The organism is Bacillus sp. BC05(2025) (assembly GCF_056725905.1).
Map to the genome: position 1 here is coordinate 57,672 of NZ_JBWYRA010000012.1, position 50,119 is coordinate 107,790.

Genomic DNA, 50,119 nt, shown 5'->3' on the forward strand with positions numbered 1-50,119 from the left:
ATTCCTCCTTAGAATTAGAAAAGCCACCCGCTTAGAGGTGACTTCTTTTTCGTTTTATTTATATTGAAGGCGGTTAAGCCTTGAATCTCGCAGGTACTTGTTTATACTTCAGAATGCTCTTCCAATCATCATTACTTGGTGGTACTGGAATATCGCTAACACTAGCAACATTTTTAATGAAAGGACGAGGACCTTTTCTGACTCTGAACTTCTCATTCAAGAAGTGCGTTGCCCACTCGTTTTCTCGTTCAACCTTCAGGATTCCTACGACAGCTTCGAAGTACGCTTTCAATCCCTCTTCCGCTTGCTTTCGTAGTGGCTCGACTATTTCTTGGCGAATCGTAGGTGTGAAGTTACTTTGGAAATCGCGGGCAAGTTCGTCGATTGTGATTGTGCCAGCGAGGTTATTCATCGCATAATCATTCGCTTTGGTGAACTCATCCTCTACGATTTTCAACGCAGATTGTGCCTTGCTGATATTTTCTAGCGCTGTTTTCTTTTGAGTAGCGACTTTCTTACCAGCGAATTCTTGTTGTAAGATTCCCTCGTATGCTGACGTAGCTTTCGTCACTTCATCCTTTGCTTGCTGTACCTTTTCGCGATATCCAGCGATGAACTCGTGAGCCTTATCATTCTGATTCATGAACTCGTGATACATTTTCCATTCCATCGTTAATTTCCTCCTTCTTCTTTCCTTCTAGTAATCTGATACATTTATGTAATAGCGAGATTAATTTCTTACGCCACTTCGGTAGTTTTACTGGCTCTTCTAGTTTGTAAATCTCGATAAGAGCGATTTGTGTTTCCACATCTTCGTAACAGCGGAATGTTTCGCTCGTATCTTCCTTCGTTTTGAAATGCCCAGTCATATCAGGTTCAGCTAGGCAAGCGATATAAATTGTGTCGGTGTTCGTCCATATATCGAATGACGGCAACCCTTCGCAATTATTTAAAATGATTGAGCGTAGTTCATATGCTAGGCTTTGTTCACCTACTGGCGCAACGATCTGTGCGAGGAATTTATTGTCCTCGTACAAAAACGCATATAAAAACGGTGTCCCATGCACCTCATGAATGTTGGCGATTAATAATGGACGCAAATCACTCGACCCCTTTCGGTCGTAATCGCTTTTTCAAATCATCCGATATGGCGCTCATACTGCCATCGAAGGCGCTTAATAAGAATAGGTTGTGCGAACCGATTAATTCCGTGAGAATTTCAGCTTGCTTCTGCGGTATCTTTTGCTCACCCGATAGATAACGAGATACGCTCGCTTGAGTTGTGCCTAGTAGATTCGCTAAATCTGATTGTTTTAGCTGTGCTAGTTTTAAAATTAATGAGAGTATTGACGAATTGTATTTCGGATTTTTCATTGTTTCGACCTCCTATTTCGTATATTTTGATTCGTGATAGATAAAACAAGATATGACGCTACGGGGAAATGTAACGCCACATTGCCAGTTAGTATTAAATGGAGTTCCGACGGGTTGACTAGACCCGCCGAATACGGATAAGAAAGAGATGGTATAGCTCTTCCTCAATCTATATCTGCGTCTGCGGGCGATTTTTTTGTATATTATATACGAACTTTTTATATTCTTTTACATGTACCACTCATCGGACATGACCGCAGGTTTTATACCGCCCGTACCTCTTGGCTCACGGTATAGAGCGGCCCAGTTCGGATTCTTCTGAGTTCCTTTATTGACGATGATGCAATTCTCGCCGTATTTCTTTCTGCCATCATCCATAACTTTTGATAGTCCTTGCGCTATCTGTCCTCTTGTCGGCATTACTTTCTCAGTTCCTTGTACGTTGTTTGTGTTCTTCACGTTAATTCCTCCTATATAATAGTAGTTTTATATTTGTAATCTCATCGCGGTAATTGAAATTATTGCGCTTGCTGGTATGATTCTTCAGCTTGTCGGCGCTCGTTTCTTCGCTGTTCTTGTGCCTGTTCTTGCTCTGCTGTTGGTAATGAAGCGTTTTTAGTCGCCACTCGCTTACCGCTTACGATTTCTTGAACGATTTTCATTCGTCTTTCATCGTCACGACGACGCATTTTTTCGATTTCTAGTTGATGCTCAAGGAATCGCTTCTTTGCTCTTGGGAATCTGCGCAGTAACTCTCGCAACGTGAGCGGTAATTTTGGAATGTATTCGTTGTTACTGTGCATTCCAGTTCGTTTAACTTCGAGTAAGCCGACGCTTTCTAGCACTTTTATATTGTGATTGATGGTACGAATGCTCTTCCCAGTGTCAAGCGCTAATGAATAATGACTCGGAAACGCGTATTTTCGGTCTTTATTGAAGCGATCTACGATGATTAGATACAGTGCAAGCGCCGAATCTGTGAACTTATAATCCTTTAAGTAGCTGTAATAACGCAGGTCAGTCGGACATTTAATGAATGATAACGTAGGAATTCCGTCTTCATTGATATCGGTCGGCTTTCCTAGTGCGTCCTTCTCGATTTCCTCTGACTTATCGAACATAGGTTGATTGAAATCGAGCGCGCCCGTGATTACTTTCAGTTCTTCGTCTAGATTCGCTCCTTTCAATGGCTTTAACCCGCTATCTAACTCATCTAATGCTTTTTTGATTTCATCTACTGATACTGATTCATTGAATTTCTTTGACATTTAAACCATCCTCTTTCTCATTTGAAATTAGTAGTCTACCTCATCGGCAATATCTTGCTTAACGTGAGCAACACTTTGCTTAACTTCGGCAATATTTTGCTGAGTCTTGGCAACATACTTCAGGGGAACTAGATTTATTAACTAGATTTATTAACTAAAGAATTAACTACCTATTGCTTACTACGTAATGCTATAAGTACTAACGTACTTTACGCAGATGATATAGGAAGTAATATAAGACTTAGGGAAAGAGCCTGTTCAAAAGAAACGTATCTATTGAATAAAAAGAATTCCGCTCCCGATAGCTTCGGCATTTCCTTGCTTAATTTCGGCAATATCTTGCTTACACTTACATAAGGACATCGCTGACCTTAAAAAGATCGCTCTTTTAATATTGGCGCGATATCTATCCGCTGACTGGCGTCATTACCTGAAATCTCTACGAAATAAACCCCTCGATGCTACGAACAGTGCGCAAGTTTTTTACGAGATACGTTCGATCGGAAAACGTATGCCTTGGGTAACCTCGTCACGCTAATGTAAAACGTGAGATAATTCCGACTGTCTTACGAATAACCAATAAGACACTTTTCAGCGCAAAGACTAGACTCATTATGAGTTTTACCTACGAATGGACTCCGACTGTCTATCGGTTAATCCGAGAAACACCCTGAGTCAAAAATGGTGTGCGTTATTTGTTAGGGGTTGCTTCAGGGATATTGATGGGGTGGCTTGGGAGGTAGGGAAGTTGAAAGAGTTGGGATGATAACTTGGCATGCTCTGACTCAGAGATGGACAAGAACTGCACAAGAACGATGTATCAAAGAAGAAGATTCTTTTCTCTCGCAGAAGAAGAAACAAAGAAAGATTAAAAGAAACAATTCATTTTAATTCGATGCGAACAATTTAATAGAAGAAAGTAATTTGATTCCCTTTCATTCTCTTGATTAAGTTAGATAAGAAAGAAGACAGCAACAACAAAGAAGAGCAAAGACAATCAAAGAAATTAATAGAAGAAGAACAACTGAAGAAGTTGAAAGACTTTCATTATCTTTTTCTCTCGCAGATAATAAACAGAATGAACAACGAATCAACTCACGCTTCTCACCGATTACTCACGATACTCTCTCACACTGTTATCCCCGTGATGTGTAAGGATGCGCTGTGCCTTGTGCTGACTTATGATTACTGTTACACCTATGCCATATCGCTCTCGTACGCTTAGTCTACGAGTGATTACAAGAGTTAGATAAAATACATTACGAAGCGTGTAACGGCTCTATACGCGTCTTATATGGCGGGCTAGGCACACTGTGGTATATCGGGAAGGGTGTCGGGCTATTAGTAATATGGTGCGGGCTGTTGGTAATATGTATCCGCCTGTTGGTCGAATGTGCATGGTGTGTGGTCGTAGGTATATCCGTCTTGTGAATATACGAAACCTATATCGGGGTATATCCGTATAAAGTGTGCGATTGGTCAATGTATGAAATCAGATAAAAACGTACATTCATTTCATTGATATCGTTGACGCAGATAGAATTCGGTGATATTCTGTAAATACATTAAAAAAACGTACATTCAAATCCGCATAAATACTGGATTTATAGTAGGGGGATTTTAGATATGAATCAATTGAAAGATGTTCAACCAATCCGCAATAAACAGCAACTAGAAGATATGAAATGGGCGCTCCGTCGTCACTGTTCAGAAAGAGATTACATATTATTCCTTATCGGTATTAATACTGGATTGCGTGTCGGCGATCTCTTGAAGCTGAAGACTTCCGATGTCCTTCGTAAGAAATCGATACAGGTACTCGAAGGTAAGACGCAGAAGCCCCGTAAGATTAACCTCACGAATATTTATGACGAAGTACAAGCGTACGCAAAGGCAAATGATAGCGAATGGCTATTCCCTTCACGAAAAGGAGATAAAGCAATATCAACTACGCAAGCTTATCGCAGTATAACGAAGGCATCTGAATTCGCTGAAGTAGATTCCGTTGGTACTCATACGATGCGAAAAACGTTTGGCTACTGGTTCTATAAAAGCACGAAGGATGTTGCTAAACTACAAACGATATTGAACCATTCACATCCGCAAATTACATTAACTTACATCGGAATCACCGAAGAGGAAATCGAGAACGACCTAAATACATTCGTACTATAAACGAGAAGGCACTGGCATAGGCTGGTGTCTTTTTATTATGGGTGGATTTCTTAAACCCTATGAGTTGCGACTTGCTTCCGTCCCCGACTGTTCCAGTAGACGAAATCGCAGTCCTATATACTAGCGCTGTACTATCGAATGATTAGTCGTGTTTAACGTCAATATATAATTTCGAACATTGAACGCCCGCTCTATTGTAAACGTTCGTAAATATAACATCTAGTATCATACATATAATCCCAGCGAGGTAAACCGTTGGTACATATAGGTTTCAGCGATATGTATTCCATCTAGCTATTATTATTTGGCGTAGATTAACGAGTTTACGTTATGTATTCCAGCGTAGCCTTTCAACAAAATATAAATGACATTTAATACGTATCAAGTGTATGTCAATTGAAGTAGATAGCGAAGCCTAGTGAAGATTGGCGAATCCCTAGACGGCAACTCAGCGATTGATTGCATAAGGTGGCGTAACTTTTGCGATAAATAAAAAAAGCAGAACCCCGCAGGATTCCACCTAGTATCGCGAAATTATTACGACTACACCTTTTAGACCTCCATTTTATCGAAAATACGATAGATTAGGTCACGTTCTTTTTCGCTAATCGTTGGTCTGTAATATATGATTCCTTCGTATTTGAACACTGCGACATCCCGATCTATCGGTAAATTAAGTTCGTCGAGTTCTTCTCGCGTGATGTCGGCTTTAAACTCAGGACTTACCATCGCCCACAATGTGTAGCGTTCGTACTGCTCTACTGTTTTAAATCCATTCATGAGCGCCAATCGATATAGTTCAGCTTCGACATATTCGGGAATAATACCATATTTCTTAGCAATTTCAGCGTATTTGTTCGTACGCAGCCATAAAAATACGTTCATAGCGCCTTTCGATGAATTAAGTTCGCGAATCATTGGGCTATAGTTAGGGACAGTCGACCCACCTCCGTTAGTCTTCGGGATAACATGATCGCAAGTTACATCGGCAATCCTTCCAGTCCATCTACACGCCATTTCGGATAGGAGTTTGAACGATTCTGTTGAGTCATCTCCGCGACCTAGAACACCGATACCGCCCTTTTCGATTGCTTGCCGATTGTGACTGCTCATTAAATTATCATAGGAATGGCATGATTTACATTTAGAACGATATCCGTTCCCATCAGTACCAAATTCGCTGATATTCTTTTCACGTTCACAAACACGGCAAATCTTTTTCGTATCTCCCGTGGCTTCGTTTAGTGCAGTTTCTTTGTTCTTCCGTTTGTACTCAGCTACACAACCGATACACTGCGTCTTTCTGCCATCAATCTGCTTTTTATCCTCATGGAACGAGTCGTACGATAATACTTCTTCGCATCTTGTACAATTCTTAAATCGCTCTTCTGTCCCGTCCTCTAATCGCACTAACTGACGTGTGACCTTTCTGCTCTTCGTTTCTTCCAGTACCTCTATTACTTTTACGCCCTTTATATTCTTCGCCATATTACATACACACCCTTCGTAGTCTTTTGCTAACATAAGGACATGCAGTCACAATAAAAGAGCGCAAATATAAAAAAAGAAACGCAGGTGGTTAGCCTACGATTCTTTTCAAGATATGATATATCAGTTTCCTTGCTATGTATGGTTATCCCCTTCGCCATTTCCGACCTTTGCCACGTCTTGTATCAATCCGATCTTGTGTCGAAAATGCAATATTTTCATTATAGCGTAAATTTTAAGATTTCGTATCGGCTTCACAGATGTTTCGTGTGTGGTGTCTGCGTATGGCGAACTGTATTGTGTTCGATATCTTGTGTCGAAAGAGAACTGTGATTTAGAAAAGGATACTAAAAGTCAAACCCTCTAAATCTAGCTAATATTGAAATAGTGATTGTTCATATTTAGTTAATTCTTGCTCTAGTTTATTCTCTATACATGAAACTATTATTAATATTTGTTCGATGAATAAAGTAATTTCCTCTTCTAAATCCTCTGTCGGATAAAACTTCCCAGTTAAAATTTTAGTATTCAGTAAGATATCTTGAGAGCTTATATTTTTCAGATTCTTTTTAACAAAGAAATACAAATCTTGATTGACATTTAAAGATTCTTTAATCATCTCATCATTGAATCGTTCAAAAACATTTCCCTTCGCCTCTAAATGCTCTGATACCCCATAAAGTTTTTCAGTATTCCCATCTTTAGATATCCAATTAATAGCCCCTTTCAACATATTAATTCGGAGTTTATACTCTTCAGTTAACTTTATCATTATATGTATAGATTGGACTTTTTGTGGCTTAGAATCTTCGCTTTCTTTTTCCTTTTGTAGCTCTATTGTACGCTTAACACCTTGCAGAGTAAGGAAACCCGAAATCACTCCACCTCCCAGCCCACCTATAAGGGTAGAGATATTCGTAACAGTCTGCGCTCCATACGTAGTTGCTGCAAATAAAGCACTTCCTATAATACCCCCTCCAATTGTGTACAATACTAAATTAACCTTATCTGCGTTCAATGTTAATCCCTTACTTTTCTTTATTTTTGTTTTTTTAGACCCCTTCTGATTTGTCTTAATTTCCATGATTCTCCCCCGTAGCACTCTTCATTTATTGGATAAATTTTCTTGATATTATTTTATCATATCTTCCAGATACTTTTTATTTAAATATAATATAAATCTTCAGTTAAACGTATTAACATTCAGGGTCTATTCTACGTTGGAGATTAAGTTAAGCCAACAACTTTAAACATTTAGTAGAGCAATAAAAAAACGGCTAGTAAATTCTACTTAGCCGTTGATACCCTTTAATCTTTCTTACATTTTCACTAATAAATCATGTTCCTCACAGAGACTTTTTTGCTTGCATTTTCACTAATAAATCATGTTATAATGTAAACAGATAGTTAACTCCTAAAAAATTGCGACTTTCCCATGTTATCAAAATTCAGATATTTTGTAAACAAAAAACGGAAGGTTTCTGTATAAAAGAGTTAACAATATACGTAAACTAATAAAGACAGAAGTTTCTCAGGCTCCTGTCTTCAATAACCCATCACTATTTGTGGTGAATAGATGGTGTGGTTAAATCATCAATATGTTATTTTTCATTGCGGGAATCATCCTTATCTTTCTCAGGGAATAGGATGATTTTCGCTTTTTTATATAGGTAATTTCCAACTACCGTTCCCACTTTGACCCCAACAACACTAACTAAGCCTTTTGCGAACCCAATCAAAAATACTGTACCTAACATTCCGAACATAATATCACCTCCTCTCCCCAAAATGGAAAGAGAGATGAACAACCACAAAATCTACAATAGTGTGCTAGAGTTACTTTTTGATACCAATTCATATTATGTAAATTCTTGGTGTTTTCAATATATATTGTATTACGTTTCAAAATAAGACACAAGATATATGTATAAGTTCTTTCTTTTTTTAACTTTTACTTTTCGACACAGCAGTCGATTTTTTTTCAATACAATGGCTATGAAACAACATTCTAAAACACATATCAATAAAGCACTTGTCAAAAAAAGTTGTTTATAAAATTAACCTTATTTTTAAAAAAAATTAACAATATTTTTGTCATAAAACGGTAAATGATTGAGGAAGATACCTCTCCAATACTATTAATCAACCATTGAGAAAATTAATGACATACTAAGGAAAAGAAGCTCATAAGGGTATATCCACAAACAGTAAATACCTTCTTTTAATAAATGCTCAACTGTTTATTTTATAGCACCTATCGTAACTCTTCCTAACAAACTTTTACCAATCCTATTTTTCTACTTTAATAATTACCGTACCAGCCACCCCTCTTTTTAATTTCACCATTTTTCAACTATCCTAAAATCCCCTTTCTTTAGCTATAGTAAAATTTTACCCTACACCTTTATATGTTCCAGATAACTCAAATTTTGATACATTAGTTTTCATTTTTGATAAAAATACTCTTAGATTTCGGCTGTAATTCATTTTAATAGCAACCTCTTTATACGTCCTCCTCTTCTTTCCTCTTACGTAGAAACTCGCCCACCCTAGCAGTAGTAATCGATGCGACCACAGCCAATCCAAATAATACCGCCAATCCTCCTATAACAACATTCCCTATTATCTTCGTAACTATCAAAAGTATGAACGCAACCATTAACAGAATTGCGGAAGGTTTACGACCCTTTTTTAATTTAATTTTTATCCTCATGCAATATCCTCCATTTTAATACCTCTTATATGTAGTTTTTTCTTAAACCATCTCAATGCACTTCTCGCAGACTCAAACGATCCCCCCGTATTCCTTGATAACGTCCGCGCAATCTCATATTCCGTAACCTCGTCGTAATTCTCCACTGTATGTATCATCGCATCCAATATAACTACATCTATTTCCTTCACACATATATTTTCATATAACCTTGCGTAAGTATCTTTGTAGATATCTTCGCTAGTCATTACGTTACAGATCGCTTCTTCTTCCGTAGTACCCGTACAGTCCTCTAGCATTTCAAGTGCGTGAATATCACCTATAAGTGTTAGTGATTTGCGTTTATGTCCTCTTTCTCCGCAATACTTACGTAACCCTCTATAGATAAAGTATTTAACTCTCTTATCAAAATCACCCTTTTTTATATCAAACGTTCTAATCGCATATCTTATTCTACGAAAACAATCGTCTATAAAATGTACTTCGTTATTTATATAATGCCAGTTCTCATTGGCTAGGCGTTCTATTAACGGTATGTAATGCGCTTCAATTTTCTCAACATACTTATTATTATCACACATTTCCACTTCTTTTTTCGCTAATATCGCTATTCTGTTTAATGTTGCACCTATGGTTTCACCCTTACTGGCATATCGTTTTATAGTAAGCCTACTTTCCATGATACGTAAGTCCTCCCCCTTCTCATATATCCCATTTCAAATCTCTCTATATAGTTCTTAATTTATATTTAGCTTAAATCCTATTTTCCTCTATCTCAGCCATTGGTAGGTATCTATATTTTCCTCTATCCATGGTTAGTGGTAGTAATTTCTTTTAAATCTCTTAAAATCTCTTGACCTTGAGGTTCTTCGGTTTTTATCATGCCACAGCGAAGTTAGGAAAACGGCTGGCAGACAGATTTATCCCCTAGATTTCGAAGTTAAAGTAACTAAGAAAGCTAGAGAGATAAGCGACTTTACGGTTAATGCCATGCCTTGCTTCGTCAGTGTTCCGTATGTATAGACCCTATTCACTCAGCAACTCTCGTTACACACACCCTTTAACGTAGGCTTGTCCGTGTAATATCGTCCCTACACGACAAACTGAATGCGCTCCCTAGCACCGTAATGCTAACGATAACCTCCGAACCTTTCAGACTATAACGTCTAGGCAAGTTCTCACCTTCCCGCATCATACGAATAGGAATACAATGCAGGGCGCTATCTTTGTAAGAACCTTCGAGGACTCTCCGCACGACCGATAGCAAGCCAATCAGTTTTTTACGTGGTTTACAGGCAGTTCCACGTTCGGAAATCCTGTAACTCAGCACCTAAAAATGGCATCACTTAAGAAGCCTTGCATTCCTCGAATTTTTTCGATAAAATGAAGGTACTAAATAGACAAGATTGTCCGCTATTTAATTGTTGTTGAATGACAAGATTGTCCGTTTTTTAGTTTTAAGTCGATTATTTTGGGTCACGGACTGCGCCAACAGTCTACCCTACGAGGAGCATCCGCCAAGATGCTCTTTTTTATTTACAAGAAATTCCTTAAACTTTCCGCTACTTCGTTTTTATCTAAATGCAGATAACGTGTTGTAACTGCTATATCGCTATGACCTAACGCTTTAGATATCAACGCAACATTCGCGCCTTTCTTCAGAAGATTCTTTGCAAACCCTCTACGTATAGCATGCGGATTAATATTTTTAAGCCCGTACTCTTTAGCGTGTTTAGTCATTCGCTTTGATATAATATTGTTTGTCGGACTAGTTAAGACACTTCCGCCACTCTTCGTAATAAAGAGATAATCATTTTTTACGTTATATTCTCTTCGAATGATTTCGTTTTGCTTCATAAGTACGTCTAGCAATCGAGAGAGAACGTCATCAAACGGTAGATATATCGATTCATGATTCTTAATAATACCGCCATCAATACGTAGTACCTTCGTATCTAAATCGACGTGTTTTTGTTCTAATTGCGCCAATGTGCCGACCCGTATTCCCGTCTGATACATAAGGAGAATCGCAGTAGCGTCTCGTAAATCTAAGAATTGTGTTAAATCGAGTACCGATAACAAGATATTAATTTCGCGGTCTGTCGCACCTTCTTTAACAGGCGTATCTACCTTTATCTTCACATTGCGCCAAAAGTTAATGTCAATCCATCCGTTATCGTGGCAACGTCCTAGAAACGCCTTCAAGCACTTTAAACGAGTTAATTTCGTTTGATTACTAACGTTCATAGACGATAACCACTCGTAAATATGATTAACGTTCAATTCTTCTAAGTATTGCGTATCCGTTATCTTCGCAAAGTGATTAACGTGTATACGGTAGTCATTTATCGTACGCTCACGTAAGCCTGTCGCCTTCATTTGACGTACAACTATTTCGAGCGCTTTGTCGATTGTTAAATTAAACGTATAACGACGACCCTCTGCGGTCTCTTTCTTCCGCTGATCGCTTTTCAATCTATCGCTAAACACGTCCGTTAAGTCTTCACTAATCGTTAAAGAATCGCGTCTTTTAGACATAAAAAAATAAGCCCCCTAACTCGTTAGCGACCGCACATTGTACGATTCAACTGACGAATTAGAAGGCTTATATATTGCGGGTTTTACGTTACCGCAAAGGTTTTGTTAGCGTCCCAGGAGAGATTCGAACTCCCGACCGACGGCTTAGAAGGCCGTTGCTCTATCCTGCTGAGCTACTGGGACATGGAGCGGGTGAAGAGAATCGAACTCTCGACCAGAGCTTGGAAGGCTCTTGTTTTACCACTAAACTACACCCGCATATGTTATTTTATTTTCTTCGTTAGCGCTGTTGCCCTATCGACAATATTTATTATATGTATAACCATACATAAAGTCAACACCTTTTTTAAAAGAGGATAATTTTTCTTATCCTCTTTTAAAAACTGCTTGTTCAACTAGCTGTCCGTCTAATGTTTCAAAACGAACTTCCATTTGATTTTCATCCATTTCTAATAAAGCAAATGTCTTTTCTACACGCTGACGCGGCAATAAAATGCTGCCTGGATTAATAAATAAAACGCCGTCGATTAATTCTGCACCTAATACGTGAGAGTGTCCGAAGCACGCAACTTGCGCCCCTACCTCTTCTGCATGGTACGCTAATGTTTGCAATGTCATTTTCACATTATGACGATGTCCGTGCACAACTACAAAACGAATGCCCTCTACATCAGTTACAATTTCATCTTGAAAGTTAGCATTATCACAATTCCCTTTTACAACATGGAAACCTTGCAGCTCTTCATGAGCAGGCGTTAACTCCGAATCACCGCAATGAATCATGATATCTACTTTCCCTTCATATTTCTCTTTTAACTGCTGTAATTCCTTCACAGAGCTATGACTATCGCTTACGATTAAAGCTTTCATCAATCTCTCTCCCTTATTCTCCTAAAAACCATTCCGGGATTTTTTCTTCTAATTTACGAAGAGCACGTCCACGGTGGCTAATGGCATTCTTCTCATCTGAACTTAGTTCCGCCATCGCTTTTTTATATTCTTCCACATAAAAAATCGGATCATATCCAAAACCGTTTTCCCCGCGGCGCTGTTCTAAAATATACCCTTCGCACGTCCCGTTTACAATGACAGGCTTTTTATCACCTTCAGGGAAAGCTACCGCTAATGCACAGTAGAAGCGAGCTTTACGCTTATCAAACGGTATTTCATTTAATTCTTGTAAAACTTTATCAATATTCGCTTGATCATCTTTTGGCTCTCCAGCAAAACGAGCTGAATACACGCCTGGCTTTCCATTTAAAGCATCCACAATAAGACCTGAATCATCCGCAATTACGATTGCATTCAGTTGTTTACTCAGACTATCCGCTTTTAAAATCGCATTTTCTTCAAATGTTTCACCAGTTTCTTCGACTTCTTCAATATGAGGAAAATCGTGTAATGATTTTACTTCTAAATCAAATCGCTCAAATAACTCAGCAAATTCACGTACTTTCCCCATATTTTTTGTCGCTACAACAACTTGTTTCATACTTTCCACCTCTACTCTATATGAGATACGATGTCGCCTAACGCTTCTTTTTGCATGTCAATCAGTTGGAAAATACCTTGTTCCGCAGCATCAAGTAATTCATTTAACTGCGCTCTGCTAAACGTCGCTTCTTCTCCAGTTCCTTGTACTTCAACAAACTGACCTTTTCCAGTCATAATTACGTTCATATCAACGTCTGCTTTAGAATCTTCTGCATAGTTTAAATCTAAAACAACACCTTGTTCTTCAACAATTCCTACTGACGTTGCTGCTAAATAATCTTTTACTGGAATTTTAGATACTTTTTCTGCTTGTAATAACTTCTCAAATGCTAATACCATTGCTACATATGCACCTGTAATAGAAGCTGTTCTCGTTCCACCATCCGCTTGAATAACATCACAATCAATCCAAACCGTTCTCTCACCAAGTGCTTCTAAGTCAACTACCGCACGTAATGCTCGTCCAATTAAACGTTGGATTTCCATTGTACGTCCTGTTACTTTCCCTTTACTTGACTCCCTAATTGTACGTTGTTCTGTCGCACGTGGAATCATCGCATATTCAGCTGTTACCCAACCCTTTCCTTCTCCACGCATAAAAGGTGGGACACGCTCTTCAATTGTCGCTGAGCAAATTACCTTTGTATCCCCAACCTCAATTAATACTGATCCTTCTGGATGTTTTAAATAATTCGTATGAATATGTATATGGCGTAATTCTGTTTTCTCTCTACCATCTACTCGCATAAAAATAACCTCCTCATAACTACTTGTTAGTATAGCCAAATTTAAATGTATGATATGTATACAATAAAAGAAGGGGAACCCAAAAAGCAATTCCCCTTTCTTACTTAAGTATATCAAATTATTGGCGATTAAAAACTACCTGTATTCACGTTTTCTGGACGATCTACAGGTTTTATTAACTTTCCACCCTTTTCATCTATAAGATTTGCTTTGCCATTTACTTCAATAGAAACACTTTTCACGCCTTTCTTTTCTGTTAAAGATAAAACTAATGACTTCAATACGTAATTTGAAATCATATTTTTATCTGGGTTTATAAATATATTTTCATTAAAGTTTAATGTAAGATTTCCATCTTGTAATTTCGGATTCGTAATCAGCTTAACTCCTGGATTGAAATCGTTCAGAAGAGATTGATGAATCGGCCCTTTTACAAGTTCATCTACAATTGCTGCATAATCACTTTCTTTTCCTTCTACAACGCGGCGTGTTACTGGTACGTAGTATTGCTGTTTATTATTATTTTGCGCCATAAAATAAAGTGTTACTGGTTTTGTGTTTGTTACATCCGCTACTTGCTCATCATCGAAGTTAATACCGTTAGCACGGCTCACCCCTTCACCAAGCGGTGTACCACCAACAGGCATCTTCGCCAATTTCTCACCATTTATTTGGAACTGCACTTGTTTTACTTCTTTAAATTGCGTCAATGTCCACGCTATTGACTCAACGATTTGACGCTCTTCTTCTTTTGCATAGTTTTTCATTTCTTTAGAAAAATCAATGACTGCCGTCCCATCTTTTTTCAAATCTAGGGTCATCGATGTATTCGCTGGAATGACTGCGCGGAACCCATTCGGTAATAAATTCGTTACCGGCCCATCTTTCACAAGGTACTCTAACGTTTGCTGAATAACCTCATTTGCTTTTGGAGTAGGTATAGCTAACGTTTGTGGTACAACATAGCCATTTTTATCAACAAGGTATAGTTCTCTATTCACCATTTGTCCTTGCTTATCTTTCTTAGCTACTTCTTTCTTTCCACCCTCTGTATACGTAACTTGTTTTGGCGGATCAATTTGTTCCGTTGCTTTCTCCTGATTTATAAAGCCACACCCTGTTAGTAAAACAGCACTCACAGTAGCACCAACAACCCATTTAAAAGTGGATTTAGGCATGCCATTCCCCCCTAAAATCTAAGTTTGTACTATTATGTATACGAGCTGTTTCATGTTTTAGAACAAGCTGTGCTTCTTACAAACAAAAAACTCCTGATTTATCAGGAGTTCACTTATATGAATACTACTATTATTCTTTTTCTAAATGAATATGTTTCACATTTTCAATCGGTTGACCGAACCATTTTGATGCAATTTCTTTAAATAGACCTATTTTTCCTGTTGTTAAGAAGAGATGATCACTTTGTTCCTCTCCCTCATTCAACATTTTACTATGGTATAAAATCGTACTTACTTCACGCGCTGTTTCATCACCTGAACTAATGAGTTGTACTTTATCTCCCATTACTTTTTTAATAACAGGACCTAAAATCGGATAATGTGTACAACCTAAAATAAGTGTATCAATATCAGTATTTTTCAGCGGTTGCAACGTTTCTCTTACAACTTCATATGCCATTTCACTTTCAAAATTGCCACTCTCTACAAGCTCAACGAAAGGCGGACATGCTAAACTTTCTACCATAACACGGTTATTAATAGACTTTAACGCTTCCTCGTATGCACCACTTTTCACCGTTCCAATTGTTCCAATAATCCCAACATGATACGTATTTGTCACTTTTAAAGCTGTACGTGATCCTGGGTGAATAACTCCTACCACTGGAATTGGTAATTGTTTCTGCATCTCTTCTAATACAACCGCAGTTGCTGTATTACACGCAATAACTAACATTTTGATATTTAAATCTAGTAAATGCTCCGTCATTTCCCACGTAAATTGACGCACTTCTTCTCGAGAACGCGGACCATAAGGGCAACGTGCTGTATCCCCTAAATATATAATGCGCTCTTTCGGCAACTGACGAATTAATTCCTTCGCTACTGTTAAGCCACCAACTCCTGAATCGATAACACCGATTGCTCTATTCAACTTCATCACCCGTTTTCTCATTCATCATCTTATTTTATCATTATATTTTACACACTTTAAGTTCGCTCACTTAAACTGCTTCTGTATGAAAATTTTCATTTGTACCTGTATAGACTAGGACTTTTTTATTTTGCTCCTTTTTTTCATAATTTGCAAGACAGAAAAATAACCGACCTTCTATATGAAAGTCGGTTTCTTCTATATAAAGCACGTATTTATTGCTCCATCTTTTTTTGGAAAGAAGACATTCCAATTAATAAGAAGAAATGAGCAGAAATTAAAGCGAGCACTTTTTCTATAATTTATTTATAGCTCTTCTTATAGCTTTCCCTATTTCCATACTAGACTGCGGATTTTGCCCTGTAATTAAACGCCCATCTACTACGACATGCGGCGTGAAATTTGGAGCCACATAAAACAAAGCCTCTTCTTCTTTCAATTTACTTTCTAATAAAAACGGCACTCGCTTTTCTAAATGTACAGCTTTTTCCTCATCATTCGTATAACCTGTTATACGCTTACCGGTAACAAAAAACGAGCCATCTTTATTTTTCACACCGACTAAAGAACTTACTCCGTGACACACAGCCGCTACAATCCTGTTATTGTTGTACATATTCACAATTAAATTTGCAACATATGAATTACCTGGAAAATCTACAATCGCCCCGTGCCCACCACCAAACAAAACCGCATCATAATCTGAAAAATGAACCGTTGAGATCGGCTTCGTATTTTGCAATAAAGAAGCAACATACTTAAATTCACGAGGTATCCCGTTCGGAATAGACACTCTATCAATAGGTACTCTACCACCCTGTATCGACACAATATCAACATCAAACTTAGCCTTTTTAAATACACGATAAGGAGCTGCAAGCTCTTCCAACCACAAACCAGTCGGGTGTCCATTCATATCATGAGCGCTTGTTGAAACTAACAATATCCTTTTCAACATATCCCCTCCTTACTACCTATTTATGTATGGAGTGTTCTTATCATTCATACAGTAAGCGGAAAAAACGAGAACAATAAGCTGACCTTTTTTATAAAAGTCGGCTTGTTGTTCTCGTTTGAATTCTTTCGTACAAAGATGTTTACAACCTGATAACTTTATCTCCAGCGCCACGCAATCGTGTTATCCTCCATACGAATAGCAGGTATATCAATCCCTAAATGCCGCTGATTGTCCTCATCAAAAATAGACCAATTTTCTTCATATAAAAATTCAGGGTCTATGCTTTCAAAATCAAATACACTATCTTCATCTACCATCTCACGAAAATATTTTTGGAACGGTTTACTATTCTCGTATAGACGAATTGTTCCATACATCCATGGCATGTCTCCAAAAACATCTTTAATTTCACCTATCTCCATATCCTTAAAATACAACTTCATACTTGCACCTTCTTATTTGTGAATGACAAAGATACCTACCCTAAATACCTCGTCATATTCTAAAGTAGTTATTTTTTAGCGTTTCTTTCTTAAACATATCTTCCCTCTCAAAGTCTGAGATACCTTTTTTAAGTTCAAAATATAAACAGAAAAATAGCCGACTCTTTATATAAGTCGGCTTTCTTTTTATAGTTCGAGCTCTCCCATACGAAGAAGCTCAACAACTGCTTGTGAACGTCCTTTAACCCCTAGCTTTTGCATTGCGTTTGAGATGTGGTTGCGAACTGTCTTTTCACTTATAAAAAGTTCACCTGCAATTTCCTTCGTTGTTTTATCTTGAACCAGTAATTCAAATACTTCTCTCTCTCTCTTTGTGAGTAAAGGTTTAGATTGATACGCTTTTTCCTTCAACTGGTATAACCCTCCTTGCTTAAGCCAGAGCTGTGTATGTGTAAGTTGGGTGTTTATTTAGTCAAGATATTGTATGAACGAAATGTGCGGGTGGTGAATGAAAATGGGCTTTATTTCACATGTTATTTTAGACTTTTATACAGTGCAGACACTCCTTGTATCCACTCACTTTTCAGTACGCCCTATTTGTTCTAGTAAAATGCTAACAACGGTACCTACAAACAAACCATTTCCAAATATATATTGCATAACAGACGGTAATGATTGGAGTGCTCCAGACGGTAAAAACATAACACCGCTGCCAAATAATACTGCAATACCTAAAATTGTTACATTCCTTTCATTAAGCTCCACTTGTTTTATATTATTGAATCCAATTCCAATTAGCTGTACGAACGAAGCCATTAAAACGGCAGATGCGACAGCAGATGGTAAAGATGCTAAGTAGCGAATAATACTCGGAAACAGCGACATTACGACTAATAACATACAAGCTAGTAAGAACGATCGTATATACTTTTGTTTCGTTAAACGTATAAATCCTGCCGTTGCTGGTAACGGCACGACACCTACAGTTGAAAATACAGAAGAAATGATATGTGAAATCCCTCCAACCCACGTACCATCCTTCAACTGTTTCTGCTCAATAGTCCCTTTTTGAATAGTAGCTTGATTAATTGCTATAATCGCCGCCACTGTATTTGAAACTAAAATACATACCATAACGAAACTCGATACAGCCATACCTGTATTCCACTTTGGAATTCCCCAAGCAAATATTTGCGGAAGTTGCACAAAATGAGTTACTTGAGATGGAATCGTCACTTTTCCTACAATGAGAAAAAGAATCCATCCACTAATTAATCCTATTAAAACTGCATAACTTTTGACAAAACCTTTTCCGAAGTTAGATAGTATAATAACGAAAAGAAATATGCTAAACGCAATTATCGCTGTAAATCCATCAATTTGAGAAACAGTAGCAGTAATTCCTAGCATTCCTTTTAAAAATACACCGCTTAATTGTAAACATAATAAAAGTAAAAACGTCCCTGTCACAAGCGGTGTAAATAAAAATAAAATGCGCCCGATAAAACCAGTTACCCCTAATCCTATTAAAATAACACCGGAAATTATCATTCCTAATTCTAAAATTTGCAACGTACTATGTAATTGATTTTGTCCGACTGTTGCATAAGCAAGTACAGTAAACACGCCAACCCAAGATCCAGCTGGTCCATCCGCAATTGGTAGTCTATGTCCAAGCCACCCTTGTAAAAAAGAAGATATACCAACTACAAAAAATGTACGCTGCATTAAATAAAATATTTCTTCCGTCGTAAGATGAAATAATCCGCCAACGACAATTGGTAGTGCAATTGAATTCGCTAATAAAAATATAAACCATTGCAAGGTTCCCATAATATGATTTTGGTTATGTTGATTGTCCAAGTTTTTCATCCCTTCTAGGTTCCTATAAAAAATATATTGTTAGAATAAAAAAAGAAGGATTCTATACTCACCATCAGAACCCTCCTCAAAACTTGTAAACGATTCTTTTACAAAAGATTATTTAATTTAACCTCACTTAAACTTCCAACAACAATATTTCCTTTATACACGACTAAACGCTTCTCTGTTTGACGCGCTACTGCTTCAGCGACGCATGTTGCATTCGTCAAAACAAAACTCGCTTCATCTCCTACATTCGGCCATGTTCGCTTCCCTTCATTGTTTAACGTTTCTTTTCCTCCCGTAATAAAGCGAAGGGCTTTTCCTAAAGACCTTTCGTCACTCCAGCCGAAACGTTCCGCTAATCGATTTGCCTTTTGCAGCATATCCCCCGTTCCAAACGGTGACCAATGATCAGTAATACTATCATTTCCTAACGAGACTTTCACACCTTTTTTATCTAACAGCGGAATTGGGATTACTTGTTTCCCAATTGGAACGGTTGAAGTAATATCAATGTTTAAAGTAGCTAGTCTTTCCGCCACTTCTTCAGCTTCTTTATCTGTAACACCACCCAGTCCAAGCGCATGACTAATTGTTACGCGACCTTGCCAACCCGCTTCCTCTGTTAAACTTGCCAACCTCTTCATCGTAAAAGTTCCAAGATTATTCGCATCATGCAGATGAATATCAACATCCGCATTAAATTCTACTGCGATATCCATAATGGTATGTAATGATTTTTCAATATCATTATCCACTGTAGCTGGGTCCACACCACCAACTAGATGCGCGCCCATCCGCATCGCATCTTTCACGAGTTGCACAGAATTACTGCGTAATAATCCATGTTGCGGAAAAGCAACGATTCTACCAGAAACCTGATTTTTATATGTTTCCAAAGCCGCTAACGTCGCCTCTAAATTACCAAGTCCAATAATTGGATCAACATTACAATGCGTTCTTATATTCGTTGCACCATTTTGAAGCAATAACGCTAGCATATTTTCCGCCCTATCTTGAGCTGTTGCTAATTGCTTCGGTAAAATTTCCTTTTCTTCATGAAAACGTGTAAAAATGCTTTCTGCTGGCATACAAGCTTTCCAAGGACCACTATAATACGTCTTATCAATGTGAATATGCATCTCTTCGAAAGCAGGCAAAATCAATAAACGATTAGCATCAAGAATTAGTACCCCTTCCTCTTGAACAGCCCCTGCTATCATTTTTTTAATTCTTCCATCTTCAATGAGTAAACTACATATCTCTGTTTCTGTTTTGGAAATTCTCCCCTCTTCATATGTATAGCCTGATTCAAGCATTACATTAGTCAACCAATATGCTGTCATCTCTACTTCCTCCACCCTTTATTAAAAGTTACTTCTTACTATAAGTTTAATATCCACTGAAAATTAAGACAATTAATACGACTGTTCTCTAAAAAAATGTCATAGAACTTCATAGTCTTCTCATAAATTTCCATATAGAATAGAAGTATATAGCTTGTCATAAAAAGGAGTGGATTGGAAGATGTCAAAAAGGTTATATAAATCCGAAACTGATAAAATGCTATTTGGTATATGTGGTGGTTTAGGAGAATATTTTGATATTAGCTCTACTCTCATTCGCATACTTTGGGTCATTGCTGTTTTATGTTTTGGGACTGGTTTTTTAGTTTATTTCATTTGTTTATTACTTATGCCACGTTCGTACTAGTGGCATCCTGCATATACTTAGTCGAAATATAAAAAATCACCTATAGAATTCTATAGGTGATTTTTTATGAAGAATATTTCATCGTTAAATGCAATACTGCAACTTCATCTTCTTCATTCTTATAACTATGTTTCTTATTCGCTTCAAATTGAATAGAATCAAACTCATTCAATTCGTATACATCGTTTTCCACTTGAATCGATACTTTTCCCTTCATGACCGTTACAAGCTCAATAGCACCTTCATGATGAGCTTCTGGTTCATATATACTATTCGATCTTAAACAAGCACGGTGCATTTCCATTCCCGTTTCTTTCGTATAGCGGAACATCGTTTCTAAGTGCCACGCTTGTCCTACATCTACTGCAAATCCTTCTCCGCAGCGCGCAACAGCTACTGGTTCTCCAACAACCATCAATCTCGATAAAGGAATCGATAATCCTTTCGTTATTTTCCAAATGACAGCTAACGTCGGATTCGTTTCGCCTCTTTCAATCTTTCCTAATGTTAATTTACTAACTCCTGTTTTTTGAGCTAATTCTTCTAAACTTAATTTTTGTTCATTTCGAATTTGTCTTAATAGCTGACCTACTTGCTGAATGACTTCTTTCGTTTGCATATCTTCATGTTCTTTCATCTATAAAACCACCTTAAAGTATAAAATAGTTTACTTTTGCGTTTTTAAAGTATATTATACTATACATAATCATCGAATTCCGAAAGGAGTGCTATACTTTATGCGCGCAATTTTATTAGGCCTTTTATCATCAGCCTTTTTTTCCGCAACCTTTATTATTAATCGAGCGATGAATGTATCTGGAACGAGTTGGGCTTGGACAGCTTCCTTCCGTTTTTTATTTGCTCTCCCTATTTTATTCCTTATCGTTTTATTTCGCAAAAACTTAAGGGGTTTATGGGAAGAATTAAAGAAACATCCATTAGCATGGATTGGATGGGGTTCCGTTGCTGGTATTGGTTTCTATTCTTTATTAAGTTTTGCAGCTGTTTTTTCTCCAGCTTGGCTCGTTGCTGGAACTTGGCAAGTTACGATATTAGCAGGTTTACTTTTATCACCATTATTCTTCATTAAAATAGAAACGAAATCAGGCACAAAACTTGTACGTGGAAAAATTCCACTTCGTAGTTTATATGTCGCATTATTTATTTTACTTGGTGTAATTTGTATGCAAGCAACTGCAGCAGGTCATATTACACTAACTCAGTTCATTTCAGGATTTTTACCTGTCGTGTTAGCCGCTTTCTTATATCCATTCGGCAATCGTAAAATGATGGAGCTTGTCGGCGGACGTCTCGATACGTTCCAACGTGTATTAGGAATGGCAATCGGCAGTCTTCCTATAACAATTTTGCTTGGCATATACGGATTTTCTACTACTGGTATTCCAACATCAAGTCAAATGTTGCAAGGGTTTTTGTTAGCATTATGTTCTGGCGTAATTGCAACGATGACATTTTTCTTTGCTACTGACTTAGCAAAAGATAATCTCGCTCTACTTGGAGCTGTTGAAGCAACACAAGCCGGAACGATGGTCTTTACCGTGCTTGGCGAAATTATTTTCTTAAATGGTTCATTCCCTGGTGGTCTTTCCCTACTTGGAATGATTATTATTATGTTAGGAATGGTTGCAAATAGCATTTTAAACCGTTCTGTTCCAATCGTTAAACAGAAAAAAACAGCGTAAAAAAGAGTATGGTTCTTGAACAAAGAACCATACTCTTTTTTTATTGTCCCCCTATTTCGCCTTATCAGAATAGTATTTTATTAGCTGTTTATACTAAAACCTATGTTATAATACGTTTCATGTGCAATAATAGGAGGTAAATTATGTTAAAAAAAGCAATCGCTGAATTTATTGGTACATTTGTACTTGTATTATTCGGAACTGGAGTAGCTGTCATTGGCGGCGGAATTGAAGGAATTGGAACATTAGGAATCGCTATGGCTTTCGGTCTATCTATTGTGGCTATGGCATATAGTATCGGAACAATTTCTGGATGTCACATCAACCCAGCAGTATCAGTAGCTATGTTCATCAACAAAAGAATGAATGCTATGGAACTTTGTTATTATGTATTAGCTCAAATTTTAGGTGGTTTATTAGGAACTGCAACATTGGTGACAATTTTACAATCTGCTAAAACACCTTTAGATAATTTAGGACAAAATGGTTTTGGAACTCTTGGTTTATCTGGAGCATTTCTAGTTGAATTTATTTTAACTTTCGTATTTGTATTAGTTATCGTTGCTGTAACAGGTAAAAAAGGAAGTTCTTCACTAGCAGGATTAGTAATTGGTTTCACATTAGTTTTAGTTCACTTATTAGGTATTCCGTTAACTGGAACTTCTGTTAACCCAGCTCGTAGTATCGCACCAGCTTTATTTGCTGGCGGAGAAGCACTTTCTCAACTATGGGTGTTCATCGTTGCACCAATTCTTGGTGGTATCGTAGCAGCTATCGTAGGTAAATTTATTTTAAATACTGAAAAATAGAATTTTCAATATTTCTGAATAAAAAAAGGCGAGCCCTCATTATGAGGTTGCTCGCTTTTTTACTCTTTCATTTTAGACTTTAAGTTTGTAACTAATTGATCTACCGTTACATTTGCAAGTACGTTTTCCATCGCTTCTTGCGCTTGCATTAAAATAATTTCTAATACTGATTGAATATTAGCTCCTACTGGACATTCAATGTTGGGATTTTCATGGAAGGAAAATAGCTGTCCTTCTTCTACAACTTCCACTGCTTTATATACATCAAGTAATGTAATTTCTTCTAAATCACGAGCAAGTGTCGTACCACCTTTACCAGCTTGTACATCAACAAGTCCTGCTCTCTTCAACATTCCTGTAATGCGACGAATCACAACCGGATTTGTATTCACACTACCAGCAATCCATTCAGAGGTACAGCGAGAGTTTCGATCAATCGCAAGTAACGTCAACATATGAACACCTACTGTAAAACGACTACTAATCCCCATCTGCACACCCTCCTTTGTATTCATTCTATTAAAAGACGACTCTTATTATTATATACTATTTTTAATTTATACATAAAGAAAAAGCATGATTTCAATAGGAAATCATGCTTTTTCTCATTATTGACGCTTTATAAATTTCGCTAAATCTTTAAATTTCACTTTGTCTGAGTAATTCATTACACCGTTTACGTAAATGCGGCTTGCAAGCATATTGACGATAACAATAGTCACCAATAAAATCACTAACGTCACACCAACTTCTACAACGCCTGCCTCACCAGCTACAAGCCTTGAAAAAGTGACCATAGGTGTAAAGAATGGAATGTATGAACTAACTATAGCTAATGTACTATTTGGATCAAATAATGATTTAAGACTAATAAAAAATGCTGCCATACCTAGCATTGTAATTGGGAATGAAAGAGATTGCACATCTTCAATTTTTGATACAACAGCACCAACTGCTGCATATAGCATCGCATATAGTAAATAGCCCGTAACAAAATATACAAAGAACATACTAATTACTACTGCATCCAATTTAGAAAAATCTAGTGTGAGCCCCATTAAAGATGCGTTATCTAAATCTACCCACCCTAATAAATACGGTACAAGAAAACCGAAGGAAGCAGTAATAAGTAATAGTAGAGCACTAGAAACAATTGCTAAAATTTTGGCATGTAGCATTGTTAATGGCTTTACTTTCGGAAGCATTAACTCCATAACACGGGATGATTTTTCAGACGCTACCGCAGTTCCAATTGCAGCACCAAAGATAATAATAAACATATATAAAGCAAACGAGAAAACATAACCAATTCCAAAGGAAGATGCACGATCTTTTACTGCCTCTTGCTTTAACGGAATTTCCATTTGTAACTGTTTTGCTACCTCAGCAGATACATTATTTTTTTCAATCATTACCGCTGTATACTGTTCCTTTAAATAACTTGCCATAAGTGTAGCCGTTGATTGGCTCGGAAAACCACTATACATATACGTCACTTCTGGAATACCATTCTTTTCTGTAATACGGAATAAACCGTCTAAATCCCCATCTTCCACTTGCTTACGTAACTCATTAAATTTCTCCTTACTTTCTACAGTTACTTTAGCAGACGGCAGTAGCTTTGTTACATCACTTTCTTGCACTTTATAAGTATCACTTTCAGTTACTACAGCAATTTTATCTTTTCCTTTATCTTTATCAGCAGTGAAATGATTAAATGCAAAAAGCCCAAACACAACTAAAAATAAAATCGCACTTGTAATTAATGATTTTTTAGATAAAAACGCTTCCCTGAAATAAAATGAAAATACGTGAGAAAATTTACGCATCGTTATTTCGCCCTCTCTACAAAGATTTCGTTTAACGTCGGCTCTAACATTTTAAATTGTCGCAAGGTAACACCTTGTTCTTGCAACTGTTGTAAAATCTTTAGAGCTTCTGCATCATCTTGTACTCGCACATAAAGAAGGCCTTGTTGTTTTTCATACGACACATGAATAGCCGCTAATCCCTTCTCATTCTCTTCTGTATCTTCAATCGTTAAATTGCGGAAACCGTATTCTTTTTTAATATCACTTAACTGGCCTTTTACGACTGCTTCGCCTTTTTTCAAAATACATACATGTTGGCAAAAAGCCTCTACTTGTTCCATACGATGACTTGATAAAATAATCGTCTTTCCGCTCTGTACTTGTTCTTCAATAATGCTAGCTAACATTCCAGCATTCACTGGATCCAGTCCGCTAAATGGTTCATCTAAAATGAGAAGTTCAGGATTATGAAGAAGAGCAGCAATTAATTGGATTTTTTGCTGATTTCCTTTCGAAAGCTCTCCTGCCGTTTTAAATTTATATTCCGGTATCGCTAATCGCTCTAACCAGTGATCGATAGCAAGATCTACTTCTTTCTTTGTCATTCCTTCTAATCTACCAAAATATCGTAACTGGTCTATTACTCTACTTTTTGTATATAAACCTCTTTCTTCTGGTAAATATCCAATCGTTACCCCACTAGTCCCAAATGATTTTCCATCCCATGTAATAGAGCCTTCATTAGGCGTTAATAATCCGAGAAGCATTTTGATTGTCGTTGTTTTCCCTGCACCATTTCGTCCAAGTAATCCTAGTACTTCACCTTTTGGTAACGAAATTTGCAAGCCGTTAACTGCTTTTGATTCCCCAAATAGTTTCGTTAAGTTTTGAATTTGTAAACTCAAAGTATAAAGCCCCCCCTTTAGTATCATTCATACTCTCTTTCAAAGACTATGTTTATGCAGGATAAAATATAGCACTACGCTTTATCCCCTTAATCCATCATTTGTTCTATTTAGTTAAAATTGTAAATAATATCACATCGTTTGTCAATTATAATTGTCATTACGACAATTATAATTGACAAAATAATTCCCATCATTTTTTCTCATCTTTCTAATATAGGACATACTACTATATATACAAAAGACAATATGCAAATGTTCATACAAAAATTATTATTTTTCGATATATAATATTAACTGATTTTCTAACATCAAGGAGGATACATATGAAGATGAAGAGGGGCATTACCACTTTATTATCTGTAGCGGTTCTATCTACATCGCTTGTAGCATGTTCAGGAACACAAGAGAAAGCAGTGGCGAAAGAAGAGAAAATAAAATTAACAGAACAGCAACTAATGGCTGATTTATGGTATCAAACAGCTGGTGAAACGAAAGCACTTTATTACCAAGGGTACAATATCGGTCAATTGAAGCTTGATGCAACTCTTGCAAAAGGGACAGAGAAAAAGCCTGCTATCGTACTTGATTTAGATGAAACTGTTTTAGATAATAGTCCTCATCAAGCAATGAGCGTAAAGACAGGAAAAGGCTATCCGTATAAATGGGATGACTGGATTAATAAGGCTGAAGCTGAGGCTCTTCCAGGCGCAATTGATTTCTTAAAATATACCGAGTCTAAAGGTGTAGATATTTACTACATCTCAAATCGTAAAATGAACCAACTAGATGCAACAATTAAAAATCTTGAGCGTGTAGGCGCACCTCAAGCAACGAAAGAACATATATTACTACAAGATCCGAAAGAAAAAGGAAAAGAAAAACGCCGTGAACTCGTTTCTCAAACACATGATATCGTCTTATTCTTCGGTGATAACTTATCTGATTTCACTGGTTTTGACGGAAAGTCTGTAAAAGATCGAAATCAAGCAGTAGCGGATTCAAAAGCACAATTTGGTGAGAAATTTATTATTTTCCCGAATCCAATGTATGGCGATTGGGAAGGTGCTTTATATGATTATGATTTCAAAAAGTCAGATGCAGAAAAAGATAAAATCCGCCATGACAACTTAAAATCATTTGATGCAAAATAAAGAGGATGGCATACACCATCCTCTTTATTGCATATTTCTCGTTAAAGGTAAAATAAACACTTCTACTCGTCTATTTTTCGCCTTTCCTTCTTGCGTATCATTTGGAGCAATTGAGCGGTATTCCCCGTAACCAATTGCACTAAATTTTTCTGGTTGTAATTCTTTATTTTGTAGTAATACTTGCATAAAATTAACTGCCCGCTGCGTACTTAATTCCCAGTTCGATGCAAACTGCGCATTGGCAATAGGGACATTATCTGTATGGCCAGATACTGTAATTTCACGAGGTGATGCTGAAACAAGTAAGCTAGACATCTCTTTTGCAATCCCTAGTGATTCTAACTTCACATCTGCTTTCCCCGAATCAAACAGCACATTCTCTAATATTGTCACCATTAATCCCTTTTCAGTTAATTTAGTTTGAAAAGAAGAGGATAATTGTTTCTCATTAATATATTGATCAATCTTTTTTTGTAATGCTTTCAATTCATCCATTTCTTTTTTTTCTTTTTCTCTAGCTTCTTCTTGTTTTTTTATTTGTTCTGCCTCAAGGCTACTTGCTGATAATTCCTTTTCATCATTTGGCTTCTGATCACTTAAAAATTCTTTGTTGCCTGTTCCACCGGCTAATTCACTTCGAAAAGCAACTGCCATCTGTTTAAACTTCGCAGCATCTATACTACTCATTGCGAATAAAACGATGAACAATGCAAATAACAACGTTAACATATCAGAATATGGGATTAACCAAGTTTCGTCGATATGCTCATCATGCTTTTTCTTTTTACTTCTTCTATTTTTTTTACTCCGCATTTTTTTCTGCCCCTTTTTCAAGCTTTTTACGCTCAGTTGCAGAAAGTGCACCTAAAATACGGTTCTTCATAATAAACGGATATGTACCTTCTTGTAACATTAATAGACAATCAATAATTAAACGTTTTTTCTCTAATTCAGCTGCAGATTTTTGCTTTAATTTATTAGCAAATGGATGCCATAATATATAACCTGAGAAAATACCAAAAATCGTTGCAATAAACGCACCTGAAATAGCGTGTCCTAACTTTTCAATATCAGTTAAATTGCCAAGTGCAGCTACAAGACCAATAACAGCACCTAAAACCCCTAATGTCGGTGCATATGTACCAGCTTGAGAAAAAATTGCAGCTCCTTTTGCATGCCTTTCTTCAATTGCTTCTAATTCAGCTTCTAAAATTTGTTCTAAATCTTCTGCAGATACGCCATCAATCACAAATTTCATACCACGCAAAAGAAATTCATCTTGAATTTTGTCTAATTGTTGCTCTAAAGACAGAATACCGTATTTTCTACTTTCAGATGTCCAATGAACAAACAATTCTAGCAACTGTTCATAACTTAAATCTTTTTTATTAGAACCAAAAAGAACTTTAAATAATTTTGGAATCTTCTTTAATTGATTCATTGGAAATGCTATACATACTGCAGCAAATGTACCAACGAAAATAATTAATGCTGCGGCAGGATTAACTAAGGCCATTATGTCAGCGCCCTTGACGACCATCCCTACTACTACCGCTACTACTCCTAAAATAATTCCAATAAGTGTTGCAAAATCCATTCCCATTCACTCCTAGTCTATACAAGAAGTTCTTTATTCTCGATAATCGCTACATCTTCTTATGTATATATATTACATAAAAAATGAATTTCATGAAAGACAAGAAATGAATTATATAAAAAAATACTACAATTTCACACATTTTCTGACATTTTCTTTGCATTTCTATTACGTTACGACTCTTATATTTCTTTTTCAGTAAACTAGACTTATAATAAAAAACAATACACATTTTATTAAGAAAGGACTGTGATTACAAGGCATCATGAAAAAGATAATTATTATTTCTGCCACTACTATTGTAATCGGTATCACTTCTTTCGCTTACTTTAGTTCTAAATCACCACTACAAAATAATGCGAAAGCTGTCGAAAGTCAACAGCATAGTAACCACCAAAAAGAAGAGATTCCCGCTTTTCCAAAAGCTGATCATAATGCAAAGAAGCTAGACAATGATTTTTCCGTTGTAACAAATCTAGAGTCTAATCTTGTATTAGTAAATAAACATCGAAAACTACCAGACGGATACATACCTGGAGACTTAACAAGACCAAACGTACCATTTACTAGCCCAAAAGATAAAGAAAAAACATTGCTGCGCAAAGATGCTGCAAATGCGCTTGAAAATATGTTTGAAGCGGCAAAGAAAGAAGGGCTTGAACTTACAGCTGTATCTGGTTATCGTTCATACAAACGCCAAAAATCATTACATGATACATACGTTAGACGTCAAGGGAAAACTGAAGCTGATTCAGTAAGTGCCATTCCTGGTACGAGTGAACATCAAACTGGTTTAGCAATGGACATTAGTTCAAAATCTGCTAAATTCCAATTAGAGCCTATTTTTGGAGAGACAGCCGAAGGAAAATGGGTTGCAAAACATGCTCATGAATTTGGTTTTGTCATTCGTTATTTAGAAGATAAAACCGAAACAACAGAATATTCATATGAACCGTGGCATTTACGCTACGTTGGAAATCCATACGCTACATACATATATAAACATCATTTAACGTTAGAAGAAGCGATGGAAGACAAAAAATAAGAGAGCAAATTGCTCTCTTATTTTCTTTCACTCTATCATTGTAGTAGTTTTTTCTTCCACTCTTCAGGCCACGGTTCGCCTCTACCCGTTTTTTTCGATGCTTGAACCATCATTCCACGACCAACTAAGCAAACTTCTCCTGCTGCGTTCTTCACCATATAATGCAAATCTAAAGAAGAATTCCCAACCGATTCCGCTTTTACATACACCTTTAACTGTTCATCAAAATAAATTTGCTTAATGAAATTACATTGTAAATCTGCAACAACAATCATCGTTTCTGAAGATTCATGCGTCCATTCTTGCATAAATCCAAGTTCTTTAAACAATGCAATACGTGCTTCTTCAAAGTAGGTAAAGGCAACGACATTATTTACATGCCCAAACATATCTACTTCGCCAAAACGTACTTTTACAGGGTTGTAAAATGAAAAACCACTTTCCCATTGCCCAAAGTCTTCAATATAAGAAATCTTCTTCATTGTTCCCTCTCCTTTTCGCTCTTTTAATATACAGAATAAACAGAAAAATAAAGTTATAAATATTGCCTCTTCATGTTGAAGAGGCAATATTTATTAATAGTTATTGTCGCTACCAAAGAAATCTTTGAACGATTGAATTGTTGTGTCACGGTTTAATGCCGCAATTGAAGTTGTTAATGGAATACCCTTTGGACATGATTGCACACAGTTTTGAGAGTTACCACAGTTTGCAAGCCCTCCATCACCCATAATTGCACGTAAGCGATCTGCTTTATGCATTTCACCCGTTGGATGTGAGTTGAATAAACGAGCTTGTGATAACGGTGCTGGCCCAATAAAGTCAGATTTGCTGTTTACGTTTGGACATGATTCTAAGCAAACACCACATGTCATACATTTTGAAAGCTCATAAGCCCATTGACGTTTCTTCTCTGGCATTCTTGGTCCTGGTCCTAAGTCATACGTACCATCAATTGGAATCCACGCTTTAACACGTTTTAGAGCATTAAACATGCGACTACGGTCAACTTGTAAGTCACGAACAACCGGGAATGTCTTCATCGGCTTTAAGCGAATTGGTTGTTCTAATTGATCGATAAGCGCTGTACATGATTGACGTGGTTTTCCATTAATCACCATCGAACATGCACCACATACTTCTTCTAAGCAGTTCATATCCCATGCAATCGGAGTTGTTTTGTTTCCTTTTGCATCAACAGGATTACGACGGATTTCCATAAGCGCCGAAATAATATTCATATTCGGACGATATGGAATTTCAAACTCTTGGTCAAACGCTTGCGCGTCTGGCCCGTCTTGTCTCGTAATGATGAGGCGGATTGTTTTCTCAGACATGTTGTTTATCCCCCTTCTCTTCACTCTTAGCAGCTACATCATGTTTTGAAGAATAATCACGTTTACGTGGTTTAATTAATGAAATATCCACGTCTTCGTAATGGAATGCTGGTGCATTTCCTTCTCCTTCAAATTTTGCCATCGTAGTTTTTAAGAAGTTTGCATCATCACGATTTGGGAATTCAGGTTTGTAATGTGCCCCACGGCTCTCATTACGGTTATATGCGCCAATTGTAATAACACGTGCTAACTCAAACATATTTGCAAGTTGGCGTGTAAATGAAGCACCTTGGTTACTCCATCTCGCTGTATCGTTAATGTTAATACGTTTATAACGAGCCATTAACTCTTCAATTTTTGCATCTGTTTCTAATAACTTTTTATTTTCACGAACTACTGTAACGTTATCTGTCATCCATTCTCCAAGCTCTTTATGAAGAACATACGCATTTTCGTTACCATCGAGCATTAAAATATTGTTAAATTTCTCTGTTTCGATCAATTCATTTTGTTCATACACAGTAGATGAAACAGCATCTGATGATTTAGTAAGACCTTTCATATATTCAATTGCATTTGGTCCTGCTACCATACCACCGTAAATTGCTGATAATAGTGAGTTCGCACCAAGACGGTTACCACCGTGCATAGAATAATCACACTCACCTGCTGCAAATAAACCTGGAATATTTGTCATCTGCTTATAATCAACCCATAGTCCACCCATTGAATAGTGAACAGCTGGGAAGATTTTCATTGGTAGTTTACGAGGATCATCACCTGTAAATTTCTCATAGATTTCAATAATTCCACCAAGTTTAATATCTAGTTCTTTCGGATCTTTATGAGAAAGATCTAAGTAAACCATATTTTCACCGTTAATACCTAGCTTTTGCTCTACGCAAACATCAAAGATTTCACGCGTTGCGATATCACGAGGTACAAGGTTTCCGTAAGCCGGATATTTTTCTTCTAAGAAGTACCATGGTTTACCATCTTTATATGTCCAAACACGTCCACCTTCACCACGTGCAGATTCACTCATAAGACGTAATTTATCGTCTCCAGGAATTGCTGTTGGGTGAATTTGAATGAACTCACCGTTTGCATAATATGCACCTTGTTGATATACAGCAGAAGCTGCTGTACCTGTATTAATAATAGAGTTAGTTGATTTTCCGAAGATGATACCAGGGCCCCCTGTTGCCATAATCACGGCATCAGCTCCGAAACTTTTAATCTCCATTGTTTGTAAGTCTTGTGCAACGATTCCTCGGCACACACCTTCGTCATCAACAACAGCTCGTAAGAAATCCCAACCTTCATATTTCGTTACAAGTCCTGCTACTTCGTGACGACGTACTTGCTCATCTAATGCGTATAGTAATTGCTGTCCAGTTGTTGCACCAGCAAATGCTGTACGGTGATGTTGCGTTCCACCAAAACGACGGAAATCAAGAAGTCCTTCTTCCGTACGGTTGAACATAACACCCATACGGTCCATTAAGTGAATGATACCAGGTGCTGCTTCGCACATTGCTTTAACCGGTGGTTGGTTCGCTAAGAAGTCCCCACCATAAATTGTATCGTCAAAGTGGATCCATGGAGAATCCCCTTCACCTTTTGTATTTACGGCACCGTTAATTCCACCTTGGGCACATACAGAATGCGAACGTTTTACTGGTACTAAAGAGAACAGTTCAACATTTACTCCTGCTTCCGCCGCTTTAATCGTTGCCATTAAGCCAGCCAAGCCACCGCCGACTACTATAAGTTTCCCTTTCATGCTCTCCCACTCCTTACTGGTTTGCTAGCTGTGGATCGATGAACGCTAATAATGCACTCACACCTACATAAGATAGACCTAAGAAAATAGCTAATGTTACATAAGTAGAGATTCTTTGTGAACGTGGAGATACTGTAATTCCCCAGCTGATGCAGAATGTCCATAGTCCATTTGCAAAGTGGAAAATTGTTGAAACAACACCAACTAAGTAGAATGCAAACATAGCTGGATTATTTAAAATATCTGCCATCATATCATAGTTTACCTCTTTACCTAACATTGCTTGAATACGAGTTTCCCAGACGTGCCAAGAAATGAAGATCAGCGTAACGATACCTGAAATTCTTTGGAAGACGAACATCCAGTTACGGAAATAACCGTAAGAAACCGCATTGTTCTTAGCTGTAAATGCAATATATAAGCCATATATAGCATGGTACAGTATTGGTAAAAAGATAATGAAAATTTCTAGCGCATACCGGAATGGAAGGAGCTCCATAAAGCCTGCAGCTTTGTTAAAAGCCTCTGCTCCTCGTGTTGCAAAGTTGTTTACAATTAAATGTTGCGTCAAAAAGACACCAACCGGGATGACCCCCATTAATGAGTGCCACTTACGAAACGTATACTCGCGGCCTTTCATGTCCCCATTACCCCCCTTGAATGATTGACTGCTGTTTTCAGATTAGTTTATGGCAATAATGTTTTTTCACTATTGGCATAAGAAAAACTGAAAAAATTATTCGAAATATTTCAGCATAATTTGATACCAAGTTCATTTTACTCCTATTTTTGTCGAAGCGTCAAGAAAACGTATACATAATTTGCATATAATTTGGCGATTCTTTTTTTCTTCTTATATATTCAGATTTTCCCAAAGAAAAATCTGTTTTTATAAATGAGAAATGTTATATAATAATCCCTATAGAAAGAGGGGAATATTGTGAGTAAAAATACAATCGATACAACATCTTTAGAAGATGTTTCATTGAACGCCTTCGCTTATGAATTGCTACGTGAAGAATTACTACCTGATTTAATTGGTAACGATTTAGATGGTATTTTATACTGGTCCGGTAGAAATCTTGCAAGAAAATATCCACTAGAAACAATTGAAGAAGTCATTCAGTTCTTTGAAAAAGCTGGCTGGGGCACTTTAAGCATTATTGAACATAAGCGTCGTGAAATGCAGTTCCAACTTAAAGGCACTCTTATTGCTGAACGTCAAAAACAAAAAAGACATTCTTCTTATCAATTAGAAGCTGGATTCATCGCTGAACAAATTCAAAAGCAACGAAACGTCGTTGCAGAGTCCTACGAAGAAAAGAAAAAACGTTCAGACTCTATTACGTTTCTTGTGAAATGGGATATAAAAGATCTCATTGAAGTGTAGCATTACCTACAGTCAACTAGACATATAAGTTTAGTTGACTTTTTTGTATTTTCATTCAGATTCATTTATTTTAAATCTTCAGAAATTATACCAAAAAATAGAAGACGTTGTAAACTACAACGTCTTCTTATCTGCTAAATAAGTATAAATCGTCTCTGCGACATTTTTCGGCATACCAGCTTCGACAAATTCCGTTACCGAAGCCTCTTTCATCTTTTTTAGCGACCCAAAATGTTTCAACAATACTTTTTTTCGTTTATCCCCGATTCCAGGAATATCATCCAACGCTGATTGAATGACAGATTTCCCGTGTAATTGACGATGGAATGTAATCGCGAATCGATGCACTTCATCTTGAATGCGCTGCAATAAATAAAATTCTTGGCTATTTCTCTCAAGCATCACAGGTTCAGGTGGATCTCCAATAATTAAATGGGATGTTTTATGTTTGTCATCTTTTACAAGCCCTGCCATCGGAATGTATAAACCGAGTTCATTTTCTAGAACATCACTTGTAGCCGCCAGATGACCTTTTCCTCCATCAATAATGATTAAATCTGGTAAAGGTAAGCTCTCTTTCAGCGCTCTTGTATAACGGCGTCTCACAACTTCTCTCATAGACTCATAATCATCTGGTCCTTGAACCGTTTTAATTTTATATTTCCTATATTCTTTCTTAGCTGGTTTTCCATCAATAAAAGCAATCATTGCGGAAACAGGATTGGTCCCTTGAATATTTGAGTTATCAAACGCTTCAATACGATAAGGCGTTTCAATTCCGAGCTGCTTCCCTAGATTCTCTACCGCTTTAATCGTTCGCTCTTCATCACGTTCAATTAAATAGAATTTCTCTTCAAGAGCAATCTTCGCATTTTTATTTGCCAATTCTACAAGATCTTTTTTCTTACCGCGTTTCGGCTGTGTCGCTTCCACCTCTAAAAAGCGCTCTACTAATTCTGAATCGATACTTCCTGGAACGACGATTTCCTTCGGTTTAAAATGACTACTGTTTTCATAAAATTGACCGATAAACGTTAAAAATCCCTCTTCTGGTTCATCGTAGATTGGAAACATAGAAACATCACGTTCAATTAACTTTCCTTTTCGAACGAAGAAAACTTGAACACACATCCAACCTTTATCAACTGCATAACCAAATACATCACGATCCACTAAATCACTCATAATCATCTTTTGTTTTTCCATAATCGCATCGATATGTGCAATTTGATCACGTAACTCTTTTGCACGTTCAAACTCTAGTTTCTCTGAAGCTTCATACATTTTTGTTTCTAATTCTGAACGAACTTCTTTATGTCCACCATTTAAAAACTTAATAATTTCATCTACAATTTCTTTGTTTTGTTCTTCCGTCACATCTTTCACGCAAGGCGCTAAACATTGACCCATATGATAATATAAACAAACTTTATCGGGCATATTTGAACACTTACGAAGCGGATACATACGATCTAACAGTTTTTTCGTTTCATGAGCTGATTGTGCATTCGGATAAGGGCCAAAATACTTTCCCTTATCCTTTTTCACATTTCGCGTAATAAGTAATCGCGGCTGTTTCTCAGCTGTAATTTTAATAAAAGGATAAGTTTTATCATCTTTTAATTGAATATTATATTTTGGATCGTGTTTTTTTATTAAGTTTAACTCTAAAATCAAAGCCTCTAGATTTGAGGAAGTTACAATATATTCAAAATCTACAATTTCTCCGACTAGCCGAAGTGTTTTCCCATCATGCGAACCAGTAAAGTACGAGCGCACACGATTTTTAAGCACTTTTGCCTTTCCGACATATATAACCGTTCCTTGCTTATCTTTCATTAAATAACAACCAGGTTGATCTGGTAAAATAGCCAATTTTTCTTTTAAATGTTCGTGCACTCGTTACCCTCCATTTCTACATGCTTAGCATTTTTATTTTCACATGAAAACATACTATGCCAAAACACCCAACATACGTTCTTTTATTGTAACGGAAAGGTGTAAAAAAGGAAAATAAAAAAGCTACCAAATGGTAGCCTCTTTATTTTAGAAGTGTTTAGAAACTAATTCTACTAACGCTTCTTTCGGTTTGTAACCTAACGTTTGATCAACTACTTTACCGTCTTTTAATACGAAAAGAGCTGGAATGCTCATTACTTCGAATTGACGAGCAGTTTCTTGGTTTTCATCCACGTCTACTTTTACTACTTTTACTTTTTCGCCTAGTTCTGCATCAATTTCCTCTAATACAGGAGCGATCATTTTACAAGGTCCACACCAAGGTGCCCAGAAATCTAATAATACAACACCTTCGCTAGTTTCAGCTGCGAAGCTTTGGTCATTTGCGTTTACAATTGCCATTTTATTTCCTCCTTCAAGTATATTCTACCAAGAGTATATCATTAACTTATATACGTGGCGAATAATATGTATCGTTATGTATTGTAACAAAAAAGTGTTCCTTTATACTATATAAAAATATGGATTAAATACTAAAAAGATGAGAGACAGGGGATCTCTCACCTTTTTCTATATATAGGGGTACTTCACTTGGAACTCAAGGGTACTCAAATCATGAATGTACTTTTAACTTTTTAAACTCTTCTGTTAAAAGAGGTACGACTTCAAATAGATCACCAACAATACCATAGTCAGCTACTTTGAAGATACTTGCTTCTGGGTCTTTATTAATCGCAACGATTATTTTTGAGTTAGACATACCAGCTAAATGCTGAATCGCACCAGAAATACCGCATGCAATGTATAGGTCTGGCGTAACAACTTTACCAGTTTGACCAATTTGTAATGAGTAATCGCAATACTCAGCGTCACAAGCACCACGAGATGCTCCAACAGCGCCGCCTAATACGTCAGCTAACTCTTTTAATGGCTTGAATCCTTCTTCACTTTTCACACCGCGTCCGCCAGCGATAATAACTTTCGCTTCAGAAAGGTCAACCCCTTCTGCTGTCTTACGAACGACATCTTGAATGATTGTACGTAGGTCTTTCACATCTACTGTAATAGAAGACACGTCACCACTGCGAGACTCATCTTTTTCAAGCGTCGCAATGTTATTTGGACGCACAGTCGCAAATAAGATGCCATCTGTTACAATCTTCTTCTCAAACGCTTTACCAGAGTAAATTGGACGAGTGAAGATAACATTTCCACCTTCAACTTCTAAAGCAGTTACGTCAGAAACTAGACCAGCTTCAAGCTTCGCTGCTAATTTTGGTGATAAATCTTTACCAAGTGCTGTATGTCCAAATACAATACCTTCTGGATTTTCTTCAGCATATACAGCTAAAAATGCTTGTGCATAACCGTCAGATGTATATGATTTTAATTTATCATTTTCAACTGTCACAACGCGATCTGCACCGTAATGAATCAATTCATTTGCAAAAGAGGCAACGCTGTCTCCAATTAGAAGACCTACTACTTCACCGCCTTCTGCAATTGTTTTTGCTGCTGCTACCGCTTCAAACGAAACGTTACGTAGTGATCCATCACGAACTTCACCCATTACTAATACTTTACGAGCCATAGATTTTCCCTCCTGCATATATAATTTCGTATTTTATTAGATTACTTTCGCTTCTGTATGGAGCAACGATACAAGTTCTTTTACTTGATCTTGCAGCTCGCCTTGTAACACTTTTCCTGCATCTTTCTTAGGAGGCAAATAGATTTCAATTGTTTTTGTCTTTGCTTCCACATCATCTTCTTCTAAATCTAAATCATCTAATTCTAATTCTTCTAATGGCTTTTTCTTCGCCTTCATAATACCTGGAAGCGATGGATAGCGCGGTTCATTCAAACCTTGCTGTGCTGTTACTAAAACTGGTAATGAAGTTTCAATTACTTCTGTATCACCTTCAACATCACGCTCAATCTTCACGTTTGTACCGTCAATTTCAAGTTTTGTAATTGTCGTTACGTACGGAATATTTAACGCTTCAGCTACACGTGGACCTACTTGTCCAGATGCACCATCAATTGCAACGTTTCCGCCTAAAATTAAATCTGCATCTTTATCTTTTAAATATTCAGCAAGCACTTTTGCTGTCGTGAACTGGTCACCATTTTCTACATCATCTTCAATATTAATTAATACTGCTTTATCACAGCCCATCGCTAATGCCGTACGAAGCTCTTTCTCACTATCTTCGCCACCGACTGTTACAACAGTAACCTCTCCACCTTGTGCGTCTCTTACTTGAATTGCTTCTTCAATTGCATATTCATCGTAAGGGTTGATGATGAATTCCGCTTCGCCATCGTAAATTGCACCGTTTTTAATTACGATTTTTTCTTCTGTATCAAATGTTCGTTTCATGAGTACGTAGATGTTCATTCCATTTACCCCCTTGTTTTTCAGAAAGATTCTATCAATTTTAATTTTCTGTTAATTTATATTAAAAAAATAATTGAACTACCTGCCACTAAATGAAGGTTTGCGTTTTTCTAAAAACGCCGCTACACCTTCTCTTCCATCTTCACTCGTAAATACTTCCCCAAAGATTTGAGCTTCGCGTTGTACACCTTCATAATAATGAGACGATTTCGTCGTTTGCAATAACTCTAATACAGCACGAGTCGTCGCTGGGCTTTTTCCAGCAATCTGTTTTGCAACTTTAAGCGTATCATCTAAAAATGTTTCTTCAGCAAAAACTCCATTAACAAGTCCCCATTTTAATGCTTCTGCACCAGTAATCGGTGTACTTGTTAACATCATTTCACAAGCTTTCGCTTTCCCAACATAACGTGGTAATCGCTGTGTACCTGCAAATCCAGGAATTAATCCAAGTGTTAATTCAGGTAAACCAAGTTTTGCACTTTCAGTTGCAAAGCGCATGTGGCAAGACATAGCAAACTCAAGGCCGCCGCCAAGTGCCGCTCCATGAATTGCCGCGATAACTGGTTTTGAACATTTTTCAACGCGCTCAAACGTAACTTGTCCAAGCTGCGCTAATTCAGTCGCTTGCTTCGCTTCAGTAACAGATGTAAATTCTTTAATATCTGCTCCCGCCGAGAAGAAACGCCCTTCACCGTGAATAACAACAACACGAATGTTATCATCCTTCTCCACTTGATCAATTAATTCAGTAACGTCATGCATAACTTGTGAAGACATCGCGTTAGCTGGCGCATGATTTAACGTCGCCACCGCGATATGATCTTCAACTCTTACAGATAGGAATTTCAACATGATCCCTCCCATTATTGACGATAACCACAGGCTGCAATAAGTAGCCCATGTACCGTTTTTGAAAGTGCGACCAGATCATACTTATGATCGCTCATTACCCAATTGGTCACAACTTCATCTACTGTTCCAAAGATCATTTGTCTTGCCACGCGAACATTTAAATCCGCTCGGAATTCACCTTGCTTTATACCTGTCTCTAAAATCTCATCCATAACTTGTAAGTAGCCTTTTAATACTTCATTTATTTTCAGGCGTAAGTCTTGATTGGACTGTCTTAGCTCTAATTGCGTAACGATAGCAAGAGGATCATTTTGCGACAACAGCAAGAAGTGCGTTTCTACCAACATGAATAACTTCGATACAGCGCTTTCAATTCCTGCTGTTTTTTGACGAATTGTTTCGACAAATTCTCCCATCTTCTCTTGAAATAAGGATATTAATATATCTTCTTTATTTTTAAAATATAAATAAATCGTGCCATCAGCTACCCCAGCTTGCTTTGCTATTTTAGAAACTTGCGCTTGGTGGTACCCATTCTCCGCAATCACAATGACTGCCGCATCAATAATTTGATTGTATTTCGGTCTATTTTTCTTCACTTTACTGTCCCCTTCAAGAAGATGACTGAATGAATAGTCATTCATATTCTTATAATACTGACTATTTAGAAAAGTGTCAATCCTATTTTTTCAAAAAGAAAGGGCCTTAGCCCGTTTGCTCATCCTCATTCTTTCTTTTCTCTTCATCAATTAGAACACGGCGTAAAATTTTTCCGACTGTCGTTTTCGGCAGTTCATCTCTAAACTCATATACTTTCGGCACTTTATAGGCAGCTAAATATTTACGTGCAAACTGATTTAATTCTTCCTCAGAACACTCCGCACCTTCTTTTAACACAACAAATGCTTTCACTGTCTCCCCGCGGTACGGATCAGGAACTCCAATCGTCACTACTTCTTGCACTTTTTCATGCTCGTATAATACTTCTTCTACTTCACGAGGATACACATTAAATCCACTCGCAACAATCATATCTTTCTTACGATCTTTCACATAGAAAAATCCATCTTCATCCATGTAACCAACATCCCCTGTATGGAGCCATCCATCTTGTAATACAGCGGCTGTTTCTTCTGGCTTATTCCAATATCCTTTCATAATTTGAGGACCTTTTACTACAATTTCACCGATTTCTCCTGGTGGTAATGCCTCGCCAGTTTCAAGCGACATAATCATTGCTTCTGTATCTGGCCATGGAACTCCAATGCTACCTGGCACTCGCCTTTCCCATAAAAAATTACTATGTGTAACCGGAGATGATTCTGTTAAACCATACCCCTCTACTAGTTTACCACCTGTAACTGTTTCGAACTTTTCCTGTACTTCTACTGGCAGTGGTGCTGAGCCACTAATACAAGCACGAATAGAAGAAATATCGTATTCTTTTAAAAGCGGGCTATTTAAAAGTGCGATATAAATAGTTGGTGCCCCTGGAAACAACGTCACTTTATGCTTCTTAATCGCTTCAAAAACCATTTTCATATCAAACTTTGGAATAAGAACCATTTTATATCCTTGCATAATACTTAAATTCATAACAGCTGTCATACCATAAACATGAAAAAATGGAAGAACCCCAAGAACGACTTCTTCTCCTTCTCTGCAATTATATAACCAATGAACCCCCATCAACGTGTTGGATACGAGGTTCTTATGCGTTAACATAACGCCTTTCGGAAATCCAGTTGTTCCTCCTGTGTACTGTAAAAGAGCTAAATCATTTTCAGGATCACAAGGCACTTCAACATCCGTATTCACTTCTTTTTCTACTGAGTTCCAAAGATGAATCGTTTCACTCTCTGATACTTTCACAACTAAATTCGACTGTTTTTTCTGCACAAATGGATACAATAGATTTTTAGGGAAGGGTAAAAAGTCCGCAATACGAGTTACGATAATATGTTCAATTTTTGTTGCAGATTGAACATTCGTTACTCTTGGAAATACTAAATCGAGGCAAAGAATTACTTTTGCTCCCGAGTCATGAAGCTGGTATTCTAATTCTCTTTCTGTATATAGTGGATTTGTTTGTACTACGATACCCCCCGCAAGTAATGTACCGTAATAACCAATTACAGCCTGCGGACAATTCGGCAACATAATAGCAACTCGATCACCCTTTTCCACACCGAGCTTTTGAAGATAATTTGCAAACCTCTTCACCTTATCATGGAAGTCTGAAAATGTAATATCCTTCCCTAAAAAGTGAAGCGCTTTCTTTTCTGGATAGCGAGAAGCCATCTGTTCTACATATCTATGAAGCGGCTGAATATCATAAGAAATCGTACTCGGAATTTCCCCTGGATAACTTTTCAACCATGGTTTTTCCACCTTCATTCCCCCTTCAAATACATAAAAATAAATGAATGTTCATTCATGATGGTTGGTTTCATTATATTATAGTCACCATAACGTTACAATCATAATATTCTGACTTTTATATAACTATGCTTCACTCTATTAACTTCTTATTATATGTACAAACTCTCCTAATCTATAAAAAAATAAGAGAGTTATTATTTAGCTTAATCTTATTATCGTTAACACAGCTCCTGGTGTAGTTGTTGATAATGTCGCAACAGCTAACAAACCAAATAATTGCAAACTGATAGCATCTCCTGCTGCAAGAGTGGTAATGATTGTTGCGCTAAATGATGTAGTTGCTAATGCAGGAGAATTGATCGTCCCAGCAAGTGGTGCTCCATTAATTGTAATTCGTGAACTAACTAATAAGGAAGCCGTTATATTAATCGTGTATGAAATATAATAATTCCCAGCATTCGCAACCGTAAATACTGTATTCCCCCCAGAAACAGTAATACCTGGACCGATGTTTTGATTATTTGGAAGCGGGACATTCGTTCCACCTAGAAGTACCGATATCGCTGAACCGGACGTATTATTTGCAAATGCATACGTCGCCGTGATACTTGTACCTGTTATTCCCGTTGCACCAGTCGCTCCTGTTGAACCTGTCGGACCTGTTGCTCCCGTTGGGCCTGTTGAACCTGTTGGACCCGTTACTCCGGTTGCCCCCGTTATTCCCGTCACTCCTGTTGCTCCTGTTGCTCCTGTTGGACCGGTTACCCCCGTTGCTCCCGTTATTCCGGTCGCTCCTGTTGGACCCGTTACTCCTGTTGCTCCTGTTGAACCGGTTGCCCCCGTTGCCCCCGTTGCTCCCGTTGCTCCTGTTGCTCCTGTTGCTCCTGTTGAACCGGTTGAACCGGTTGCCCCTGTTATTCCTGTCGCTCCTGTTGCTCCTGTTGAACCGGTTGAACCGGTTGAACCGGTTGCCCCTGTTATTCCTGTCGCTCCTGTTGGACCGGTTGCCCCTGTTATTCCCGTCGCCCCTGTTGAACCAGTCGATCCCGTTATTCCCGTTGTTCCTGTTGCTCCTGTTATTCCCGTTGCCCCTGTTGGACCGGTTGCTCCTGTTGGACCAGTCGATCCTGTTATTCCTGTCGCTCCTGTTATTCCTGTCGCTCCTGTTATTCCTGTCGCTCCTGTTGGACCGGTTGCCCCCGTTATTCCCGTCGCCCCTGTTGGACCAGTCGATCCCGTTGTTCCGGTTACTCCCGTTGGACCTGTTGCTCCCGTTGCTCCCGTCGGACCTGTTGGACCTGTTGGACCTGTTGCTCCCGTTGCTCCCGTTGCTCCCGTCGGACCTGTTGGACCTAGCTTAGGAACTGTCCCATCGCAACTAAAACAACACGAATCAACATGTACACCATTTTGATTATTACACTCACAATACCCATTTATATTATTGCGCCATGAAGACATGTTGATCCCTTCCTTCAAATTCAATCTTTTAAGTATAAGCAACACATAAAAAAACACCTATCAAATAACATAGAACAACTTTACTCCGTACATTCTAATAATTATTACATGCGACTCTTACCCCTTTTGCTTGTACTTTCGCCTCTCTGGTTAAATGAAATTCCTTTTCTTAATAAAACAGCTTGATGTTCTCGTACTTGAAGTACCTTACTTCTTATGGTTGATAAGGGAGAGTGGGAAGAAATTTAATTAAAAAGGAAACTATCTTTTTTTCACGAATGTAACCTATGAACATAACTAGGGGGGATAACTATGTATCAAACTATTGAAGGCTTCTTGCAATCCTGGACATACGAGGCTGAGTCTACTCAAAAAATGCTCGATGCATTAACCGACGAATCTTTGTCACAAGAAATTGCACCTGGGCACTGGACGTTAGGCAGGGTTGCTTGGCATATCGTGACGGCAATTCCAGTTATACTATCTGGTACGGGACTTAAATTTGAAGGAGAAACGAAAGATTATCCTGTACCAACTTCAGCTAAAACAATTGCAGATGGGTATCGTAAAGTGAATGCGGCTCTTGTTGAAGCACTTCAAAACGAATGGACTGATAAAGATTTAGCAACTATTAATGACTTCTTTGGTCGTCCTATGCCGAATTCTATATTTTTAATGACACTCATTAATCATCAAAATCACCATCGCGGACAAATCACTGTTTTAATGCGCCAAGCTGGTTTAACCGTCCCTGGCGTATATGGTCCTGCAAAAGAAGAATGGGCCGCGGCTGGAATGGAAGCTCCTAAAATGTAACCACAAAAAAGACAAGGTGTTTACACATCTTGTCTTTTTCTGTAACTTGTTTCATGTGAAACTATTTTTTGCTAAATGGTTGTTTTATGGAAAAAATACGTTAAAATGAATACATATTATGAGGAGGGGCAACCAAATTGAATACAAAAAATAAAAAAATAGATCTAGGAACTATTTTACTAACTTCTATTATCGGAGTTATCAGTGTGTCTCTTTTTTGCACAAGTTATGGTACCCCTTGGGGAAAACAAACAGCAGTTACGGAATCAAAAGAATATATTACAAAATACTTTAATCTAGATGCGGAAGTCAAAAATACTTCTTACGATGCTAAAATGAATAGCTATGCAATCTCCTTTGAAACAAGTAAAGACGGAGAGTTTACTATTGAATATAAAAGTCCTAATAACTTTAATATTTCTCCAGGAGTACAAGCGTATTTAAGCAAACACTCCAAGTTTACAGAGTAGTAACGAAGCATGCATATGCAAAAAAGAGTTGGTGTAACGCCAACTCTTTTTTCTTATTCTTGTCATACAGTTACATCTTCCTTCTCTATATTTTTAATTCCGTAACATGCAATCACAACTCCAATTGCTGCCAATGCTAGTTGAAGAGGAAGAAAAGTTGCTACAGAAAACGTAGTGCTATTCATTGCAATTGATACAACGATAAGGGATGAAACAATTGTAGTTGGCACTGAACGTTTACGCATTCCGAAATGTAATGGGATTAAACTTATTCCCGCAGTTGCAACGGCTAAAGGAACAAGGTTTATCCCTTCTCGCATCAATTGATCTACTGTGAATGAATTAGGAAGAAGTGAAAAATAGCTATCTATCCCAAAGAACACTCCTACTACTAAAATATTAGATAAAATAACTGTTATAAATGTTAATGCTGCTGTAATAACCAACTTACTAACCATCATTTTCTTTCGGTTAATTGGATAAGAAAACATAAGTAGTATTGTTTTGTTTTTATATTCACTAATTATTAACCTTGCGATTAACACACTACCAAAAATAATAAATGTTGCTCTTACTAATGTACTAGCCATTAACAAAACCATCTGTGGATCTCTTATTTCTGGATCTCCTTCTATTTGAGAAACGATGCTCGTAAAGATTAGTAATGCCAGTATAGCGATATTTGCAATAATTGCTCCCCTCACATACCATCCAATCTTAAATTTCTTCAGTTCTAGCTTCATAAGACGTAGCATAATAGTCCTCCTTTCATTTACATTTTAATCGATATAAATTACCCCTGTTTTACTTAAAATCTCCACTTTGTTTTTTGCATCACCAATCGTTCCTACTTTTATTTTTTCTGTATTTTTATCTTTCTTAAGTCCTTTTAAATCCACTATTACGTCAGCCAAATTACTTTTAGCCATAAGCTTCAATGATGCCGGGACACCTTTATACCGTACGCCAATATCCCCTGATTTTGTTTCTACCAATAACGATTTTCCTTCTTTCATATCTTTCAGTAATACTTCACCGGATGTTGAAGTAATGTTCATATTTTCGTTTTTTATATTTTTCACATAATTATCGCCAGTAGTAGAAGTTATATTTACTTCTTGTAATGAACTATCTTTTAACATTAAATCTCCGCTTTCGGATGTAAATTCACCCTTCTCTGCCGATAGTCCTGTAATCATTCCATCTCCAGACTTGCCTTTTGTCACGATACTTTTTACTACTATATCCCTTATTTTCACATCACCCGATTTATTATTTAATACAATTTTATCTATTCCTTTCTTCGGAACAGCTATCGATATACTATTTTTCTTCCTAAACGTAAAACCATTAAAGAATCTGGTCGCCTTTTGTTTTTGCTTAACTATAACTTTATTCCCTTCATGTTCTATTTCGACAGGGGCTATCTCTTTATCCACTTGTTTACCTTGGGCAGAAATTACTATTTTGTTAGCTTCTGTACCTTTAAATTCAATATCCCAGTCTTCATTTTTCACTTCTATTTCTTTTATATGATTTATCTCAAAAGACTTTTCTTTCTTAAAATCTTTCCCCTGAAATACCTTAAAGCCAAAAATCACACTAGCAATTGTCAAAAATAATATTGCAATTACTATTATTTTTTTCACCATTCATACCCCAGTTCGTTTTTGTTTTAGGCTTGCTTCACGCCACATCGATCTTGTCGATTTTACGAAACGATAGATAACTAATAAAAATCCCTAATAAACAGAGCACGATTGGGATAGCTATAAAATCAAACATACTTACTTGATTGCTTTCAACCCCAACGTTACCACTAATCAACATACCAATTATTACTGCCGAAGTAATCGTTGTCGGTGTTGATTTCTTTCTCATCCCAAAAAATAAGGGAATTAAACTTATACCAGATATCATAAATGCACTTATAATAGTAGCTGGAACGATAGCTATTATTTCACCTATCGTAGCTGGCGTTTCAATCAGTCCCATCATTGGACTCACAAAATATACGAGCAAACTAATAATGAAAGTAGCGATAATCGTGCTCACAAAACAAAAACAAAAAACAATTGTTAATTTCGCTCTCATTAACATTTCCCTTTGCAGTGGGTACATAAATGATAGTTGGATCGTTTTATTCTTATACTCATCAATTACTAAACGTGACAAAATGACCGAACTAAAAATAATGAATGTTATTCTAATAAAAATATTTACTAAAGCCATGTTCTGTGTAAAGTCAGAGAAGAGCATGTCTTCCTCGGCTTTCATTCCCCATGCCATAAGGCTTACTACAGCGAAAATTGCTATAATACAAATTACTACACTTTTAAAGTAACTAGATAATTGATGTTTCTTCCATTCGAGCTTCATTAATTTAAACATATAAACCACGCCTCCATTCTTTATATAACTGTCTCTACACTGGTAACATTCTAATTCCAGCAGTAACTACGCTCATCATTCCTATCACTATTAGAATTAACAACCATTTCCGCTCTGGTTTCCTATAATATAAAATCCCACTTATGAACAGTACGATCAATCCGCTTACTAGATTCACTAACAATCCGTTAAGCATGAATACCCTCTCCATCCATTACATTTAAGAAATATTCTTCTAAGGAACTATGTTTCTTATTAATACTTTCAATTTCTACATCGTTCATAATAAGTGCTTTTGAAATAGCTTGCTGCGTCGCCTTCACTTCATACACGCGAATCATATTTCCACTCATTATTTTGTAATTTTTTATACCAAGTTTATCTTCTAAAATATAAGCTGCACGCTTCACATCAGGAACAGTAATTTCAATGTACTCTGTTTGTTTTCCGTTAATACTCTTCATCGAAACTTCTTTTATTAGTTTTCCATTTTGAATTACACCAATTGTATCTGCCATTAGTTCCATCTCGCCTAAAATATGACTAGAGACTAATAACGTAATACCGTATTCTTTGCAAAGCATTTTAAATAAGTCTCTTAATTCTTTAATACCAATTGGGTCTAAACCGTTAATTGGCTCATCTAAAATGAGTAATTCTGGCTTTGTCATGATCGCCCTTGCAATACCAAGTCGTTGCTTCATCCCTAATGAAAAATCTTTTACTTTTTTATCATCTATACCGTGCAGTTTTACTAAATGTAAAGCATGATCAATTGCGTTTTTATCGTAATACCCCATATATTCACAATGTAATTCTAAGTTTTCTTTCGCCGTTAATTTATCATAAAAGATTGGATATTCAATAATTGTCCCCATGCGCTTTAACAATTCATAAGATGTATCCGTTAACTTCTCACCAAAAATTTCAATATCACCGCTCGTCGGTTTTATTAAATTTGTGATCATTTTCATAATCGTCGTTTTACCTGCGCCATTCGGTCCTAAGAAACCATAAATCTCTCCTTTTTTCACATGCATGTTAACGCTAGAAATAACTTCTTTCCCTTTAAACACTTTCGTTAACTGATTCGTTTTTAATATATATGTCATGTCATTTTCTCCTTTCGCACTACTTTATATTTCTATAATAGACAATGGAAATCTCTTTTTTCTTACCCATTCCTTACAAATTCCTTACGCTGAAAAAAGCTTGTAGAATCTAATTCTCTACAAGCTAAAACAGCATCTTTTTTAATACAACTGTAAAAATCGTTTTTTCATATGGCTTACTAGAAAGATGTATTTTTCCATCCATCGCTTCCACAAGCCTTTTCGTAATCGTTAACCCTAGACCGCTTCCTTGGTACAATCGATTTCTGGAATCTTCAAGTGTGTACATACGCTCAAATACTTTATCAATATGAGATTCATCAATTCCTTTTCCTGTATCCCATATATCTATATACACACTCGTTTCATCATCTCTTAACGTCATTCCGAGTGCCTTTCCATCGTCTCCATATGTAATCGCATTTGATATTAAATTATTCAATACCCTACCTAATACTTCCACATTTCCAAGTGCATATATATTTCTTTCCGGTATATCAATATGAACATGAAAACCTTTCGTCGTCACTAAATCATAAAATGATAAAATCTTCTCGCGGCAAACTTCATTCATATTTACTTTTGTCATTTCAATTGCTTTGTCACCAGATTCTAATTTTGCTAAATCAAAAAACTTATGAATTAGCTCCATCACTTCTAGTGTTTTCGTATGCACTTTCTCAAGTAATATTTGCTGTTCTTCTTTCTTCATCATTTTATCCTTATTTAACATTTCTGTATATCCAAGAATAACTGTTAGTGGCGTCTTTAAATCATGTGAAATATTTGAAAGCATTTTTCTCATCGAAATTTCTACTTTTGCATGATCTGCATTCGTTTTCTGGTTTGCATCTAATAATTGATTAATTGCCACTAATAATTTTTGCAATTCTAAATCATCTGTCATAACGAGTAACTTCTCGCCTGTTTGTCCATTTACAATACTTTCTAACTTTTCATATGTGTATCGTAAATTTTTGCTACTGTTTTTCCTCATTTTATACTGTATGTAAATGACACATAACAATATAAAAATAATACCTATTAACAAATTGACCATATTACATCACTTCCAACTTATAGCCGATGCCCCATAACGTTTTAATATATTCTGGATTAGATGGATCGCTTTCGATTTTCTCACGCAATCTTCTCATATGAACATTAATAACATTATCATCCCCGTAATACTCTTCGTTCCAAACTAACGTGTATATTTGTGCTTTTGTAAATACACGATTTTGATTTTTTACGAACAGTTTTAAAATCTCAAATTCTTTTAAAGTAAGTTTGAGAGGTTTCCCGTTTTTTTCAACCGTAAAATTAATTGGATCGATTGTTAAATCACCAATTTGAATCATCTTTTCTTCTGTTGATTCTGTAGCCGAATATTTCGTAGACCTCCGAATGCCTGCCTTTACACGTGCAGCTAATTCAATCATAGAAAATGGCTTACAAATGTAATCATCTGCTCCAAGTCCTAATCCAACAGCTTTATCAACATCTGTATCTTTTGCCGACATCATTAAAATCGGGACAGCACTTTTTTCTCGAATGATTCGCACAACCTCTAAGCCATCTAGCTTTGGCATCATAATATCGAGAATAATTAAATCAAATGAACCTTTTAAATATGTGTTCACGCCCTCTTCTCCATCAGACGCAATTGTTACTTGAAAACCTTCTTTTATTAAATACTTTTCCACCATCTCTTGAATTGAAATATCATCTTCAACTAATAAAATATGATGCGACATATGTCTATCCCCTTTTTTACAAACATTAGCATGTTAATTGTATCGTAACGAATGAATACTGTGAAGAATTATATGAATTTTCAAACCAA

Annotated in this window: 55 protein-coding genes and 2 tRNA genes; 9 read left to right on the forward strand and 48 right to left on the reverse strand. The window is 36.9% G+C overall.

Going from position 1 to position 50,119, the window contains the following annotated elements; genetic code table 11:
- Window positions 1–73: 73 nt before the first annotated feature.
- The 5 genes from ACZ76X_RS25435 to ACZ76X_RS25455 form a co-directional block, all read right to left on the reverse strand.
- Window positions 74–670 (reverse strand): hypothetical protein, encoded by a 597-nt coding sequence (locus tag ACZ76X_RS25435; protein ID WP_479852065.1) that lies wholly within the window; start codon window positions 668–670, stop codon window positions 74–76.
- Complete coding sequence (locus tag ACZ76X_RS25440) at window positions 630–1,100, reverse strand: hypothetical protein (RefSeq protein WP_479852066.1); 471 nt, start codon at window positions 1,098–1,100, stop codon at window positions 630–632. Before ACZ76X_RS25440 ends, ACZ76X_RS25435 begins: the two co-directional genes overlap by 41 nt.
- A 1-nt stretch (window position 1,101) precedes the next feature.
- The gene (locus ACZ76X_RS25445) at window positions 1,102–1,374 is read right to left on the reverse strand and encodes a helix-turn-helix domain-containing protein (RefSeq protein ID WP_479852067.1); all 273 of its coding nucleotides are present in this window, start codon (window positions 1,372–1,374) and stop codon (window positions 1,102–1,104) included.
- 228 nt (window positions 1,375–1,602) lie between these two features.
- Window positions 1,603–1,833 (reverse strand): DUF4148 domain-containing protein, encoded by a 231-nt coding sequence (locus tag ACZ76X_RS25450; protein WP_479852068.1) that lies wholly within the window; start codon window positions 1,831–1,833, stop codon window positions 1,603–1,605.
- Window positions 1,834–1,892: 59 nt separating this feature from the next.
- On the reverse strand, window positions 1,893–2,642 hold the full coding sequence (locus tag ACZ76X_RS25455; RefSeq protein WP_479852069.1) for a helix-turn-helix domain-containing protein: 750 nt from the start codon (window positions 2,640–2,642) through the stop codon (window positions 1,893–1,895).
- A gap of 1,626 nt (window positions 2,643–4,268) precedes the next feature.
- On the opposite strand from ACZ76X_RS25455, the gene ACZ76X_RS25460 reads away from it, so the two are divergent.
- Window positions 4,269–4,817: a tyrosine-type recombinase/integrase gene (locus ACZ76X_RS25460; protein WP_479852070.1), complete on the forward strand. Its 549-nt coding sequence runs from the start codon at window positions 4,269–4,271 to the stop codon at window positions 4,815–4,817.
- Window positions 4,818–5,369: 552 nt separating this feature from the next.
- On the opposite strand, the gene ACZ76X_RS25465 is transcribed toward ACZ76X_RS25460, so the two are convergent.
- The 18 genes from ACZ76X_RS25465 to ACZ76X_RS25550 all read right to left on the reverse strand — a co-directional run bounded on the left by ACZ76X_RS25465 (window position 5,370) and on the right by ACZ76X_RS25550 (window position 20,522).
- Window positions 5,370–6,305 (reverse strand): hypothetical protein, encoded by a 936-nt coding sequence (locus ACZ76X_RS25465; RefSeq protein ID WP_479852071.1) that lies wholly within the window; start codon window positions 6,303–6,305, stop codon window positions 5,370–5,372.
- A 373-nt stretch (window positions 6,306–6,678) separates the two neighbouring features.
- On the reverse strand, window positions 6,679–7,389 hold the full coding sequence (locus ACZ76X_RS25470) for a hypothetical protein (protein WP_479852072.1): 711 nt from the start codon (window positions 7,387–7,389) through the stop codon (window positions 6,679–6,681).
- Between the two features lie 517 nt (window positions 7,390–7,906).
- Window positions 7,907–8,071, reverse strand: a complete 165-nt coding sequence (locus tag ACZ76X_RS25475) for a hypothetical protein (protein WP_180232761.1) — start codon at window positions 8,069–8,071, stop codon at window positions 7,907–7,909.
- A 737-nt stretch (window positions 8,072–8,808) separates the two neighbouring features.
- The gene (locus ACZ76X_RS25480) at window positions 8,809–9,018 is read right to left on the reverse strand and encodes a hypothetical protein (RefSeq protein WP_479852073.1); all 210 of its coding nucleotides are present in this window, start codon (window positions 9,016–9,018) and stop codon (window positions 8,809–8,811) included.
- Window positions 9,015–9,698, reverse strand: coding sequence for a hypothetical protein (locus ACZ76X_RS25485; protein WP_479852074.1), 684 nt, complete (start codon window positions 9,696–9,698; stop codon window positions 9,015–9,017). Before ACZ76X_RS25485 ends, ACZ76X_RS25480 begins: the two co-directional genes overlap by 4 nt.
- An 856-nt stretch (window positions 9,699–10,554) precedes the next feature.
- Window positions 10,555–11,556, reverse strand: a complete 1,002-nt coding sequence (locus ACZ76X_RS25490) for a tyrosine-type recombinase/integrase (RefSeq protein ID WP_479852075.1) — start codon at window positions 11,554–11,556, stop codon at window positions 10,555–10,557.
- A 109-nt stretch (window positions 11,557–11,665) separates the two neighbouring features.
- A tRNA-Arg gene (locus tag ACZ76X_RS25495) sits at window positions 11,666–11,739 on the reverse strand.
- Between the two features lies 1 nt (window position 11,740).
- Window positions 11,741–11,814 (reverse strand) — tRNA-Gly (locus tag ACZ76X_RS25500).
- Between the two features lie 108 nt (window positions 11,815–11,922).
- The gene (locus ACZ76X_RS25505; RefSeq protein WP_479852076.1) at window positions 11,923–12,426 is read right to left on the reverse strand and encodes a metallophosphoesterase; all 504 of its coding nucleotides are present in this window, start codon (window positions 12,424–12,426) and stop codon (window positions 11,923–11,925) included.
- Window positions 12,427–12,439: 13 nt separating this feature from the next.
- Window positions 12,440–13,048, reverse strand: coding sequence for an XTP/dITP diphosphatase (locus tag ACZ76X_RS25510; protein WP_000815929.1), 609 nt, complete (start codon window positions 13,046–13,048; stop codon window positions 12,440–12,442).
- Window positions 13,049–13,059: 11 nt separating this feature from the next.
- Window positions 13,060–13,797 carry a ribonuclease PH gene (gene rph, locus ACZ76X_RS25515; protein WP_001261765.1) on the reverse strand — a complete coding sequence of 246 codons (738 nt, stop codon included), beginning with the start codon at window positions 13,795–13,797 and terminating at the stop codon, window positions 13,060–13,062.
- Between the two features lie 128 nt (window positions 13,798–13,925).
- Window positions 13,926–14,975 carry a spore germination protein GerM gene (gerM, locus tag ACZ76X_RS25520; RefSeq protein WP_479852077.1) on the reverse strand — a complete coding sequence of 350 codons (1,050 nt, stop codon included), beginning with the start codon at window positions 14,973–14,975 and terminating at the stop codon, window positions 13,926–13,928.
- A gap of 130 nt (window positions 14,976–15,105) precedes the next feature.
- Window positions 15,106–15,915: a glutamate racemase gene (gene racE / locus ACZ76X_RS25525; protein ID WP_000774000.1), complete on the reverse strand. Its 810-nt coding sequence runs from the start codon at window positions 15,913–15,915 to the stop codon at window positions 15,106–15,108.
- Window positions 15,916–16,204: 289 nt separating this feature from the next.
- Window positions 16,205–16,867 (reverse strand): type 1 glutamine amidotransferase domain-containing protein, encoded by a 663-nt coding sequence (locus ACZ76X_RS25530; protein ID WP_479852078.1) that lies wholly within the window; start codon window positions 16,865–16,867, stop codon window positions 16,205–16,207.
- 155 nt (window positions 16,868–17,022) lie between these two features.
- A complete protein-coding gene (locus tag ACZ76X_RS25535) occupies window positions 17,023–17,310 on the reverse strand; it encodes a hypothetical protein (protein WP_479852079.1) in 288 nt (95 codons plus the stop codon).
- 186 nt (window positions 17,311–17,496) lie between these two features.
- Window positions 17,497–17,721 carry a spore germination transcription factor GerE gene (gene gerE, locus ACZ76X_RS25540; RefSeq protein ID WP_000659484.1) on the reverse strand — a complete coding sequence of 75 codons (225 nt, stop codon included), beginning with the start codon at window positions 17,719–17,721 and terminating at the stop codon, window positions 17,497–17,499.
- 165 nt (window positions 17,722–17,886) lie between these two features.
- A complete protein-coding gene (locus ACZ76X_RS25545) occupies window positions 17,887–19,182 on the reverse strand; it encodes a purine/pyrimidine permease (RefSeq protein WP_479852080.1) in 1,296 nt (431 codons plus the stop codon).
- A gap of 98 nt (window positions 19,183–19,280) precedes the next feature.
- Window positions 19,281–20,522, reverse strand: a complete 1,242-nt coding sequence (locus ACZ76X_RS25550) for an amidohydrolase family protein (protein ID WP_479852081.1) — start codon at window positions 20,520–20,522, stop codon at window positions 19,281–19,283.
- 181 nt (window positions 20,523–20,703) lie between these two features.
- On the opposite strand from ACZ76X_RS25550, the gene ACZ76X_RS25555 reads away from it, so the two are divergent.
- Window positions 20,704–20,889: a PspC domain-containing protein gene (locus tag ACZ76X_RS25555; protein ID WP_000044433.1), complete on the forward strand. Its 186-nt coding sequence runs from the start codon at window positions 20,704–20,706 to the stop codon at window positions 20,887–20,889.
- 64 nt (window positions 20,890–20,953) lie between these two features.
- Here the strand turns inward: ACZ76X_RS25555 and ACZ76X_RS25560 are convergent, their stop codons facing one another.
- Window positions 20,954–21,526 (reverse strand): helix-turn-helix domain-containing protein, encoded by a 573-nt coding sequence (locus ACZ76X_RS25560; protein ID WP_048531501.1) that lies wholly within the window; start codon window positions 21,524–21,526, stop codon window positions 20,954–20,956.
- A 100-nt stretch (window positions 21,527–21,626) separates the two neighbouring features.
- Here ACZ76X_RS25560 and ACZ76X_RS25565 point away from each other — a divergent pair, with 100 nt between their 5' ends.
- Window positions 21,627–22,592, forward strand: a complete 966-nt coding sequence (locus ACZ76X_RS25565) for a DMT family transporter (protein ID WP_479852082.1) — start codon at window positions 21,627–21,629, stop codon at window positions 22,590–22,592.
- Window positions 22,593–22,735: 143 nt separating this feature from the next.
- Window positions 22,736–23,401 (forward strand): MIP/aquaporin family protein, encoded by a 666-nt coding sequence (locus ACZ76X_RS25570; RefSeq protein WP_000913203.1) that lies wholly within the window; start codon window positions 22,736–22,738, stop codon window positions 23,399–23,401.
- A gap of 59 nt (window positions 23,402–23,460) precedes the next feature.
- Here the strand turns inward: ACZ76X_RS25570 and ACZ76X_RS25575 are convergent, their stop codons facing one another.
- The 3 genes from ACZ76X_RS25575 to ACZ76X_RS25585 form a co-directional block, all read right to left on the reverse strand.
- Window positions 23,461–23,892 carry an Rrf2 family transcriptional regulator gene (locus ACZ76X_RS25575; protein ID WP_000512998.1) on the reverse strand — a complete coding sequence of 144 codons (432 nt, stop codon included), beginning with the start codon at window positions 23,890–23,892 and terminating at the stop codon, window positions 23,461–23,463.
- Between the two features lie 117 nt (window positions 23,893–24,009).
- Entirely contained in the window at window positions 24,010–25,230 is a 1,221-nt protein-coding gene (locus ACZ76X_RS25580) for an ABC transporter permease (RefSeq protein ID WP_479852083.1), read from the reverse strand.
- 2 nt (window positions 25,231–25,232) lie between these two features.
- Window positions 25,233–26,117 (reverse strand): ABC transporter ATP-binding protein, encoded by an 885-nt coding sequence (locus ACZ76X_RS25585; RefSeq protein ID WP_479852084.1) that lies wholly within the window; start codon window positions 26,115–26,117, stop codon window positions 25,233–25,235.
- 326 nt (window positions 26,118–26,443) lie between these two features.
- On the opposite strand from ACZ76X_RS25585, the gene ACZ76X_RS25590 reads away from it, so the two are divergent.
- Window positions 26,444–27,271, forward strand: a complete 828-nt coding sequence (locus tag ACZ76X_RS25590; protein WP_479852085.1) for a 5'-nucleotidase, lipoprotein e(P4) family — start codon at window positions 26,444–26,446, stop codon at window positions 27,269–27,271.
- A gap of 24 nt (window positions 27,272–27,295) precedes the next feature.
- On the opposite strand, the gene motB is transcribed toward ACZ76X_RS25590, so the two are convergent.
- Both motB and motA read right to left on the reverse strand, forming a co-directional pair.
- Window positions 27,296–28,084 carry a flagellar motor protein MotB gene (motB, locus tag ACZ76X_RS25595; protein WP_479852086.1) on the reverse strand — a complete coding sequence of 263 codons (789 nt, stop codon included), beginning with the start codon at window positions 28,082–28,084 and terminating at the stop codon, window positions 27,296–27,298.
- Window positions 28,074–28,868 (reverse strand): flagellar motor stator protein MotA, encoded by a 795-nt coding sequence (gene motA / locus ACZ76X_RS25600; RefSeq protein ID WP_098254145.1) that lies wholly within the window; start codon window positions 28,866–28,868, stop codon window positions 28,074–28,076. Before motA ends, motB begins: the two co-directional genes overlap by 11 nt.
- A gap of 265 nt (window positions 28,869–29,133) precedes the next feature.
- On the opposite strand from motA, the gene ACZ76X_RS25605 reads away from it, so the two are divergent.
- Window positions 29,134–29,913 carry a M15 family metallopeptidase gene (locus tag ACZ76X_RS25605; protein ID WP_479852087.1) on the forward strand — a complete coding sequence of 260 codons (780 nt, stop codon included), beginning with the start codon at window positions 29,134–29,136 and terminating at the stop codon, window positions 29,911–29,913.
- A 35-nt stretch (window positions 29,914–29,948) separates the two neighbouring features.
- Here ACZ76X_RS25605 and ACZ76X_RS25610 read toward each other — a convergent pair whose 3' ends face one another.
- The 4 genes from ACZ76X_RS25610 to sdhC all read right to left on the reverse strand — a co-directional run bounded on the left by ACZ76X_RS25610 (window position 29,949) and on the right by sdhC (window position 33,676).
- The gene (locus ACZ76X_RS25610; protein ID WP_479852088.1) at window positions 29,949–30,395 is read right to left on the reverse strand and encodes an acyl-CoA thioesterase; all 447 of its coding nucleotides are present in this window, start codon (window positions 30,393–30,395) and stop codon (window positions 29,949–29,951) included.
- Between the two features lie 93 nt (window positions 30,396–30,488).
- The gene (sdhB, locus tag ACZ76X_RS25615) at window positions 30,489–31,250 is read right to left on the reverse strand and encodes a succinate dehydrogenase iron-sulfur subunit (RefSeq protein WP_001291825.1); all 762 of its coding nucleotides are present in this window, start codon (window positions 31,248–31,250) and stop codon (window positions 30,489–30,491) included.
- Window positions 31,243–33,036, reverse strand: a complete 1,794-nt coding sequence (gene sdhA, locus ACZ76X_RS25620) for a succinate dehydrogenase flavoprotein subunit (protein ID WP_479852089.1) — start codon at window positions 33,034–33,036, stop codon at window positions 31,243–31,245. The genes sdhB and sdhA overlap by 8 nt, the downstream gene beginning before the upstream one ends.
- Window positions 33,037–33,049: 13 nt before the next feature.
- Entirely contained in the window at window positions 33,050–33,676 is a 627-nt protein-coding gene (gene sdhC / locus ACZ76X_RS25625; protein ID WP_000678354.1) for a succinate dehydrogenase cytochrome B558, read from the reverse strand.
- A 300-nt stretch (window positions 33,677–33,976) separates the two neighbouring features.
- Between sdhC and ACZ76X_RS25630 the strand changes: the two genes are divergently transcribed.
- Window positions 33,977–34,426, forward strand: coding sequence for a YslB family protein (locus ACZ76X_RS25630; RefSeq protein WP_000042224.1), 450 nt, complete (start codon window positions 33,977–33,979; stop codon window positions 34,424–34,426).
- 114 nt (window positions 34,427–34,540) lie between these two features.
- On the opposite strand, the gene uvrC is transcribed toward ACZ76X_RS25630, so the two are convergent.
- From uvrC to ACZ76X_RS25670, 8 genes are all read right to left on the reverse strand, one after another.
- Window positions 34,541–36,325 (reverse strand): excinuclease ABC subunit C, encoded by a 1,785-nt coding sequence (uvrC, locus tag ACZ76X_RS25635; protein ID WP_479852090.1) that lies wholly within the window; start codon window positions 36,323–36,325, stop codon window positions 34,541–34,543.
- Window positions 36,326–36,472: 147 nt separating this feature from the next.
- Window positions 36,473–36,787, reverse strand: coding sequence for a thioredoxin (gene trxA / locus ACZ76X_RS25640; RefSeq protein WP_001018944.1), 315 nt, complete (start codon window positions 36,785–36,787; stop codon window positions 36,473–36,475).
- A 211-nt stretch (window positions 36,788–36,998) separates the two neighbouring features.
- Complete coding sequence (gene etfA / locus ACZ76X_RS25645) at window positions 36,999–37,976, reverse strand: electron transfer flavoprotein subunit alpha (RefSeq protein WP_000101951.1); 978 nt, start codon at window positions 37,974–37,976, stop codon at window positions 36,999–37,001.
- A 36-nt stretch (window positions 37,977–38,012) separates the two neighbouring features.
- Window positions 38,013–38,786 (reverse strand): electron transfer flavoprotein subunit beta, encoded by a 774-nt coding sequence (etfB, locus tag ACZ76X_RS25650; protein ID WP_001029030.1) that lies wholly within the window; start codon window positions 38,784–38,786, stop codon window positions 38,013–38,015.
- Between the two features lie 78 nt (window positions 38,787–38,864).
- Window positions 38,865–39,641, reverse strand: a complete 777-nt coding sequence (locus tag ACZ76X_RS25655) for an enoyl-CoA hydratase (protein WP_000911295.1) — start codon at window positions 39,639–39,641, stop codon at window positions 38,865–38,867.
- Between the two features lie 11 nt (window positions 39,642–39,652).
- Complete coding sequence (locus tag ACZ76X_RS25660) at window positions 39,653–40,240, reverse strand: TetR/AcrR family transcriptional regulator (protein ID WP_098669447.1); 588 nt, start codon at window positions 40,238–40,240, stop codon at window positions 39,653–39,655.
- A gap of 106 nt (window positions 40,241–40,346) precedes the next feature.
- Entirely contained in the window at window positions 40,347–42,032 is a 1,686-nt protein-coding gene (locus ACZ76X_RS25665) for a long-chain-fatty-acid--CoA ligase (RefSeq protein ID WP_479852091.1), read from the reverse strand.
- A gap of 189 nt (window positions 42,033–42,221) precedes the next feature.
- Window positions 42,222–43,484 (reverse strand): BclA C-terminal domain-containing protein, encoded by a 1,263-nt coding sequence (locus ACZ76X_RS25670; protein WP_479852092.1) that lies wholly within the window; start codon window positions 43,482–43,484, stop codon window positions 42,222–42,224.
- 312 nt (window positions 43,485–43,796) lie between these two features.
- Between ACZ76X_RS25670 and ACZ76X_RS25675 the strand changes: the two genes are divergently transcribed.
- A complete protein-coding gene (locus ACZ76X_RS25675) occupies window positions 43,797–44,300 on the forward strand; it encodes a DinB family protein (protein WP_479852093.1) in 504 nt (167 codons plus the stop codon).
- A gap of 137 nt (window positions 44,301–44,437) precedes the next feature.
- The gene (locus ACZ76X_RS25680; RefSeq protein ID WP_479852094.1) at window positions 44,438–44,770 is read left to right on the forward strand and encodes a YfjL-like protein; all 333 of its coding nucleotides are present in this window, start codon (window positions 44,438–44,440) and stop codon (window positions 44,768–44,770) included.
- A gap of 62 nt (window positions 44,771–44,832) precedes the next feature.
- Here the strand turns inward: ACZ76X_RS25680 and ACZ76X_RS25685 are convergent, their stop codons facing one another.
- From ACZ76X_RS25685 to ACZ76X_RS25715, 7 genes are all read right to left on the reverse strand, one after another.
- On the reverse strand, window positions 44,833–45,525 hold the full coding sequence (locus ACZ76X_RS25685) for an ABC transporter permease (RefSeq protein ID WP_479852095.1): 693 nt from the start codon (window positions 45,523–45,525) through the stop codon (window positions 44,833–44,835).
- Between the two features lie 24 nt (window positions 45,526–45,549).
- Window positions 45,550–46,422, reverse strand: a complete 873-nt coding sequence (locus ACZ76X_RS25690) for a DUF4097 family beta strand repeat-containing protein (RefSeq protein ID WP_479852096.1) — start codon at window positions 46,420–46,422, stop codon at window positions 45,550–45,552.
- Between the two features lie 34 nt (window positions 46,423–46,456).
- On the reverse strand, window positions 46,457–47,161 hold the full coding sequence (locus ACZ76X_RS25695) for an ABC transporter permease (RefSeq protein WP_479852097.1): 705 nt from the start codon (window positions 47,159–47,161) through the stop codon (window positions 46,457–46,459).
- A gap of 34 nt (window positions 47,162–47,195) precedes the next feature.
- Window positions 47,196–47,357 carry a hypothetical protein gene (locus ACZ76X_RS25700; protein ID WP_479852098.1) on the reverse strand — a complete coding sequence of 54 codons (162 nt, stop codon included), beginning with the start codon at window positions 47,355–47,357 and terminating at the stop codon, window positions 47,196–47,198.
- On the reverse strand, window positions 47,350–48,273 hold the full coding sequence (locus ACZ76X_RS25705; protein ID WP_479852099.1) for an ABC transporter ATP-binding protein: 924 nt from the start codon (window positions 48,271–48,273) through the stop codon (window positions 47,350–47,352). The genes ACZ76X_RS25700 and ACZ76X_RS25705 overlap by 8 nt, the downstream gene beginning before the upstream one ends.
- Before the next feature lie 124 nt (window positions 48,274–48,397).
- Entirely contained in the window at window positions 48,398–49,333 is a 936-nt protein-coding gene (locus tag ACZ76X_RS25710; protein WP_479852100.1) for a HAMP domain-containing histidine kinase, read from the reverse strand.
- Window position 49,334: 1 nt separating this feature from the next.
- Window positions 49,335–50,030, reverse strand: coding sequence for a response regulator transcription factor (locus ACZ76X_RS25715; RefSeq protein ID WP_016118692.1), 696 nt, complete (start codon window positions 50,028–50,030; stop codon window positions 49,335–49,337).
- Between the last annotated feature and the right edge of the window lie 89 nt (window positions 50,031–50,119).

Coding starts and splice junctions, on each gene's coding strand:
- ACZ76X_RS25435 (WP_479852065.1), bottom strand. CDS start 670: ATGGAATGGAAAATGTATCACGAGTTCATGAATCAGAATGATAAGGCT.
- ACZ76X_RS25445 (WP_479852067.1), bottom strand. CDS start 1,374: ATGAAAAATCCGAAATACAATTCGTCAATACTCTCATTAATTTTAAAA.
- ACZ76X_RS25455 (WP_479852069.1), bottom strand. CDS start 2,642: ATGTCAAAGAAATTCAATGAATCAGTATCAGTAGATGAAATCAAAAAA.
- ACZ76X_RS25460 (WP_479852070.1), top strand. CDS start 4,269: ATGAATCAATTGAAAGATGTTCAACCAATCCGCAATAAACAGCAACTA.
- ACZ76X_RS25465 (WP_479852071.1), bottom strand. CDS start 6,305: ATGGCGAAGAATATAAAGGGCGTAAAAGTAATAGAGGTACTGGAAGAA.
- ACZ76X_RS25470 (WP_479852072.1), bottom strand. CDS start 7,389: ATGGAAATTAAGACAAATCAGAAGGGGTCTAAAAAAACAAAAATAAAG.
- ACZ76X_RS25475 (WP_180232761.1), bottom strand. CDS start 8,071: ATGTTCGGAATGTTAGGTACAGTATTTTTGATTGGGTTCGCAAAAGGC.
- ACZ76X_RS25480 (WP_479852073.1), bottom strand. CDS start 9,018: ATGAGGATAAAAATTAAATTAAAAAAGGGTCGTAAACCTTCCGCAATT.
- ACZ76X_RS25485 (WP_479852074.1), bottom strand. CDS start 9,698: ATGGAAAGTAGGCTTACTATAAAACGATATGCCAGTAAGGGTGAAACC.
- ACZ76X_RS25490 (WP_479852075.1), bottom strand. CDS start 11,556: ATGTCTAAAAGACGCGATTCTTTAACGATTAGTGAAGACTTAACGGAC.
- ACZ76X_RS25505 (WP_479852076.1), bottom strand. CDS start 12,426: ATGAAAGCTTTAATCGTAAGCGATAGTCATAGCTCTGTGAAGGAATTA.
- ACZ76X_RS25510 (WP_000815929.1), bottom strand. CDS start 13,048: ATGAAACAAGTTGTTGTAGCGACAAAAAATATGGGGAAAGTACGTGAA.
- rph (WP_001261765.1), bottom strand. CDS start 13,797: ATGCGAGTAGATGGTAGAGAGAAAACAGAATTACGCCATATACATATT.
- gerM (WP_479852077.1), bottom strand. CDS start 14,975: ATGCCTAAATCCACTTTTAAATGGGTTGTTGGTGCTACTGTGAGTGCT.
- racE (WP_000774000.1), bottom strand. CDS start 15,915: ATGAAGTTGAATAGAGCAATCGGTGTTATCGATTCAGGAGTTGGTGGC.
- ACZ76X_RS25530 (WP_479852078.1), bottom strand. CDS start 16,867: ATGTTGAAAAGGATATTGTTAGTTTCAACAAGCGCTCATGATATGAAT.
- ACZ76X_RS25535 (WP_479852079.1), bottom strand. CDS start 17,310: ATGAAGTTGTATTTTAAGGATATGGAGATAGGTGAAATTAAAGATGTT.
- ACZ76X_RS25545 (WP_479852080.1), bottom strand. CDS start 19,182: ATGAAAAACTTGGACAATCAACATAACCAAAATCATATTATGGGAACC.
- ACZ76X_RS25550 (WP_479852081.1), bottom strand. CDS start 20,522: ATGACAGCATATTGGTTGACTAATGTAATGCTTGAATCAGGCTATACA.
- ACZ76X_RS25555 (WP_000044433.1), top strand. CDS start 20,704: ATGTCAAAAAGGTTATATAAATCCGAAACTGATAAAATGCTATTTGGT.
- ACZ76X_RS25560 (WP_048531501.1), bottom strand. CDS start 21,526: ATGAAAGAACATGAAGATATGCAAACGAAAGAAGTCATTCAGCAAGTA.
- ACZ76X_RS25565 (WP_479852082.1), top strand. CDS start 21,627: ATGCGCGCAATTTTATTAGGCCTTTTATCATCAGCCTTTTTTTCCGCA.
- ACZ76X_RS25570 (WP_000913203.1), top strand. CDS start 22,736: ATGTTAAAAAAAGCAATCGCTGAATTTATTGGTACATTTGTACTTGTA.
- ACZ76X_RS25575 (WP_000512998.1), bottom strand. CDS start 23,892: ATGGGGATTAGTAGTCGTTTTACAGTAGGTGTTCATATGTTGACGTTA.
- ACZ76X_RS25580 (WP_479852083.1), bottom strand. CDS start 25,230: ATGCGTAAATTTTCTCACGTATTTTCATTTTATTTCAGGGAAGCGTTT.
- ACZ76X_RS25590 (WP_479852085.1), top strand. CDS start 26,444: ATGAAGATGAAGAGGGGCATTACCACTTTATTATCTGTAGCGGTTCTA.
- motB (WP_479852086.1), bottom strand. CDS start 28,084: ATGCGGAGTAAAAAAAATAGAAGAAGTAAAAAGAAAAAGCATGATGAG.
- motA (WP_098254145.1), bottom strand. CDS start 28,868: ATGGATTTTGCAACACTTATTGGAATTATTTTAGGAGTAGTAGCGGTA.
- ACZ76X_RS25605 (WP_479852087.1), top strand. CDS start 29,134: ATGAAAAAGATAATTATTATTTCTGCCACTACTATTGTAATCGGTATC.
- ACZ76X_RS25610 (WP_479852088.1), bottom strand. CDS start 30,395: ATGAAGAAGATTTCTTATATTGAAGACTTTGGGCAATGGGAAAGTGGT.
- sdhB (WP_001291825.1), bottom strand. CDS start 31,250: ATGTCTGAGAAAACAATCCGCCTCATCATTACGAGACAAGACGGGCCA.
- sdhA (WP_479852089.1), bottom strand. CDS start 33,036: ATGAAAGGGAAACTTATAGTAGTCGGCGGTGGCTTGGCTGGCTTAATG.
- sdhC (WP_000678354.1), bottom strand. CDS start 33,676: ATGAAAGGCCGCGAGTATACGTTTCGTAAGTGGCACTCATTAATGGGG.
- trxA (WP_001018944.1), bottom strand. CDS start 36,787: ATGGCAATTGTAAACGCAAATGACCAAAGCTTCGCAGCTGAAACTAGC.
- etfA (WP_000101951.1), bottom strand. CDS start 37,976: ATGGCTCGTAAAGTATTAGTAATGGGTGAAGTTCGTGATGGATCACTA.
- etfB (WP_001029030.1), bottom strand. CDS start 38,786: ATGAACATCTACGTACTCATGAAACGAACATTTGATACAGAAGAAAAA.
- ACZ76X_RS25655 (WP_000911295.1), bottom strand. CDS start 39,641: ATGTTGAAATTCCTATCTGTAAGAGTTGAAGATCATATCGCGGTGGCG.
- ACZ76X_RS25670 (WP_479852092.1), bottom strand. CDS start 43,484: ATGTCTTCATGGCGCAATAATATAAATGGGTATTGTGAGTGTAATAAT.
- ACZ76X_RS25675 (WP_479852093.1), top strand. CDS start 43,797: ATGTATCAAACTATTGAAGGCTTCTTGCAATCCTGGACATACGAGGCT.
- ACZ76X_RS25685 (WP_479852095.1), bottom strand. CDS start 45,525: ATGCTACGTCTTATGAAGCTAGAACTGAAGAAATTTAAGATTGGATGG.
- ACZ76X_RS25690 (WP_479852096.1), bottom strand. CDS start 46,422: ATGGTGAAAAAAATAATAGTAATTGCAATATTATTTTTGACAATTGCT.
- ACZ76X_RS25695 (WP_479852097.1), bottom strand. CDS start 47,161: ATGTTTAAATTAATGAAGCTCGAATGGAAGAAACATCAATTATCTAGT.
- ACZ76X_RS25700 (WP_479852098.1), bottom strand. CDS start 47,357: ATGCTTAACGGATTGTTAGTGAATCTAGTAAGCGGATTGATCGTACTG.
- ACZ76X_RS25705 (WP_479852099.1), bottom strand. CDS start 48,273: ATGACATATATATTAAAAACGAATCAGTTAACGAAAGTGTTTAAAGGG.
- ACZ76X_RS25710 (WP_479852100.1), bottom strand. CDS start 49,333: ATGGTCAATTTGTTAATAGGTATTATTTTTATATTGTTATGTGTCATT.
- ACZ76X_RS25715 (WP_016118692.1), bottom strand. CDS start 50,030: ATGTCGCATCATATTTTATTAGTTGAAGATGATATTTCAATTCAAGAG.